Origin of the sequence: Stutzerimonas kunmingensis, from assembly GCF_900114065.1 — a bacterium.
In the GTDB taxonomy this organism is placed as follows: domain Bacteria; phylum Pseudomonadota; class Gammaproteobacteria; order Pseudomonadales; family Pseudomonadaceae; genus Stutzerimonas; species Stutzerimonas kunmingensis.
The window spans coordinates 1-57,671 of sequence record NZ_FORS01000002.1 but is presented as its reverse complement, the minus strand read 5'-3'; the positions used below and the strand labels follow the sequence as shown (position 1 = coordinate 57,671).

Genomic DNA, 57,671 nt, shown 5'->3' with positions numbered 1-57,671 from the left:
TTAACTCTTTATCGGAATAGTTGCTCAGCATAGTCGGAATAATATTCCCTTTGTTTATGCATACGTCATTTATGGCCAGCAAAGGAGCAGATGGTTTATTCAGCTTAGAGCTAATTACCGCATCCGCTATAACCATTGATGATAGCCCTAGGCCAGCCTGCGTCAAAAAAAAACTCTTTTGAACTCAATAACTTGGCTCTCCTAAACACCTCGCGACCTCCATCCGCAACTTTTTTTTGGCTCCCTAGCTTGACTTGGTTCACGTTATGACGGATATCTAGTCGCAACAGGGAGCAATACGGAGCAGTTTAAGACCAACTGGACAGGTCAAGTTTTGCGGCGCGAGAGTTAAACCCCCTGCCTGATTAGTATCGCTTTTAGTAAAGCGATGCAGGCTCGTTCGCCACAAGCATTGAGAGAATCGGGGCTCGCAGAGTGCCCGGAGTGCGGTAGCCATGCCCGATTCTTTCAAAGCCGCACGCGGACGCTACCGATCGCAGATGACGGGGAATTACGTATAAGTTATTCAACTCGACATATAAACAAGTCGATGGCGGTAGCTTTGTCTAATAAAAAATATTCTAGATCGGTATTAACTTTTGCCACAGGCTAAACCTACTGCCCAGGCATTACGCCGTAATTCTTTATTTCCACTCAGAACGCCGACCAGCAGCGGCGCGCAGTAGCTGCGGTTCGACAAACCGTTTCGCCTCGCCTTTGTGCAGGGAGAACTACCGTGTCAACAATCTTTTATGGAACGGAAGATCAGGACAAGGCATTGATTGCGCGGGATATCAATCAGAATGGCTACGCCTGCATACCCGGCTACTTGAACAATCTGCAACTAACTCAACTGCGCGAGCAGGTTCACGAGCAGGCTCGACAGCATCATGGTGAATATTTTGCTCATCATGACGGTGAACAGGTAGCGGGCTCGTTACTTGCCACGTTGAGCAGCGCGCCGGAGTTCCAGTCGCTGCTGGACGACGTGTACCAGCTCGGCGCGGGCAAGGCGGCGCCAAGCAAGCGCATCTACCTGGTGATGCGATGCGTGCAGGGGCAGACAGGGCGCAAGGAGTCGAACTGCTTCCACTACGACGCTTCGCTGGTTACGGCACTGCTGCCGGTGGAAATCCCGCAGGACGGCGACCAGCGCGGCGACCTGCTGGTGTTTCCCAACCTGCGCAAGCTTCGCAAGTACGTGCTGGTCAACGTGGTGGAGAAAGCACTGCTGCAGAACAAGTTGAGCCGCAAACTGATTAGCCGCGCGATAGGCCTCGGGCTGCTAAAGCCACAGCGCCTGCAGCTGGTACCCGGCAATCTCTACCTGTTCTGGGGTTATCGATCCCTGCATGCCAACGAGCCTTGTGATCCGGCGCAGCTGCGCGCTACCGCGATCTTCCACTACGGCGATCCCCACGCCGGCAGCCTGATGACTCGAATGATCCTCAGGCACAACCAACGCAGGGCACGGCGGGCCAGCGCAATCGGCGCGCATCAACCTGTCTGAGCGCGCATCTGTAGCACCCAGCGATAACCCCCGAATGCCATTCGGGGGCGGCTGAGCTTCGATAAGGAAATCACCATGATCAACGTGACCAAGTCGTACATGGGCAGCAAAAACAAGTTCAAGGCTTACATCGACAGGATCTACAACACCGGCTGGCTCACCAACAACGGACCGTTAGTGACTGCGCTCGAGCAACGGCTGAAGGACTACCTCGGGGTGAGGAACATCATCCTCACCAACAACGGAACCATCGCGCTGCAGATTGCCTATCGAGCGCTGGGATTGACCGGCAGCGCCATCACCACCCCCTTCAGCTTTGTCGCCACCACCAGCTCGCTGCAATGGGAAGGCATCAAGCCGATCTTCGCCGACATCGATCCGGCGACCTGGAATCTGGACCCGGAACAGATCGAGCGGAATATCCAGCCCGACACCTCCGCCATCGTCGCGACGCATGTATTCGGCAATCCTTGCGACGTCGAACGCATCGAGCAGATCGCGCGCAAGAACAATCTGAGGGTCGTCTACGACGGCGCCCATGCGTTCGGCGTTCGTCACAAGGGGCGGTCGGTCTACGACTGGGGCGATATCAGCACGCTGAGCTTCCATGCGACCAAGCTGTTCCACACCATCGAGGGTGGCGCCATCGTCACCAACGACGACGCACTGGCCGACCGCATCCGTCTGCTCTGCAACTTCGGCATCGTCGATACCGACCAGATCGAAGGCATCGGCATCAACGCCAAGCTCAACGAGTTCTCCGCCGCGATGGGCATGTGCGTGCTCGACGACATCGAGCTGATTTTCGAATGCCGGGCGGAGATCGGCCATCGTTACGAGCGGCGCCTCGGCGAGCATTTCGAGCTGCAACGACCGCAGCCCGAATCCCAGTGCAACTACAGCTATTTCCCCGTTGCCCTTGCCGATGAAAGCCAGCTGCTGCGCTGCCGCTCGCAACTGAACGAGAACGGCATCAACCCCCGCCGCTACTTCTACCCCTCGCTGGACACGCTCGACCATCTGCAGCCGCAGGTACCACAACCACGCTCGCGAGCGTTGAGTCGCAAGGTCCTGTGCCTGCCGATCTATCCCGGGCTGCCGCGCAAGGTGCAGGAGAAGGTCATGCAGACGTTGATCCAGGAGGCAATCCACAGCGAGCAATCGAGCCGCACGCTGTTCCAGCCCCTTGCCGAAGCGTTCGGGCTGTTCAGCGCCACGGAGCGCCTGCCGGGCGCCGACTACCCGCGCATGCCCCTGACATCCGGAGGCCAGCAATAACCCATGTCAGATCCCAAGCGGTTATCGGTGATCCGCAATACCAGCCTGAACTACCTCGGCCAGGCGTACGCCCTGCTGATCGGCATTCTGATCCTGCCGTTCTACCTGAAGCACCTCGGCGCCGAAGCCTACGGCCTGATTGGCTTCTTCGCGGTGCTCCAGGCCTGGTTGCAGCTGCTCGATGCCGGGATGTCGCCTGCATTGGTGCGACAGGTAGCGCACTACCGCGGGCAGGGCGACCTGTCCGCTGCGCCCGGCCCAGCGGGACGACTGCTGCGCTCGTTCGAGCTGCTGTTGCTGCCGATTACGCTGGCAACCTGCGTGGCGATCTACCTGAGCAGCGGCTGGATCGCCGAAACCTGGCTGCAGGCCCGCGAATTGAGTACCGGCACCATCATGCAGTGCATCAGCCTGATGGGCCTGATGGTCGGGCTGAGGCTCTACGCGACGCTGTACAAAAGCGGTCTGCAGGGCGTCGAATTGCATGGCTGGCTGAACGCAACGAATGTACTGATCGCTACCCTGCGTTACTTCGGCGGCCTGTTCCTGGTCGCCTACGTCTCGCAAGACCCGCTGGACTTCTTCCTATTTCAAACGGCCGTCGCCCTGGTGGAAACGCTCGCTTTCGCCAGCAAGGCTTATGTACAACTGGCCAGCCCACGTTTGCTCACCGGCATCGACTGGGGCGTGGTCAAGCCGGTGCTGCCTTTCGCCGGCGGCATGTTTTTCACCTCGCTGCTGTGGATCGTGCTGACCCAGCTGGACAAAGTGCTGCTTTCCAAGGTGCTGCTGCTCAAGGAGTACGGCTACTTCTCGCTGGTGGCGCTGATCACCACCGGCATCATGACTCTGACCAACCCCTTGGTGCAGACGCTGTTGCCGCGCATGACCATGCTCGTGGCCGAAGGGCGAATCGCCGAGATGGAGCGGCTGTACCTGAACGCCACCCGCTTCGTCTGCAGCGTGCTGTTTCCCATCGCTGCGGTGATCGCCTGGCACGGTCAGGCGCTGATCTACGCCTGGACTGGCGACGCTGCCGCCGCCCAATGGAGCGAACGCATGCTGTTCTGGTACGTGCCGGGCAGCGCGCTGATGGCGGTCGGCGCCTTCCAGTTCTACCTGCAGTACGCCTACGGCCAGCTGCGGCTGCACATCTGGTACAGCGTGGTTTCCACCGCCGTCAGCGTGCCGATCGTGATCTACACAGCGCTTGCCCACGGCGCCTACGGTGCCGCACTGGCGTGGTTCTTCCTGCGCTTGGCGACCTTCGTGATCTGGCCACCGGTGGTGCACCGGAGCTTTGCTCCGGGCCTGCAGGGCGTCTGGGCACGAGACATGTTGCGGATTACCGCCGCGACCGTGATCGGCGTGGCGCTGGGCGAGCCGCTGTTCCTGCTGATCGTCAGCGACAACCGTTTCGACATTCTGATGGCGCTGGCTGCAAGCGGGTTCATCTGCCTGCTGCTGGTCGCGGCGACCTCGAAATCACTGCTACTCAAGCTTCATCTACTCATCACCAAGCGAGCATCCAAAAATGGAATTGAAGAGCGAGCAAGCCTTGATTGAACGTTGGGGCGGCAAGACCGAACCGCTGCTGAGCGTCGTCTGCCTGGCCTACAACCACGCATCCTTTATAAGGAAGGCGCTGGAGAGCTTCCTCCAGCAGGAAACGGATTTCCCTTTCGAGGTGATCGTCCACGACGACGCCTCGACTGACACCACCGCCGCGATCATCGCCGACTACGCGGCGCGCTACCCCAGCATCATCAAGCCGATCTACCAGACACAGAATCAGTTCAGCCTCGGCGTGCCATTCAGCACGCGGCTGTTCGCCCGTGCGGGGGGCAAATACATCGCCTATTGCGAAGGCGACGACTACTGGACCGACCCGACCAAGCTGCAGCAGCAGGTGGACTTTCTCGAGCAGCATCGTGACTACGTGATCACTTATCACGATGCGTTCATGTTCAACAGCCAGGGCATCATCCAGAGCCCGCAGCTGACCGGAAAACTGCGCAAGGACGCCACGGCGCTGGAACTGATGCAGGGCCGCCCGCTCTCGACGCTGACCGTGTGCTTTCGCAACCTGATTCAGGAACTGCCACCGGAATTGCTCGGCGTGAAGGTGCTGGATATCTGCTGGTGGTCGCTGCTCGGCGCCTACGGCAAAGGCAAGTTCATGGAAGGCATCAGCCCCGCCGCCTACCGGGTACACGAGGGTGGCATCTTCTCCATGCAGCCGAGCCGGCAGCGCATCCAGATGGCCATGCATGCCCACTACTCCCTGGCGCGCTACTACAACCGCATCGGCAACAACGCGCTCTACGAGTACTTCCTGATCCAGGTGTTCGGCGAGTGCCTGTCGCTGATCTCGCCGTTCAGCAAGATCCAGGCGCTTTCAACCATCGCCCAGAACATCAGCCTCAACCTGCTGCGCCGGTTGAGCCCACGGCTGGCCAGGAGCTGATCAGCCCGACCCCGCTTCTTTGCAAAAACGCACCATGAGGAAGGATTCCCAATGACTGCCTGGACCCGCTCTTCGCTGGAATATGACGCGGACAACCGCATCGACCTCGCCGGAATAATGCGCACCGCCTACGATCACAAGGCGCTGATCATCACCATTACCGGCTTTTTCGCTGCACTGGGCGTGCTCTATGCCCTGATCGCCACGCCGATCTACCAGGCGACCGCGATGATCCAGATCGAACCGAAAAAAGCCGCGATCACCGGCGTGCCGGAAATATCGGCCCGGCCGGATTCGGTGTCCCAGGCGGTCACTGAAATCTCCCTGCTCAAATCCCGCGCCGTGCTCGGCAGAGCCGTCGAGGAGCTAAAGCTCTACATCGTCGCCAAACCCCATCACTTCCCGGTGTTCGGCGCATTCATGGCGCGCAAGCACGACCCGGCGACTGATGGCGCGCTGGCCACCCCGCTGTTCGGCTTGACCGGCTATGCCTGGGGTGGGGAAAAGCTCGAAGTATTCCAGCTCGATGTGCCCGAAGCGTATCTGGGCGTGGAGCTGACGTTGATCGCCGGCACGGCCGGCAGCTTCACGCTGCATGACGACGAGCAGCAGCTGGTTCTGCGCGGCCAGGTCAATCAGGCCGTGGAGAACCAGGGTTTCAAGGTTCAGATCGCCCAGCTGGAAGCGCGCCCTGGCACCGAATTCCAGCTAGTCAGGAACCGCCCGCAGACCACCGCGCTGGATTACCAGAACCGCTTGAAGGTCGGCGAGGCCGGCAAGGATTCCGGGATCATCTACATGTCCCTGGAAGACCCGGACCCGCAGCTGGCCAGCCATGTGCTGGACGAGATCAGCCGGCTGTACGTCAGCCAGAACATCCAGCGCAGCTCCGCCGAGGCGGCCCAGCGCCTGGACTTCCTGCGCTCTCAACTACCTCAGGTACGCAAGGAGCTGGAGAAGGCCGAAGCCGCGCTGAATGCCTACCAGACCAGCTCCAAGTCGGTGGATATCAGCATCGAGACCAAGGGCGTGCTGGACCAGATCGTCGCGCTGGAAACGCAGATATCCGAACTGTCGCTCAAGCGCGTGGAGTACGACCGCCTCTATACCCGCGAGCACCCGACCTATCGCACGCTGATCACCCAGATGAACGAGCTGCAGGCGCAAAAGGCACAGCTGCTGAAGAAGGTCGACGCCCTCCCCATGACGCAGCAGGAGTTGCTACGCCTCCAACGTGACATGGAAGTCACGACCCAGACCTACACGCTGCTGATGAACCAGGCACAGGAGCAAGACATCCTGCGCGCCGGCACCATCGGCAACGTGCGCATCATCGACAACGCCTACTCGATGATCGAGAAGCCGTCGAAACCGGTCAAACCGCTGGTGGTGGCCATCGCGATCTTCGTCGGCCTGCTCGTCTCGGCGGCAGTCATCCTGCTGCGCCAGGCCTTCTACCGCGGTGTGGAAAGCCCGGACGTGATCGAGAAGCTTGGCGTACCGGTTTATGCCGGCCTGCCCTACAGCGCCTCTCAGGATCAGCTCAATCGCAGCCGCAAGAGCCGCGACGGCAAGACCCGACTGCTCAGCCTCACCGAACCGACCGATCTGGCGGTCGAATCGCTGCGCAGCCTGCGTACCAGCCTCAAGTTCGCCATGCTCGAGGCGCGCAACAAAGTGCTGATGATCACCAGCCCGACCCCTTCGGTTGGCAAGTCGTTCGTGTCCAGCAACCTTGCTGCGGTGATCGCGCAGACCGGCCAGCGCGTGCTGCTGATTGATGCCGACATGCGCCGCGGCTACCTGCATACCCTGTTCGGCATGGCGCCGCGTCACGGGCTGTCGGATGCACTGGCCAGTGGCCTGAACCTGGCGGAGATCACCAACCGCACCGAGCAGAAGAACCTGCACTTCATCTCCGCCGGGTTCTCCGCGCCGAATCCGTCCGAACTGCTGATGCACGACAACTTCTCCCGCCTGCTGCGTGAAGCGGAAAAGCTCTACGACTTCATCATCATCGATACGCCACCGGTGCTCGCGGTGACTGACGCCGTACTGGTCGCCCAGCAGTCGGGCACCAACCTGTTGGTGGCCCGCTTCGGCCTCAGCACCAGCTCGCAGATCGATGCATCCAAGCGGCGGCTCGCGCAGAACGGCGTGCTGCTCAAGGGCGTGATCCTCAATGCCGTGAAGCGCAAGGCCTCGACCTCGCCGTACGACAGTGGCGCCTACGGCTATTACACCTACACCCAGCAAGCCTGATCGCCAGACAAGGAGGTGCACCGTGCTCAGAACCGTCTCGATGATGCAGCCCTACCTATTTCCCTACCTGGGCTATTTTCAGTTGATCGCACTCAGCAACGTGTTCGTGCTGGGTGACGACCTGCAATTCGTCAGGGGCTCCTGGATGAACCGCAACCGGATTCTCGTCAATGGCCAACCCAAGCTCATCAGCTTCCCGCTGAAGAAGGGCCACCAGACCGAGCGCATCAACGAGCGCTGGCTCTGCGACGACTTCGACAAGGAAGCCGCGGGGCTGATGCTGACCCTCGAGCGTTGCTACGCCAAGGCACCCCAGCGCGACGCGGTGCTGCCGCTGATCCGCGGCATCCTGCAGTGCCCGGAACGCAATCTGGCGCTGTTCACCGAAAACTCGCTGCGCTGCCTCTGCGCCTACCTGAACATCCGCACGCCGATCTACCGCGGCTCCAGCCTGGGCTTGCCGGCGAAGATGGACATGCAGGACCGCGTCATCCAGATCACCCATCGCATGGACGGCGAGCTCTACCTCAACCCCATCGGCGGCATGGAGCTGTACTGCCCTGCCCGCTTCCGCGCCGACGGCCTGCTGCTGCGTTTCCTGCGCATGGATGAGGTCACCTACGCGCAGCTCAAGCATCCGTTCGTGCCGTCGCTGTCGATCATCGACGTGCTGATGTTCAACAGCCGCGAAGAGATCAAGGAATTGCTGCAGCGCTTCAGCGTGGTCGAGGGACAGGAAAAAAGGGCAACGCTGACACTGGCGTGACGACATTCCGCCTGCCATCGGGATTTGGGCAGGCCAATCAGGGAAGGACATCCCCATGACACCGAGCATTACCGCACGCTGGTACCTGATCCAGACCAAGCCTCGCCAGGAGGCCCGCGCCGAGGAGCACCTGCAGCGCCAGCACTTCGAGTGCTACCGCCCGCTCAAGGCGCCTGCGCCCCTGCGCGGCTCACAGGGGGCCAAGTCCGGCGAGGCGCTGTTTCCGGGCTACCTGTTCATCCGCCTGGATTGCATTCACGACAACTGGTACCCGATCCGCTCTACCCGTGGTGTCAGCCGCGTGGTGACCTTCGGCGGCCAGCCGACGCCGGTACGCGACGAGCTGATCGAACAGTTGCGACAGCGCCTCGCCCAGCCGCAGACCATGGCGGCGGCGCCGTTCTCACCCGGCGAACGGGTCCAGGTCAGCGGGGGCAGCTTCAGCGACATCGAAGCGATCTTCGTCAGCAGCGACGGCGAAGAACGCTCCGTCATCCTGCTCAACCTGCTGCAGCGTGAGCAGAAGGTCCGGGTACCCACCCGTTATCTCCAGTGCTACTCCTGAGCCAGGCGAGTGCCCGTAGGGCCATGCGAGCAGCCTGACAGGTTCAATGAGCGAGCCAACCGATGAAGATCCTATTCCTCAATGCGTTCTACATCCCGCATGTCGGCGGCGGCGCAGAAGTCATCCTCCGGCACCTGGCCGAAGGGTTGCAGCGGCGTGGTTGTGAGGTGGCAGTGCTGGCGACCGGCCCGGATGCCGGGCTGAACATGCAGATTCAGGACGGTGTGCGGGTCTATCGCGCCAACCTGGCGAACAGCTACTGGCATTACACCCAGCAGCGCCCGAGTCGCGTCGCCCGCCTCGGCTGGCACTACCGGGACCGCTACAACCGCGACATGCGCTGTCACGTGCGCGAGGTGATCGCGCGGGAGCAGCCGGATATCGTGGTCTGCAACAACCTCACCGGCTGGTCGATTTCCGCCTGGGACGAAATCACCGCCGCCGGCCTGCCGATCGTCCAGGTGCTGCACGACCTGTACCTGCTCTGCCCGAAGGACACCATGTTCAACCACGGCAAGAGCTGCCAGCGCCAGTGCGGTATGTGTTCGGTGTTCCGTCTCCGCCACGCCGGCGCCTCAGCGCAAGTGGCCACGGCGATCGGCGTCAGCCGCTTCGTGCTCGAACGCATCACCGCACAGGGCTATTTCAGTGGCGCGCGCCAGCATGTGGTGCACAACTGCACGCCGGCCAATCCCGGTCAGGGCAGCAAGCCCAGGCAGCGCAGCAACCATCCACTGCGCTTCGGCTATATCGGCACGCTGTCGGAGAACAAGGGCGTCGGCTGGCTGATCGAGCAGTTCCAGCGGCTGGACATCGATGCGCGGCTGGATATCGCCGGGCGCGGCAAGCTGGACTACGAAGCCCGGCTGAAGGCCATGGCCGATCCGAAGAAGGTCAGCTTTCTCGGCTACTGCGACAGCGACGAGTTCATGCAGAACATCGACGTGCTGGTAGTGCCGTCGCTGTGGGGCGAGCCGTTCGGCCTGGTGGCCGTCGAAGGCTGCGCCAACAACCTGCCGGTGATCGCCAGCAATATGGGCGGGCTGCCGGAGATCATCCGCGACGAATGCAACGGCCTGCTCTGCTCGCCCGATGATCCCGACTCACTCGGCATCGCCATGCTCTGGCTCTACATCGACGGCGCACTGCGGCAGCGGCTCGCCAGCCAGGCACGGGCCAGCGTGCTGCCGCTGCTGGATATGGAACGCATGCTGGATCAATACCAGACCATCCTGCGTGAAACACTTCAGGGAACGAGAATCCACCATGAACCAGAGCCTGCTGATTACCCCGCGGCGACGCGACTCGAACCCGTTGGCCTTCGACAAGCCGACATTGTTGACGCTGGTCGTCGCCTCGCTGCTGCTGACTGAAACCTTCTCCGGCGCCCTGCGCTACTACTTCGACATGGCCGGAGTCTCCTGGCTGCTGTACCTGCCCAAGGTTGCCTGCCTGATCGCACTGGGCCTGGAGCTGCTGCGCTACCGCGGCTGGCCGGCGTTCTGGCTGGTGCTGCTGGGGCTTGTCACTTCCGCCCAGCTGGCACTGATGCATGGCGCCGAACTGGCCAACATCGGTTTCAGCCTGTTCATCTACATTCCGCTGCTGTTCGGTCTGATTTGCGGCCGCCATGTGGAGTTGCGGCTCGGGCTGCTGCGCCGAATCATCGGCTTCTGCCTGATTGCGTGCTTCGTCGGCATCGCCCTGGACATGCTCACCAGCGTGCCGTGGAAGGGCTACAGCTACATGGTCGGCGAGGTGGAACTGAGCGCCAACCGCTCGTGGGCGTTCGACGACATCGACCGCATCGGCGGCTTCGCCCGCATGTCCACCGCGCTGTCGGTGATGATCGCGATCTACAGTCTGTTCATCGCCGCATTCATCCAGCCGCGCGTGCTACGCCTGATGCTCTACATCGCAGCGCTGATCGGCATCGTGCTGACCACCAACAAATCCACCGCGGCGGCCTACGTGCTGACCCTGCTGATGCTGATCGTCACGGCCTACCGCTTCGCCAGCGCCACTGCGTTTCTCGTCGCAGTGCTGGTCGGCCTGATGCTGCCGATGGCCAGCCTGGTGCTCAGCCTGGACCCCAACGCCGCCAACAACGGCTCGCTGCTGGCCTCGTTCGCCGACCGTCTGATCAACAGCTGGCCGAACTTCATCGAGGTCATCACCCGTGAGGGATGGGGCTGGTGGGGCGCGGGATTCGGCGCGGTGGGCAGCACTGGCAAGGTCTATCCCGTACCCGGGCTGGAGTTGCTGAGCATTGCCGACAATACCGCGCTGTACCTGTGGGGAATGCTCGGCGTGTTCGGTGTGCTGCTCTACCTGCTGACCTTTCCGCTGATGCTGCGCCTGCATGAACGGGGCTCGCGACTGCGCAGCGCGTTGCTGCCGATCGTTTTCTGCATCTGCCTGGTGGCCTGGGCCACGGATGTACTGGAGGTGTCCATCGCCACGCTGTTCCTGGGCCTGGCGATCTCCCACGTGCTGACCCCGGCCCGCGCCCCGAGCAACAACCTGGCGGCGCAACGGCTGCCCGAGTTGCAGCACCTGACCTGAGACCTACCTTCACGGATGATCCACATGACGAAGCGCTCTACCCCGCTCAACACCCTGCTGCTGGGCGGCTTGCTTGGCCTTGCTCCGTTTACACCGGCCCAGACCACCGAGGAGCCTTTCGTGGTCGGCGTATGTGCCCATGAACTGCACAAGGGCGACCCCAGCGGCCGCGCCTACGCGATGATGCGCGATGCCGGCATCACCTCCGTGCGCACCGACGCCCACTGGGCCTATGTCGAACGCCGGCCCGGGCAATTGAAGATCGAACCATCCTGGCACCGTTACCTGAAGGCAACAGCCGCTCACGGGCTAAGCACCCAGTTCATCCTCGGCTACGGCAACTCGCACTACGGCGGTGGTGAAAAGCCCCGCAGCGAGCCGGTAAGGGCGGCATTCAATCGCTATGTCGAGTTCATCACCGAAGAGCTGAAAGGCAAGGTCGCCTATTACGAGATCTGGAACGAATGGGACGTCGAGGACCCGCGCGACCCGGAATTCACCCAGGATTACGCGCGGCTGATCGCCGATGCGTCCGGGATCATCCGGCAGCGCGCGCCCGGCGCCAAGGTGCTCGCCGGCGCCGTGACCAGCCAGGGCATCGACTCCGGTTTCGCCCTGCGCCTGCTGGAGAACGGCCTGATGCAATCGGTGGACGGCCTGTCCTTGCATCCCTACGTGCACTGCCGCGGCTGGCGGCGCAACACCCCAGAGGCCTGGATCGAATGGATGAGCGAGGTCGACAAGGACCTGACCCGCGCCGCCGGACGCCCGGTACCGCTCTACCTGACGGAAATGGCCTGGCCTGCCCACCAGGGCGCATGCGGCATCGATGAAAGCCTGCAGGCGGCCTACCTCGCCCGCGCCTTCTTCCTGGCCAAGACGCTGCCGAGCATCAAGGGCATGTGGTGGTACGACTTCCGCAACGATGGCACCGACAAGACCGAGCGCGAACACAACTTCGGCCTGGTACGGCAGGACTTCACCCTCAAGCCGGCTTATTCGGTGCTCGCCTCCATCAGCCAGATCGTCAGCCAGTACAGCTTCCTCAGCCGCGAAGAGAAAACCCCGGGTGACGTGGTGATGCTGCGATTCGCCCGCGGAGACGATGAACTGATGGTGGCCTGGAGCACCGGCAAACCGAGGACCGTGGAGCTGCAGAACACCGAAGGCCAGGCGGGCCAGGTGGCGCTGATCGATACCGCCCAGCCCCAGCACGGCCGCGTGGTCACCAGTACCGAGTGGAAGTGTCCGGGCAAAGGCCAGGCCTGCAGCACCGAGGTGGAGCTCGATGGATTCCCGAAAATCATCAGCCTGCGCGCGGTGCAGAACGACGGTTGACCCCTGTCACGACATGCACTGACCGCACGACCGGCCACCCAGGCGAAACGCAACCGGACCAGCACGCGCTGGCCAACCCGCATTGACCGCCACGCACCACGCATCGCTTCGCCAGTCGCCAAAGCCGCCACCTGCCGGCGTTCGCCGCTTGCCAGCAACCGGCGGCGCACACCATCCCCGCAAGGAGAGCCCTACATGATCGCCATCAACGCCCGTTTCCTGACCCAGGAAACCCGCGGTGTGCAACGTTTTGCCGAACAGGTCTGCCTGGAGCTTGCTGCCATGCGCAAGGACCTGACATTCGTCGCACCGGACGACATCCGCATGCACGCCAGCGCCGAGCGCCTGCAGGTGCGGCGCATCGGCCGCAACCACGGGCATCTGTGGGAACAGCTGGACCTGCCTCTCTGGCTGGCGCGCCATGGCTATCCGCCCCTGGTGTCACTGTGCAACACGGCACCGCTGATCTACCGCAACCAGATCGCCACCCATCACGACATCACCTATGTGCGCCATCCGGAAAGCTATTCGCGCACCTTCCGCAGCGTCTACAAGGGCATCACGCCGCTGCTGCTCAAGCGCATCAAGGCACTGATCACCGTCAGCGACTTCTCACGCAAGGAAATCGCCCGCTACTACGGCTACCCGAGCGAGAAGATCTGCGTCGTCCCCAATGCGGTGGCGGCCAAGTTCCATCCGCCGAGTGGCGCGGATCGCAGCGGCAATGCCAGGCCATACGTGCTGGCGGTGTCCTCCCCGAACGCGCACAAGAACTTCGCGCGGATGGTCGCGGCCTTCCTCAGCCTGGAAGGCTTCGATGACGTGGAACTGCACATCGTCGGCGACTCGCACTCGGTGTTCTCCGGCTCCACCTCCAGCATTGATGGCAATCCACGCGTACGCATTCTCGGCCGGCTGAACGACGATCAGCTGGTGCGCGAATACCAGGGCGCCACCGCCTTCGTGTTCCCTTCGCTCTACGAAGGCTTCGGCATTCCGCCGCTGGAGGCCCAGGCCTGCGGGTGTCCGGTGATCGCCGCCCGGGCCGCGTCGATACCCGAAGTGCTCGGCGAGAGCGTGCTCTATTTCGAGCCGCTGAACATCGAGGACATTGCCCGCTGTATGCGCCACGTGCTGCAGGACGCGCGCCTGCGCGATGACCTGCGCACCCTCGGCCTGGCCAACGTCGAGCGCTACTCCTGGAAGCGCTCGGCGCAGACCGTGTCGCAGCTGATCGACAAGGCACTGATGGGCAAACCCAGCCCGCCGTCCTTTATCGCCTGGTCATCGGACCGCCCCTGATGCCCGACGCAAGCGAGGCAGACCATGGAACGGTTGGCGCATATCGACGCGCTACGCGGCAGCGCAGCCCTACTCCTGATTTTCCAGACCCTGCTGTTGCCACTGTCAGACGGCTGGGCACTGCAGCACGCCCTGGACCCCGGGCTGCTGGCGATGCTTTGGTTCCTGCTGTGCTGCGGCTTCATCGTGCCGGCCAGCCTGCACGCCAGCGTCGACGGCGGGCGAGGTTTTGTCGTCCGCCGCCTGCTGCGCCTGCTGCCGGTCTACCTGCTGGCGGTGCTGCTGACCGCCATTCTGTTGCCGACGGCACCGGCCTGGCTGCCGGGTGTGGCCGCGCCAGGCAGCGCCATGGCGTTCGAGGTCATCGGCGCTTACGGAGCGCTGCCGCCAATCCTGCTGTTCTACGGGTTCTGCCTGCTGCTGCAGGTGCTCGGCCTGTTGCACAGCGTCAGTCTGCGGACCAGCTGCGCGCTCGTGCTGCTGGCGGTGGCGCTGCTGCTCGCCCTGGCGCGGCAGCTGCTGGGCACAGAGCTACCGGTCACGCTGCCGCTGGCGCTATCACTGATGTTTTTCGCGTCACTCAGGTACGAGGCCAAGCATGAAAGCAGCAGCTACGCCCGCAGACGAGCCCGCGAATATGCGCGCTACACGCTGCGAATCTACCTGCTGGTGCTGCCGATCATCTTCCTGGCCGGCTGGTCTGCGGACGCAACCGCCTGGCCCCGGGACCTGCTCACCTATGCCCTGGCCATCGTGACCTTCCTGCTGGTCACCAGCCGGCTACCGCTACGGGCACCGCCGCTCGTCTGGCTTGGAAGCCTCAGCTACTCGCTCTATCTGTTGCTGCCAGCGATGCAGCGCCTGAGCGAGCTGCTAACCCAGGCGCTCGGCCTGACCGGCCCGACCGCCAGCCTGGCTGGCGTTGTGTTCGGCCTGCTGCTGGCCCTCGGCAGCGCCCAGCTCTGCCGACAGTTGCTGGATCTACCGCTGGCTCACGCCGGCAGGCGCCTGACCAGACAACACGACCTGATGCCACTGGCACGCCTGCACAGCCGCTGAGGCTCACCGCCTCGCTGCTCACTCTTTCTCGATCAAGGATGTCATGCCATGAAAGTTGCCATCGTTCACGACTGGCTGGTGACGTATGCCGGCGCCGAGCGCGTGCTCGCCGGGCTGTGCGCCGTCTGGCCGGACGCCGATCTGTTCGCCGTCATCGATTTTCTCTCCGACGCCGACCGTGCCCACCTCGGCGGCAAGCGCGCCACCACCACCTTCATCCAGCAACTGCCGAAGGCGCGCACCCATTACCAGAAGTACCTGCCGCTGATGCCGCTGGCCATCGAGCAGCTCGACATGTCCTCGTATGACCTGATCATTTCCAGCAGCCACGCAGTGGCCAAGGGCGTGCTGACCGGGCCCAACCAGCTGCACATCAGCTACGTGCACTCGCCCATCCGCTACGCCTGGGACCTGCAGCACCAGTACCTGCACGAAGCCAGCCTGGAGCGCGGCATCAAGGCCAAGCTGGCGCGCATGCTGCTGCACTACATGCGCATGTGGGACCAGCGCACCGCCAGCGGCGTCGACGAGTTCATCGCCAATTCGCACTTCATCGGCCGGCGCATCAACAAGAGCTACCGGCGCCAATCCACGGTGATCTACCCGCCGGTCGACACCTGCCAGTTCACCCTGCACGAGGCCAAGGAAGACTTCTATCTCACCGCCTCGCGGATGGTGCCCTACAAGAAGATGCCGATGATCATCGAGGCATTCGCGGCCATGCCGAACAAACGCCTGATCGTCATCGGCACCGGCCCGGAAATGGAAAAGGCCCGTGAAGCGGCCGGGCCCAACGTCACCCTGCTCGGCTACCAGAGTTTCGAGGTGCTGCTGCAACACATGCAGCGCGCCAAGGCGTTCGTCTTCGCCGCCGAAGAAGATTTCGGCATCGCGCCGATCGAGGCGCAGGCCTGTGGCACGCCGGTGGTCGCCTACGGGCGCGGCGGCGTACTGGAAACCGTACGCGGGCTCGAACATGCCGAACCCACGGGCGTGTTCTACCCGGAGCAGACCACCGCCTCGCTCATCGCCGCCATCGACGAGTTCGAGGCCCAGTGCTCGCGCATCACCCCGGAAAACTGCCGACGCAATGCCGAGCGCTTCTCCAGCGAACGCTTCCAGCAGGAAATCCGCGCCTTCGTCGACGCGCGTCTGCGCGAAGCCAGGTCCTTCGACCTTCAGCAGAGCTCCGCGCCCTTGCCGCCCCCCAGCACGCCGCTCTACCCGGCAGCCGTGGTGCCGATCAAGCACGCCTGAGCGTAGTCCCCCATCAACCCCATTCACTTACGAGGTTTCAAGGATGAACACAGTAAAGAAGTGGATGAGAGTGACCCGAGCGCTCGGGTTCGCTCTCGTTGTAGTGATCGAGCCAGCCAGCGCTGCGGTGAACGCCGACACGCTGATCACCGAACCGACCAACCCGCCAGGCCAGTTGCCGGCCTGCAGCAGCGCCGGCAGTGCGAGCGTCATCGCCTACAGCGACTCGTCAATCGACGCCACGCCACGCTGTGGCTCCAATGGCGGCGGGCAGCAGGAAAGCCCATCCGGTCATCAACCGTATCGATTCGCGGAACCGGCGTCCGGTTCGTTCTGGAGTCCGCCGGCAGACAGCAGGCGCTATTCATTCTGATCCGGGCGTCACAGCACCGGGTTATGCAGGAGCACAGGCATGAGCACAGAAGAAACATCCAGAACGTCGCTGATTCTGGCCGATGGCTATTCCTACACCGAACTCATTCCCGCACCCGGCGCGCCTGACGGACCGTCGGGCAATGGATTCATCCGCATCTTCCATGCCTTCTTCAGCCCCAACGAAGAAGGCACGACAGCCGATGTGCAGCAGCCCGACTGCCTGCCGTTGGCCACGCCTGAACAGAGCTGAGGAGATATTCCGTGCAGAACACCGCGCGCGTCGAACCCTGCAAGCAGAGTGCACAGGCAGCCGCCACCTGCGCCGGCGAGATGCCGGTGCGACGGCAAACCACCATCGTCACGGTGACCTACGGCGACCGCCTGGTTTACCTGCGCCGACTGATCGAGCAGGCCTTCGCCTTCGAACAGATCACCCGCGTACTGGTGGTCAGCAATGCCTCGACCGCACCACTCGAACAACTGACCAGCCGCTGGCCCGGTCAGGTGCGCATCATTCCGCTGGCGCACAACACCGGCTCGGCTAACGGCTATGCGGTGGGGCTGGAAGCGGCGCTAGCCGAAGGTGCGCAGTACATCTGGATGATGGATGACGACAACGCCCCCACCGCGTCCGCGGTGCGGCTGCTGCATGAAGAACTGGCGCGAATGGCGGACGAGGTAGGGCTGCATCGTGCCGCCGTGCTGGGCTTTCGCCCCAGTCAGCAGGAAGACATCGCCCACGGCGTACCGAGCCGTTTCGCCATCCAGCCACGTTCCAGCTACTTCGGCTTTCACGTCGCGCAGCTGCCGTACAAGGTCTGGCGCCGTCTGCCCTGGGGCCGGCCAAAAGGCACGCCGCCGCGGGCCATCGACCTGCCGTTCGCCCCCTATGGCGGCATGCTCGCCCATCGCAGCCTGTACAAGGCGATCGGGGTGCCCTTGCGCGAGCTGGTGCTCTACGCCGACGACACCGAGTACACCCGTCGCATTACCGCCAAAGGTGGCCGTCTGCGTCTGGTGACCGATGCGCTGATCGACGAGCTTGAGCTGTCCTGGAACATCAAGGCGCACACCCGCAACATCTACGAAGCCTTCCTGCTCGGTGATTCCGATTTCCGCGCCTACTACACCGCCCGCAACCAGGCCTGGTTCGACACCTACGTCTGGGCCGCCTCACCCTGGCTCTATCGGTTGAACCGGAGCATCTTCCTCGGCCTGCTGCGGCATGTGGCCCGGCGGCAGCAGGTTCCGGAACGGCTGCAGCTGATCGAGCAGGCCATCCGTGACGGCGAGAACCGTTCGCTGGGGATGCATCAGACCTTTCCGTTGCGCTGAACCCCTTCCAAGGAGGAGCCGATGCACGCGCCAACCACCGCGCCAAGAGACAACAACTTCGATTTCCTGCGCTTCTTTGCCGCCTCGATGGTCGTGTTCGGCCACAGCTACGGCCTATCCGGTCAGGCGGACCGGGAACCTCTGCGCCTGTTCAGCGGCAGCTACGACTCGGCGGATATCGCCGTACACGTGTTCTTCGTGATGAGCGGTTTCCTCATTGCGGCGTCCTGGCTGAACAGCCGCAGCGTGCTGGATTTTGCCGCCAAGCGAGCCCTGCGCATCATGCCGGCACTGATCGTCTCGGTGCTGTTCGTGGTCCTGCTGATCGGCCCGCTGGCCACCGAGCTGCCGCTTGGCGATTACTTCACCGCCCCCGGCACGCTCGCCTATCTGGCCAATGCCGCGCTGATCACCGAGTTCCGCCTGCCCGGCGTATTCGAGGCCAACCCGTTTCCCCACACCGTCAACGGTTCGCTCTGGACACTGCCTTACGAAGTGCTGATGTACGTCACCGTGCTGACGCTCGGAATCGTCAAGGTCTTCGGCCGCAGCAGCGCGCTGATCGGCCTGATTCTGATGGTGGGTGTGCACTTCCACCTGATGCCGATCTACGAGATGCAGAGCGACCTGCTGCGCAAGGCCACTCGCCTGGGAATGTTCTTCTATACCGGCGTGCTGCTCTATCTGTACCGGCAGCTCGTTCGGTGGAACTGGAAAATCGCAGCTCTGCTGGTTGCGGCCAACCTGGTGAGTGCCCGCACCGATCACTGGGAGCTGGTGCACGTGCTGACCCTGCCCTACCTGACGCTCTACCTCGCCCAACTGCGCATTCCGAGGCTGTCCGGCTTCGGCAAGGCCGGCGACTTCTCCTACGGCCTGTACATCTTCAGCTTCCCGGTCCAGCAGCTTCTGATGCACTGGACCGACGGCCAGTTGCCACTGATTCCCTTCATGCTGCTTGGCTTCGCTGCCAGCCTGGCGCTCGCGGTGCTGTCCTGGCACCTCGTCGAATCGCCAGCGCTTCGGCTCAAGCGCTACCTGCCGCGCCAGAGCCCCTCAACGGCGCCGGTAGTTGCGACATCCAATCGCTGATCGCTAAAAATCCTCTACGGGACTGGCGAGCGCGTCCTTGAGCTTTCTTGCCTCCAGTTTAGGAAACGAAAAACGGACGGCAAGTATCGAGTCAGCGCCGTCATCCATTATCACCAGCTCAGCGACACGCGTATTGTCCTTGGCGGCAGCTACGGCTGTCGTGACATTAGGATGCTTCTTGGCGCGATCCAGGCCTTCGATGAAGGTGTAGGTTAGGTTTCCTGCGTTAGCCGCCACGCTTTCGTAACTGGACAACTTTGCTGCGAAATCCTGCCGGCTGCTACGGCGGTCCAGATCAAGAAGATCAAGCTGCGAACTGGCATCAGCCAGTGAGACAAGCGCAAAGGTCTTAGCCAGCGCAGCGACCGCCTGTACATAGGCCTGCTGCTCAAAAGCTGACAACAGACTGACCATATAAAGCTTGTCGCCGGAGAACAGTAAAGCGGCGGTAAAAGCGTGCCCCACGAATTTGACGTCATCTATGCACAGTGCGGTGGCGCCAATTTCTACAGAACAATCGTAATAGCCAGCCTGATTGCTGTATTTGCTGAACGGCGCGCCATACACATGCTCCTTGAACAGCGCATCATCGGCCAAAGCGCTCGTGCACAACGCCATGGCAGCGGTCATCGCCAGGCCTTTCGATAGCAACGTTTTCATGAAGTCCATTTCCCCTGTTGAATGAAGGCGGCGATGATAGCCTTTTGACACCTCATGCAACACGATCGCAGTACGACCGCCGCATGCGACCAATGGTTCGAGGTTTAGCCCAGCCAGACCGCCACGCTCCCGGCCAAGGCAATGGAACGGTGAACCGCTGAACGGACGAGCGCTCCCGCTTTCAGTCTGGCTAAAAAATGCTCAGCTCTATATACTCGCGCGCCTTTTTCATGCGCGGTTTTCGAGGTTCAAAGTCGATGAGCAAAACGCCAACAGTCGGGTTCGTGAGCTTGGGTTGCCCCAAGGCAACGGTCGACTCTGAACGCATCCTCACCCAGCTGCGCATGGAGGGCTATCAGATCGTGCCGTCCTACGAGGATGCCGATGTGGTGGTGGTCAACACCTGCGGTTTCATCGACAGCGCCAAGGCTGAATCGCTGGACGCCATTGGCGAGGCGATCGCCGAGAACGGCAAGGTGATCGTCACCGGTTGCATGGGCGTCGACGAGAACAACATCCGCGGCGTGCACCCCAGCGTGCTGGCGGTTACCGGCCCGCAGCAGTACGAGCAGGTGGTCAATGCGGTGCACGAAGTGGTGCCGCCGAGCATCGAGCACGATCCTTTCGTCGATCTGGTGCCGCCGCAGGGCATCAAGCTCACCCCGCGCCACTATGCCTATCTGAAGATTTCCGAAGGCTGCAACCATACCTGCAGCTTCTGCATCATCCCGTCCATGCGCGGCAAGCTGGTCAGCCGCCCGGTGGGCGATGTGCTCAGCGAAGCCGAGCGCCTGGTCAAGGCCGGCGTGAAGGAAGTTCTGGTGATCAGCCAGGACACCAGCGCCTATGGCGTGGACCTCAAGTACAAGCTGGATTTCTGGAACGGCCAGCCGGTCAAGACGCGCATGCTCGAGCTGTGCGAGGAGCTGGGCAAGATGGGCGTCTGGGTGCGCCTGCACTACGTCTACCCCTACCCCAACGTCGACGACGTGATCCCGCTGATGGCCGCCGGCAAGATCCTGCCGTACCTGGACATCCCCTTCCAGCACGCCAGCCCGAAGGTTCTCAAGGCGATGAAGCGCCCCGCCTTCGAGGACAAGACCCTGGCGCGCATCAAGCAGTGGCGCGAGATCTGCCCCGAGCTGACCATCCGCTCGACCTTCATCGTCGGCTTCCCCGGCGAGACCGAGGAAGACTTCCAGTACCTGCTCGACTGGCTGACCGAAGCCCAGCTCGACCGCGTCGGCTGCTTCCAGTATTCGCCGGTCGAAGGCGCACCGGCCGAGACCATGGGCCTGGAACCGGTACCGGACGAGATCAAGCAGGACCGTTGGGACCGCTTCATGGCGCACCAGCAGGCCATCAGCGCCGCGCGCCTGCAGCTGAAGGTCGGCAAGGAGCTGGACGTGTTGATCGACGAAGTGGATGACGACGGTGCCATCGGCCGCTCCTGGGCCGACGCCCCGGAGATCGACGGCATGGTCTACGTCGACAGCGAACAGCCGCTGCAGCCGGGCGACAAGGTCCGCGTGCGTGTCACCAACGCCGACGAGTACGACCTCTGGGCCGAAGTGATCTGAGCTGATCGGTTAGACAAAACGCCCCGCATCTGCGGGGCGTTTTCATTTCTGAGCCACGAGCCCTGGGCCGCGTAGGGTGGAAAACGGCGCAGCCTTTTCCACCGCCTGATTGCCGGCTCGTCAACGCCGCGGCGGTTGCCGCACCGGTGCATTGCCGGCCACGTAGTACTTCGCCGTGCTGCGCGGCAGCGGCTCATGACCACGAATCCGGTCGGCGATCTTCTCGGCGATCATGATGGTGGTCGCGTTGAGGTTGCCGGTGATGATCTGCGGCATGATCGAGGCGTCCACCACGCGCAACCCTTCCAGCCCATGCACCCGGCCCTGGCCGTCGACCACGGCCATGTCGTCGCTGCCCATCTTGCACGAGCAGGACGGGTGATAGGCCGTCTCGGCGTGCTCGCGGACGAAGGCGTCCAGCTCGGCATCACTCTGCGCATCGATACCAGGGCTCAGCTCGCGACCGCGGTAAGGGTCGAGCGCCGGCTGAGCGATGATCTCGAGGGTGATGCGGATGGCATCGCGGAATTCGCGCCAGTCCTGCTCGTGGGCCATGTAGTTGAACAGAATGCTCGGGTCCTCGGCCGGGTCGGTCGAGCGGATCTCGATACGCCCGCGGCTGGGCGAGCGCATCGAGCCGACGTGGGCCTGGAAACTGTGACCGTCATGGGCGTTGCTGCCGTTGTAGCTGACCGCCACCGGCAGGAAGTGGAACTGGATGTTCGGCCATTCGAACTCGTCACTGCTGCGGATGAAGCCGCCGGCCTCGAACTGGTTGCTGGCGCCGATGCCGCTGCCGAGGAACAGCCATTCGGCGCCGATGGCCGGCTGGTTCCACCATTTCAGCGCCGGATACAGCGAAACCGGCTTCAGGCACTCGAACTGCAGGTACATCTCCAGGTGGTCCTGCAGATTCTGGCCAACGCCGGGCAGCTCGTGGACAAGTTTCACGCCGACCCGGCGCAGCAGCTCGCCCGGCCCGACGCCGGAGCGCTGCAGGATCTGCGGCGACGCGATCGCTCCACCGCAAAGCAGCACCTCGCGACGCGCCCGCACGATGTACGGGTCCTTGCGGTCGCGCAGGTAGCGCACACCCACTGCGCGCTTGCCTTCGAACAGGACGCGATCGGTCACCGCATACGTTTCGATGGTCAGGTTCGGCCGCTCCCTGGCCTGGTCCAGATAGCCGCGCGCCGTGCTGGCGCGCCGGCCCTGGGGCGTCACGGTACGGTCCATCGGGCCGAAGCCTTCCTGCTGATAGCCGTTGAGGTCGTCGGTACGCGGATAGCCGGCCTGCACACCGGCTTCGACCATGGCGTGGAACAGCTCGTTGTTGTCGGCCTTCGGCGTGGTCACGCTGACCGGGCCGACAGCGCCGTGGTAGTCGTTGGGGCCGATGTCGCGCGATTCGGCCTTGCGGAAGTACGGCAGGCAGTCGAGGTAGGTCCAGTCCTCCAGTCCCGGTGCCTTGGCCCAGTTGTCGTAGTCCAGGGCGTTGCCGCGGATGTAGCACATGCCGTTGATCAGCGACGAGCCGCCCAGGCCCTTGCCGCGACCGCAGTCCATGCGACGGTTGTTCATGTGCGGCTCGGGGTCGGTCTTGTAGGCCCAGTTGTAGCGCGTGCCCTGCAGCGGATAGGCGAGCGCGGCGGGCATCTGGGTGCGGAAGTCCAGCCGGTAGTCCGGGCCGCCGGCTTCCAGCAGCAGCACGCTGACGTCGGTGTCCTCGGTCAGGCGTGCGGCGAGCACGTTACCGGCCGAGCCGGCGCCGATGATGATGTAGTCGTATTCCATGATCTACCTCCCTCAGAACACCGAGGCGAACTCGCCCAGCTCCACCTGTACCGATTTGACCCGCGTGTAGTGCGCCAGCGAGGCAATGCCATTTTCGCGACCGATGCCGGACTGCTTGTAGCCACCGACCGGCATCTGCGCCGGCGATTCGCCCCAGGTGTTGATCCAGCAGATGCCAGCCTCGAGGCGATGGATGATGCGGTGCGCCCGCGCCAGATCGGTGGTGACCACGCCGGCGGCGAGGCCATATTCGGTGTCGTTGGCGCGACGGATGACTTCGTCCTCATCCTGATATTCGAGCAGGCTCAGCACCGGGCCGAAGATCTCTTCGCGCACGATGGTCATGTCGTCGCTGCAGTCGCTGAAGACGGTGGGTGCGACGAAGGCGCCCCTGGCGTAGTCGCCCTCGGTCACCCGCTCACCGCCACAAAGCAGCCGCGCGCCAGCGGCCTTGCCCTGGGCGATGTAGTCGAGCACTTTGTTCATGTGCGCGAAGCTGACCAGTGGGCCGAAGTTGCTCTCTTCCTGCTGCGGATCACCCAGGCGAATGCGCTGCACGCGCTCCAGCAGCTTGGCCTCGAAGGCCGCTTTCAGGCCCGCTGGAACGAACACCCGGGTGCCGTTGGTGCACACCTGGCCGGAGCTGAAGAAGTTGGCCATCACCGCGATATCGGCCGCGCGATCCAGATCGGCGTCCTCGCACACGATCAGCGGCGACTTGCCGCCCAGCTCCATGGTCACGTCCTTGAGCGACGATGCCGCCGCGCTGGCCATGACCTTCTTGCCGGTGGCCACACCGCCGGTGAAGGACACCTTGGCGATGCGCGGGTGCTCGGTGATCAGCGCCCCGACGCCGGCGCCACTGCCGGTCAGCACGTTGAACACGCCATCGGGCAGCCCGGCCTCACTGAAGATTTCCGCCAGCTTGAGCGCGCTCAAGGGCGTGACCTCACTGGGCTTGAAGATCATCGCGTTGCCCGCGGCCAGTGCCGGTGCGGCTTTCCACAAGGCGATCTGGATCGGATAGTTCCAGGCGCCGATGCCGGCCACCACGCCCAGCGGTTCGCGCCGGGTATAGACGAAGCTGCTGTCGCGCAGTGGAATCTGCTCGCCCTCGATGGCCGGAGCCAGGCCCGCGTAGTACTCCAGCACGTCGGCACCGGTGACGATGTCGACGCTTCGGGTTTCGCTCAGCGGCTTGCCAGTGTCCAGGGTTTCCAGCAGCGCCAGCTCGTTGTTGCGCTCGCGCAAGAGATCGACCGCGCGCCGCATGATGCGCGCCCGCTCGATGCCGGTCAGTGCCGCCCAGACGCGCTGGCCCTGCTCGGCGCTTTCAACCGCACGTTCCAGGTCGGCCGCACCGGCCTCAGGCACTTCGGCGAGCACCTCGCCGTTGGCCGGGTTGATGCTCTCGAAGGTCTGGTTGCTGCTGGCGTCGACGTAGGCGCCATGGATATAGAGTTGCTGCCGTGGGAAACGGGCCATGTTCTACCTCGTTCGTACTGTTCGTGGCGGCAGCGGATCGACGCTGCCGCGACATGAATGGAACGCCTCGGGGATCGCCCGAGGCGTACAGGGTCAGGGTGTCGGCGCCGCGCCCGGATTGGGCATGCCGCTTTCACCACCGCCGTTCTCGCGCTGCAGATGCAGGAAATGCATGTGGTGCTCGTAGTGGTCGAGGATGTCCTCGATCAGCTGGCGCCGGGAGTAGCCCATCAGGTCGTAGCCCAGGCTGCCCTGGCGCAGATGCACCTCGAGCCGGTAGTAGTCGGCGTTGCTGCTCTGCGTGCGCAGGGCGAAGGAGGGCATGGTGCCGCGCACCGGCCAGATCTGGTAGGTGAAGTCCTGCTCGCTGCCCAGATTGACGTGCAGCGCCAGGTGCTCGTTGCCCGGTTCGCCTTCGACGATCTCCACGGGCACGCCCTTCTCGCCCAGCGCCTTCTGAATCTCCTCCATCGCCGGCTTGCACACGTCCTTCAGGTAGCGACGGATCTGCGAACGGCTGGGAAAGCTCATCGCCCGCGACAGCCGCTGACTCCAGTTCATCTGCGTGTGTTCCAGCGTGGCGCGCCCGGACAAGTAGCCGGACAGGCTCTTCTGGTAGCTGTCGGCCATGACGCCCTCGACGTGCAATGCCTTGAACAGCCCGTACATCATGAACAGCAGGACGATGGAGAACGGCAGCCCCATGATCACCACGGTGCCCTGCAGCGCAGTCAGGCCGCCCGCAATCAGCAGCGCCAGGGTGAGAATGCCGATGATCGCCGCCCAGAGGATGCGCATCCACACCGGCGCATCGCTGTTCACATCCTTGAGGATGGAGGTGAAGTTCGACAGCACCAGCGAGCCGGAGTCGCCGGAGGTGACGAAGAACACGATGGCGAGGATGGTCACCACGATGGTAGTGAGACCGGCCCAGGGCAGGCTCTGCAGGAACAGATAGATCGACGAGCCAGGGTTGCTCACCGCCTGCTGACCGAATTCGAGGGCGCCGCCCATGACCATCTCGATGGCGCTGTTACCCATGATCGACATCCAGGCCATCATGAAGGCCAGCGGCAGCAGCAACGTGCCGATGACGAACTCGCGGATGGTGCGACCGCGGGAAATGCGCGCCAGAAACAGGCCCACGAACGGTCCCCAGGCGATCCACCAGGCCCAGAAGAACACTGTCCAGGCATTCAGCCAATCGGTCGGACGGCGGTAGGCGTAGGTGTCCAGCGACAGGCTGATGAAGTTGGAGAAGTAGTCGCCGACGTTCATCACCAGCGCGTTGAGCAGGAACACCGTATCGCCGACCACCAGCACGAACAGCAGCAGCAGGACCGCCAGCAGCATGTTGAATTCGGAAAGCCGGCGAATCCCGCGCTCGACCCCGGTCGCCGCCGAGATCGCCGAGAACACCACGATCAGCACCACCAGCACCGCCTGGGTAAGCGTGCCTTCCGGTATGCCGAAGATGTAGTTGAGGCCGAAGTTGAGCTGGATGATGCCGATGCCGAGACTGGTAGCGATGCCAAACACCGTGCCCAGCACCGCGGCAGTATCGACGGTATGCCCGATGGGGCCGTAGATGCGCTTGCCGAAGATCGGATACAGCGATGAGCGGATCGACAGCGGCAAGCCCTGGCGAAAGCTGAAATACGCCAGCGACATGCCGACCAGGGTATAGACACCCCAACCGGAAAGGCCCCAGTGCAGGAAGGTCAGCTCCATGGCGTGGCGCGCGGCCTGAGTGGTTCCGCCCTCGCCTACCGGCGGTTCGAGGAACTGGGTGATGGGTTCGGCGATGCAGAAGAACAGCAGGTCGATGCCGATCCCGGCGGAAAACAGCATCGCCGCCCAGGTGACCACGTTGAATTCGGGTTTGGAATGATCCGGCCCGAGGCGGATCTTGCCGTAACGGCTGGTCGCCACGATCACTACGAACAGCAGGTAGAGCAGCACGGCGAGAAAGTAGAACCAGCCGAATGAATTGGAAATCCAGCCAAGTACCGTGTTGATGATCGCCAGCGAGCGATCGGTGAAGAACATCGTCCATACGGCAAACAACACGATGGCGATTGCGGAACCGTAGAAAACTACGGGATTGATCCGGTCAGCGGGCGCGTCGGAATCATTGGGCGAGAGCTCAGCCTCGTTCATCAGTTCTATCTCCTGAACTTGTTCTGGCTTTTACGACATCGCGGTGCGACGTATTGCGGCAGGTAGCGGGCAAATCTCTTGAGATTGGTGCGCACCAATGGCGGGTTGGGCATGCATAGCAGCCGTACTGATGACGGCTATGCCCGTCGGCAAGGGCTGCCGACAAAAAAACAAGTTTGAATTCTGCTCCCATAATGGCGAAGTCGGCGCGCATCCTACACGATAAGCTTCAAATTCGCGAATTTACGTCAAAGTCGGCGATATCTGCGCGCCCCGCTCCGACTCGGCAGTCACCGATTCAGGGCGTTATGAAGCAGATCCCTGAAGCGTTAAGCCACTGCGTTTTCAGCTGCAAATGAGGTGGCATATGATCAGCCAAATTCAATAGCAGAGATGTTCCTATGTCGTCCGATCCACGCTTCAACGCCATGCCCGATGCCAACGGATATTTCGGCCCGTATGGCGGCCAGTTGGTACCGCCACACCTCAAGCAGGCGATGGACGACATCAACCTTGCCTATGAGGAAATCCGTCAACGGGAGGACTTTCAGCAGGAACTGGCGTCGCTATTCGCAGACTATGTGGGTCGGCCAAGTCCGATCTTCCACGCTCGGCGCCTGTCTGAGCAGCTCGGCGGTGCGCAGATCCATCTGAAGCGTGAAGACCTGAACCACACCGGCGCACACAAGATCAATCATTGCCTCGGCGAGGCCCTGCTCGCCAAGTTTATGGGCAAGAAGAAGGTCATTGCAGAGACTGGCGCAGGACAGCACGGTGTTGCCCTGGCTACCGCCTGCGCGCTGGTGGGTATTCCCTGCGAGATTCACATGGGCCAGGTGGATATCGAGAAGGAGCATCCCAACGTCACCAAGATGAAGATCCTCGGCTGCAAGCTGATCGCCGTCACCCGCGGCGCGGCGACGCTCAAGGAAGCGGTGGACAGCGCCTTCGAGGAATACCTGAAGGACCCGCACAACTACATCTACGCCATTGGCTCGGTGGTCGGCCCACATCCGTTCCCGAAGATGGTCCGCGATTTCCAGTCAATCATCGGCACCGAGGCCCGTGAGCAATTCCTCGCCAAACATGGCCGCCTGCCCGATCGCGTAGTTGCTTGCGTCGGTGGCGGCTCAAATGCCATGGGCATGTTCACCGCATTTCTCGAAGATGCCGCGGTCGAGCTGATCGGTATCGAGCCGGCCGGTGAAAGCCTGGACAAGCCAGGCCGCCACTCGGCCACGCTGACGAAGGGCAAGCCAGGCGAACTGCATGGCATGGCCTGTTACGTGCTGGAGGATGCCGATGGCAACCCGTCCGCGGTGCACTCCATCGCTTCCGGTCTGGACTACCCCGGTGTCGGCCCACAGCACAGTTATCTCAAGGACATCGGCCGGGTGAACTACCAGACCGCGACCGACCAGGAATGCCTGGACGCCTTCATGACTCTATCGCGTGTGGAGGGCATCATCCCTGCCCTGGAAAGCGCCCATGCCGTGGCCTGGGCGATTCGCACCGCGCCGACGCTGGGCAAGGACAGCCATATCCTGGTCAACCTTTCCGGCCGCGGCGACAAGGACGCCGATTACGTCGCCAACCTGCTCGGCCTGTAACACATCAGCGCGGGCCGACAGTGCATATGCGCGTCGGCCGGGCGTAAACGCAACAGGCGGCCATAGCGGTTAAGATGCGCAGCCGCCCGACTGCTTCCAGGCCCGTGTAATGGATCACAGCGTCTCGCCTATCGGCTACGTCCGCTCCTGCTTCAAGGAGAAGTTCGCCATCCCCCGCCAGCCCAGCCTGGCGCCAGCCGCACGTGGCGTGCTGGAACTGCTGCCGCCGTTCGACAGTGGTGATGCGGTAGCCGGGCTCGAGCAGGTCAGCCACGTGTGGCTGCTGTTTCTCTTCCATCAGGCGCTGGAAAGCAAACCCCGCCTCAAGGTTCGCCCGCCACGTCTGGGCGGCAATCGCACGGTTGGCGTGTTCGCCACGCGAGCAACGCACAGACCCAATGGCATCGGTCAGTCGGTGGTCAGGCTGGATAAGGTCGAGCCGGGACGACTGTTCATTTCCGGCATCGACCTGCTGGACGGCACCCCGGTGCTGGACATCAAACCCTACGTGCCCTACGCCGATGCGCTACCTGACGCACGCAACGACATGGCCGCCGATGCGCCAGAGTTGATCGAGGTGCAATGGTCGGAATCGGGATTGCTGCAAGCCCGCCGCGAAGCACTGCGCCTGGGCGAGCCTCTGGTCGAACTCATCGAACAGTGCCTGGCGCAGGACCCGCGCCCGGCCTATCAGAAGCCGGAGCCCGAACGACGTTACGGCGCGCAGTTATGGGATGTGGACGTACGCTGGCACTACCCTGCGCCAGGCGTGATCCGCGTTCTGGAAGTCGCGCCAGCAGCGCCGCAACCGGCCTAGGGGCGGCGCGGCGCCCCTCCTCACTTGCCGGCGGGCGTCAGCAACAGACGCCGGTTGCCGTAGACCTTGTCGAGATTCTCCGTCTTGAACGGGAAACTCATGTAGTTCGCCTTCATCCACGCGTCGATGCCATCGGCGTAGTGAGGGCTGGCCGGATTGCCCGACTGGCCTGAACTGTTGAGGCCGATCATCGGCTCGTCGCGGCCAAAGTCGACGAGGATGCGCATCGCCGGGATCAGCCAGGTATCGAAGTCCGTTCCCAGGTGATAGGCCGAGGCATTCAGCGTGCTGTGGTCGCCGCCCATGGCAAAGGGGCCGCGATCCAGGTAGCTGCCGATAGCGTTGATCTTGCTCCGCTGGCTGGCCGGCATATGCGACGCCAACTGCGTCGCGCCGGAGGTCCAGCTGGCGGTGTGCAGCTTGCCCCACTGCCACGCACTGCGATCGTTGCCTAGGCGGCCTTCCAGCAGACTCACCGCACCAGCAAGACTGCGTGCCAGAATCGCCGGCTTGTCTTCGGTTTGCGCAGTCCGCTGGTCGTTCCAGAACGGGCTGTCTTCACGTCCGAGCAAATGGTCCGCCTGCGCCGAGTAGGACGTGTTAGCCGTCTGCACCAGCGCTCGCCACGCCTGCGTATCTTCCGGCCCCAGCTCGTCGAGGAACGTCTGCCGCGCGCTTTCGTGCAGGAAAGCGCCATACAGCGCAGCATCGGCCGAATCCGCAGCGAGCTTGCCGTCGAACGCCATCAGTCGATCCAGCGCTTCTCGCGCCTTGCTGCGTTCGGCGGCCGGCAGTGCATCGATCGCCTTGCGCAACGGCTCGGCCATGCCCGGCGCCTCGAACATTGCCCTGAGCTTGGCGGTAAACGGCGTGACCTGGTCGTACTGCATCGCGATGGTACTGCGGGTGTCATGCTTGCCCCGCCCCGCCAGTTCCGCCAGGCGCTCATAGCGCTCGGGGCCATACCAGGAGCTGGAAAGCTGCATCCCGTAACCGCGCGGTACACTGCGATGGTTGGCGGTGCCGAGCCAGCCCTGGATAGGATCCTGGTCGTAGGGATGCAGCATCGGATCAGCGAAGCCGTCCCAGTCATAACGATTGTCCCAACCCGGCGACGGCACCAGCCCCAATCCCTCGCGACGATTTGGGAAGCGTCCGGTGACCTGCCAGCCGATTCCCTGCTGGTCAGCAAACACCAGATTCAGCGCCGTCGCACGAATTTCGCGGGTCGCCTCGAAGGCCTGATCCACCGATTGCGCGCGGGACAGATCGAAGAAGGCATCCAGGGTGCGATCGGCCTCCAGCTGCGTGGTTTTCAGCGCAAGGCCGTAACCACTGCGGAGCTGTAGCGGTTGCAAGGGGTGCTTGCGCTCGCCGAGCGCCGTGTTCAGCAGAGGCCCATTACGGGTTTCGTAGATGGTCTCGCGAATCGGCCGCTCGCCTTTGACGAAGTAGGTTTCGTGCCGCTCGCGGGCCTGCAGCCACTTGCCATCGGCCAGGTACATCAGCCGCGAGCCTTCGCGGCGCACCTGCTCGAGATAGAGGTCCTGATTGTCGCCCATCACCATGGTCATGCCCCAGCCGAGCTTGCCGTTGAAACCGGCGACCACTGCTGGCACCCCGGCGATGGTGACACCCGCGGCCTGGAACTTCGGTGCGCGGACCTGCATGAAATTCCAGTACGAAGGCATCGACAGCGGCAGGTGCGTGTCGTTGGCCAGAATCGGTTTGCCGCTACGGGTGTTGCTGCCGGCAATGGCCCAGTTGTTCGACGCAGCCATCCCAGTCGGGGTCAACGATGCCAAGTTTTGCGCCGCCTGCTCGATCGCCGCCAGCCCTGGTACCGATCCACCCAGCGCGAGTCCCTTGAGCTTGTCGGCTTCGGCGAACGGCAATGCTTCGTCCGGATAGATCGGCAGCAACCAGGCGAGCTTATCGCTACCCACCTTCTGCGCCAGCAGCAGCGCCGCCACTTCTTCATGCAGATTCTGCGAAAGCCCGAAGTTGAGCAAACAGAACACCAGCACCGAGTCCTCGGGCTTCCAGTACTCAGGCTTGTAGCCGGACTCGGCAAGGTCCATCGGCAGCTTGTCCTGATGGCGATACAGGTAGGCGTTCACGCCGCGGGCGTAGACCTCGAAGAACTTCTTCATCCGCGGCGAGGACTCGCGATAGAGCAGCTCGGCGCTCTGGCGCAGATTCACCGCGCGCATGAAGCGGTCGGTCTCCAACACGCCGGGGCCGACCATCTCCGCCAATCTCCCTTGAGCCATCAGCCGTAGGCTGACCATCTGGCTCAGACGATCGGTGGCGTGGACGTAACCCATGGCGAACAGCGCATCGTGGAACGACGAGGTTTCGATCAGCGGCATGCCCAGCGAATTGCGCCGGATGCTCGCGCTGCCTGCCAGGCCGGTCAGCGGCTGAATGCCCTGCGACGGCGGCAGGCTGGCGCTGTAGCGATTATCGAGATAGGCCTGACAACCGCCAAGGCCGGCCAGGCCGAGTGCGGCCCCCAGCGTCAGGCGAACCAGGGCGAACGGCAGACGCAGAGACATCAAAGACTCCTGAGCGAGCTTGGCAAGGGATGGTACTGACAGATTAGAGGGCGCGCGGCGAAGAAGATCGGTCGATCAGGCCGCGTCGCGGGATTTTGGCAGAGCTTCGTCGAGCAGCCAACGGGCCGAACGCCGAGCCTCGGCCTTGTGCTGCAGCTCGAGGGCACTGAACTGCGCTTCATGTCGGCGCCGCTCCTGCTTGTCCAGAGCCTTCCAGGCCGCATGGGTCGGCACTTGCTCGGTGGCCTCGAACAGCTGCTGGAAGACCTGACAACGAGGATGCTGCCCCAGCGCCACATCATAGTTGTCGAGCAGCACCTTGATGCGGATTGCCCCTTCGATGAGCGGGACTTGCTCCTCCAGCAGGCAGCTGGCGAGGATTCGCAGATCCTCCGCCAGTGCGGTCTGCTGCTGCGTCCGCGCCTCTGCCTGCAACCGCTCGTTGCGCCAGACACGGCGCCAGAGATACAGCGCATAGCCACCCAGCGCAGCAATCAGCAGCGCGGCGATGACGAACAGACCGATGGCCAGGGTCATGACAGGCTCAGGCGCCGTGGCATTTCTTGTACTTCTGCTGGCTGCCACAAGGGCACGGGTCATTGCGACCGACGTCCTTCAGCGGATTACGCACAGGCTCGTGGCTGTGATTGCAATGCGGGCCATGAACGTGGTGATGGTCATGGTCGTGATCGTGGTTGCAGTCGGGACCATGTACGTGGGGTTCTTGACTCATCTGGGTACTACTCCGGAATAAAGTTGCCCGGGATTATCTCGCCATTGTTGGAAATGTGCACGCGCCGGCCCATCATCAGTCCGGTCTTGAGCTCACCGGCCAGGCGGTAAGCGATCGGGCGGTCGGGCTTCTCCAGCAGGCGCACGATGTACTTCATATGACGCCAGAGGTTGGTGTGCACCGGCACTTCGTAGTACTCGAAGCTGTTGGCGGGCACCGTCAGCCAGCCACTGGACTCGCCACTGGCCAGCTCCACATCGTTGAGATGGACTTTGTAAATCAGCCCGCGCACCGGCAGGCTGTGATCGTTGGGGTTGTCGATACGAAAGCGCAGCATGAATTGCTGTTCCAGCAGCCGCGCCTTGATGATATCGACCTTGGTGAGCTCGACCGTAGGGTCCTTGAAATCGCCCGAAAACCAGGTCGAGCATCCGGCCATGCCGCCAAGCAGGCAGAGCAACACGACGGTTCTAAGAATTCTTATTGTGTGTGCCTGGCAAAACATTCCGGTACTCCAAAGGACGGCCAAGTGTAGCAAGCAGCATGCTTGCCGCAACGGGGGCCACCGCAAAAATACCAGTCTCAGGCCGCAATATGACAACGACGTTTCAGACAAAGCGCTCCCGCATTGCAGTGCGCCGCGGATCACTCACGTCGCCAGCACGTTTGCGAGGACCTGTCGCGCCTTGCCTATGCCGGCAGCCAGTGCCGCCTCGATCTCGGTCATGGTGATCACCCCGCTCGCCTTGCCAGCCGCCGGATTGACCACCAGCGCCAGGCAGGCATAAGGCAGGTCGAGTTCGCGCGCCAGCGCAGCCTCGGGCATTCCGGTCATACCGACGATGTCGCAGCCGTCGCGTTCCATACGGGTGATCTCCGCTACGGTTTCCAGCCGCGGACCCTGCGTGCAGCCATACACACCGTGACTGCTGAACGCATAGCCCTCGGCTGCGAGTGCGCCGATCAGGCGCTCGCGCAGCGCTTCGTCATAGGGATAGCTGAAATCGATGTGGGTCACGTGATCTATATCGCCTTCGAAGAAGGTGTGTTCGCGACCGTAGGTGTAATCGACAATCTGATGGGGTACGCAAAAATGTCCGGAGCCCATGGCCGAATGGATGCCACCGACCGCATTGATTGCAAGAATCGCCTCCGCCCCGGCCTGCCTCAGCGCCCATAAGTTGGCTCGGTAATTCACCTGATGTGGCGGAATGCGGTGCGGATGGCCATGCCGTGCAAGGAACAGCACCTCTCGGCCGCTGTACTCGCCACGCAGGATCTCACCGGACGGGCGCCCGTAGGGCGTATCGATGAGCTGCGCGCGCTGCATCTTGAAGCCGCTCAACTGAGTCAGGCCGGTGCCGCCGATGATGGCATGGACAGTCATGGGTATTCCTTGAAAGAAAAAGGGTCAGTCAATCAGATCGGCGGCCTTGAGCGCGCCAATCGCGTCAAGCCAACGCGGATTCTGCTTGTACTCAGCAGCGAACTCCCGGCGAGCGCGCATACGCGAAAGCGCAGGTGGCGCCGTGACGCTGAGGCGCTGCAGCGCAGCCAACGCCAGTTCAGCCGCCGCCCGATCATTGCACACCAGCCCCATGTCACAGCCGGCAACCAGCGCTGCCTGGATGCGATCGGCCGCATCGCCGGCAACGTGCGCGCCCGCCATCGACAGATCGTCACTGAAGATCACGCCCTTGAAGCCGAGCTCGTTACGCAGGATGTCCTGCAGCCAGCGCCGCGAGAAACCTGCGGGCTGGTCATCGATCTGAGGATAGATCACGTGCGCCGGCATGATCGCATCGAGCGTGCCGCTCAGCGCCTTGAAGGGAATCAGATCACAGCGGCGCAACTCCTCAAGACTTCGTTCGTCGACCGGGATCGCCACATGGGAGTCCGCCTCGGGCCAGCCATGACCGGGAAAGTGCTTGCCGGTTGCGGCCATACCCGCCGCGTGCATGCCACGGATGAACGCGTCGATCAGCACTACGGCGGCCTGAGGATCGCATTCGAATGCACGCGTTCCCACCACGGCACTGCGCTGGTGGTCAAGATCGAGAACCGGTGCGAAGCTGAAATCCAGGCCCGCAGCGAGTACCTCGGTCGCCATCACCCAACCGCAGGCTTCCGCCAGCCGCGGCGCGTCGGCGCAGCGCGCAAGTTCGCGCATCGGCGGAAGCCGTACGAAACCCTGGCGCAGCCGCTGAACGCGGCCACCCTCCTGGTCCACCGCCAACAGCAGGTCTGGCCGCACGGCTCGAATCGATCGACACAACTCGTCGACCTGGCGCGAGTGCTCGATGTTTCGGGCAAACAGAATAAGCCCGCCGACCTCGGGCTGGCGAAGCAGCTGGCGATCTTCGGCAGTCAACCAGGTACCAGCAATGTCCAGCATCAGTGAACCGTGCATATGCAGAAGGAATCCTTATTCGAGTTCAGCGGCAGCCCAATCGGGACAGGGCGCCTCGTCGATGCGCACCGCACAGTGAGGCGGCACCAATGGGAAGAGTTGCAGCAGGTCGGCATTGCGCATGCGAATGCAACCATGGGAAAGAGGTACGCCCATCGGCTCACAATCGGGGGTGCCGTGAATGTAGATGTAACGGCGGAAGGTATCGACCTGCCCCTGGCGATTGACTCCAGGCTCGCACCCGCTGAGCCAGAGAATCCGAGTCAGGATCCAGTCACGACCGGGAGAAATTCCGTGAAGCTCAGGGGACCATACCTCCCCTGTCCAGCGCCGCCCACGCAACACCGCACCTTGAGGCAAACCGTCACCGAGGCGCGCACGCACCTGATGCAGACCGCGCGGCGTGCAACCGGAACCGTTCAGCTCGCCCGCACCATTGCGTGCCGTAGAGACAGAAAAGCGCAGATGCAACTGGCCCTCAGCGAAGCCGTAGAGCTGCTGATCGGCGATGGAAATATGCAGAAAATCGAGAAATGCCATGGGCGGCTAGCTTAGCCGATCACCCGGCAGGCTTGTAGCTCAAGCCTTCGCCGGAATGGCCACTGCGTTGCGCCGCGCGATCGGTTGTGCCGCCGCCAGCGTGTTGTCATCAATGCCACTGTCGGCGCGCATGCCGGCCGCGAGAAACGGCACCATCATACGCATGACCTGCTCGATCGAGGTTCTGACGCCAAAATCGTTCTCGGAAATAGCGCGCAGTGCCTTGATACCCGACATGCTGAATGCCGCCGCACCAAGCATGAAGTGCACACGCCAGAACAGTTCGATGGGCGGAATGGCCGGCGCCGCGTCATGCACCTTGAGCATGTAGCGACGGAACACCTTGCCGTACATGTCTTCCAGATAGCGGCGCAGGTGGCCCTGGCTCTGACTGAAAGACAAGCCTAGCAGGCGCATGAAGATGGACAGATCATCGCCGCTGCGCGGTTTGACCGCCAAGGCCTGCTCGACGAGGATTTCCAGCAGTTCCTCGAGCGTGTCCTTCCTGTCGGTCAATGCCTCGCGTCGATCCAGTTCACGCTCGAGACTGGCGCAGAATGGCCCGAGAAAACGCGAGAACACCGCCTGGATCAGCGCCTTCTTCGAACCGAAATGATAGTTCACTGCCGCGAGGTTGACCCCAGCCTTGCTGGTGATCAGGCGAAGCGAGGTTTCGGCGAAGCCTTTTTCCGCGAACAGCTGTTCCGCTGCATCAAGAATGCGCTCAACTGTTTCCGACTGCGCCATGCCCCCTCCGAAAGACAAACAACTGTTTGAAACTTACGTTTCACCGACCGGCAAGTCAACCACGAAACGCCTTGTGGCACTAGCGTCATTGTCGCAGACAGACCACGGAGCACGCCGGATGTGCTTTCTAAACCATCATAATCATTCGTTGCCAAGGCCGGAGCACTGTATATAATCCCAGTCACTGTATAAAAGAACAGAGACCGACATGATCAAGCTGACGCCTCGCCAGACGGAAATCCTCGCGTTCATCAAGCGCTGCCTGGAAGACAATGGGTATCCACCCACTCGCGCAGAGATCGCTCAGGAACTCGGCTTCAAGTCACCCAACGCTGCCGAAGAACATCTCAAGGCACTTGCCCGCAAGGGCGCTATCGAGATGACGCCCGGGGCGTCTCGCGGGATACGTATTCCGGACTTCGAACCCGCCGCATCCGAAAATGGCCTGCCGATCATCGGCCGCGTTGCTGCCGGCGCGCCGATTCTGGCGCAGCAACATGTCGAAGAATCCTGCCAGATCAGCCCCGCGTTTTTCCATCCGCGCGCCGATTATCTGCTGCGTGTCCACGGCATGAGCATGAAGGACGTCGGCATTTTTGATGGCGACCTGCTGGCCGTGCACACCACCCGTGAGGCCCGCAACGGCCAGATCGTGGTTGCTCGCGTCGGTGACGAAGTCACGGTGAAGCGTTTCAAGCGTGACGGCAAGAAGGTTTGGCTGTTGGCTGAAAACCCCGAGTTCGCGCCCATCGAGGTCGACCTCGAACAGCAGGAACTGGTGATAGAAGGCTTGAGTGTCGGCGTAATCCGCCGCTAAGGAGAAGGTTCATGCAGTACCAGACCAGCACTTCCCGGCCCCAACTTTCGTTGTTCGACGGCGTCATTGCGCAAAGCCTGGCACCGTTCGGCAACCTGAAACCACGCAACAAACCCGAGCAGGACAAGGAATATCTGAGCGAGTTGAGCCTGAGTGGCAGCAGCGAGCACTGCCACCTGCTGCTTGCCCCGATCCTGCGTGAACTCGGCGATGCAACGGACAGCCGCTGGCTGACGCTGATTGCCCCGCCTGCTTTCCTCTCGCAGAACTGGCTGCGCAAGTGCGGTCTGAATCGCGAACGCATCATCCTGCTGCAGCCACGCGACGCCGAGGGGGCGATGGAACTCGCCTGCAAAGCCCTGGCCTCGGGGTGCAGCCATACCGTGGTCAGCTGGTTTGATCAGCTCGATGGGGCAACACGTAGCAAACTATGCGCAGCCGCCAGCCTGGGCGCAGCTCAGAGTCTGAATATTCGTCTCGGATGTTGAACCGCACGGCACAGGGACGTGCTGAAAATCGCGGATGGAATCCTGAAGCTATAACAACAGCTCACTCAGTGCAGAACACGCGGCTCTTCATCGTCACGCTCGAAATCCCCTTCCGACATGCGACCGGCCATCTGAACGCCGACATTGAACATCGCCTTGGCAATCTCGACGTGCTGCCCCTGTAGAAATAGCTTGGCGTCTTCCGAAAAATTCAGCGTGACCAACACCTCTTCGTCCTCGGCACGACGAAGCACGATGCGCCCGTCAGGTAGCTCGACGATTTCCAGAAAAGATGTAGGCATGGATCAGCTCCGCGTGAAAGGCGGCCATTGTAGCAGCCGACCAGCCTCAGGACAGCCTTTGCAGGCCTCAAGCTCCTTTCGCTAGCAACACCCCGATAGGTAGCAGCATCATGCAGCCGTGAATTGCCCGACCAACAAAACGATGCGGCTATGGATACCGACACGTAGCATGCACAAAAAAAAGCGCGCGCCGGCGCTCGATAAGGATTGTGTATGACAACCCGCACCTTGCTGCTTACCGCCTTGGCCATGCTTGCATTTGCCGGCAACTCGATCCTATGCCGTATCGCCTTGCGAGACACCGCTATTGACCCGGCCAGCTTCACCGGCCTCCGTATACTGGCCGGAGCGCTCACGCTCTGGCTACTGTTGCGAATCGGCACGCCGAGACAATCGCAGGGCGGAGATTGGTTCAGCGCCTTGGCGCTGTTCGTCTACGCCGCTAGTTTTTCCTACGCCTATATCAACCTGGATGCCGGAGCCGGCGCCCTGCTGCTGTTCGGCGCGGTGCAGTTGAGCATGCTTGCTTGGGGATTGCTGCGGGGCGAGCGCTTTAGCGCTTGGCAGATTGTCGGCTTGCTGTTGGCATTGAGCGGATTGCTGATTCTGCTGCTGCCGGGAAGCAGCGCGCCGGCATTGGACGGCGCACTGCTCATGCTGCTGTCCGGTGTCGCCTGGGGCATCTATTCGCTGCGTGGACGGGGCGCGAGCAATCCCCTTGCAGCAACTGCGGGCAATTTCATCAAGGCCGTGCCGCTGGCAGCAGTGCTTTGTCTGGTGACGCTTGGCCAGCAGCAATGGGATGCGCCAGAAATCGTGTACGCCCTGCTCTCCGGGGCGCTGACCTCTGGCGTCGGCTACGCCATCTGGTACGCGGCGCTGCCCGGTCTTGCGGCAATACAGGCGGCGAGCGTCCAGCTCAGCGTTCCGCTACTCACAGCCATCGCCGGGACTGTGCTGCTGGGTGAAGCGTTGACGGCAACGCTGATCATCTCAGGTGCGGCGATTCTCGGCGGCATCGCCATGGCCCTGAGTATCAGGCACCGCGGCTGACGCCACGGTCCCGAGTGTCACCATTCGGTCAGCGACTCACGAAAACGTAATGCCAGGCCCTTGAGGTTCTGTCGCCAGGCTTCCAGCTCGACGCGCGAAAGCGGTGGCACATCGTCCTCGACACTGACTGCCTCGATCAACGGCTGGCGCGGATCAGTCTTGGCCTTGGCAGGAGCGCGTGGCGGCTGGAGCAGCTGCTTGTAGGCGGTAAGCAACTGCCCGAGCCAGGTGCTTGGCTGCTCCGACAATTCCAGCAATTCGGCGAGTTCCGGGCTCGGCGCAGCCTCGAGCACGCTGCGGGTCAGAAATGCCTCGACGACAGGCGCATCCGCACCGGGCGATCGGTAGTAACCGGCGATCTCATGGCACAGTCCAAGCAAGGCGCCGTAAAGGTGGAACAGGCAAGCCTCACGTTCGGCCTGAATCAAACCTTGAGAATTCATCGAGGCAGATTCTTCGGCCTTGCGCCAGCTTTCCAGTGACAAACCGGCGAAGAAGATCTTCTGGTTGGTACGTGTGTAGAGCTCGTGAGCCATGGCGTGCTCTCCGAAAGAAGATGGACAGAGAATGGACCTTCACAGGTTGCCGCACCAGATCGGCTGACGAAGTGTCAGCCAATCTGAAGAACGCACTCGGTGCAGCCGGTCTGCTGAGCGGTCGACCGCAAAGAAATCAGCGTTTGTCTTCGACCTTCCACTTGCCGCCGTCGTAGAACGCTTTCCAGCCGGTCGGCTTACCGTCCACTTCGGTCTGCACGTACTGCTCCTTGGTCTTGCGGCTGAAGCGGATAACCGCGAAGCGGCCTTCCGGATCCTTCTGCGGCGCATCGAGCAGGAAGTGGTACTTGGGATCGATCTCGTCCTTGTGCGGAATCAGCTCACGCACCAGCGGCGCGCGGGTTTCGCGATTCTTCGGGAACTGACTGGCAGCCAGGAACAGGCCGGAAGCGCCATCGCGCAGTACGTAGGTGTCGTCGACCTTGTCGCACTTGAGCTCGGGCATCTTCACCGCATCCATCTTCGGTGGCGCGGCTTCGCCATTTTTCAGCAGCTTGCGGGTGTTCTTGCATTCGGCGTTGGTACAACCGAAGAACTTGCCGAAGCGACCGGTCTTGAGCTGCATTTCGCTGCCGCACTTGTCGCATTCCAGGCTCGGGCCTTCATAGCCCTTGATGCGGTACTGGCCTTTCTCGATCTCATAACCCGAGCAATCCGGGTTGTTGCCGCAGATATGCAGCTTCTGCGTCTCGTCGAGCAGATAGGCATCCATCGCGGTACTGCAGATCGGGCAGCGGTGCTTGCCAAGCAGCACGCGAGACTCGGACTCGCCCTCGTCATCGGCAGCGATCTCGTCGCCCGGAACCAGGTTGACGGTGGACTTGCAGCGCTCCTTCGGCGGCAGGCTGTACCCGGAGCAACCGAGGAACACGCCGGTGGAAGCGGTACGGATCATCATCGGCCGACCGCAGACCTTGCACGGGATATCGGTCACGGTCGGCTGATTGGCACGCATGCCGTTCTCGCTGGCCTCGGCAACCTCGAGCTTCTTGCGGAAGTCACCGTAGAATTCGTCCAGTACGTGCTTCCAGTCGCGCTCACCCTGGGCGACGTCGTCCAGATGCTCTTCCATGCCGGCGGTGAAACCGTAGTCCATCAGATTGTTGAAGCTCTCGGACAAGCGCTCGGTGACGATGTCGCCCATCTTCTCCGAATAGAAACGGCGGTTGTGCAGCGAAACGTAGCCGCGGTCCTGAATGGTCGAGATGATCGCGGCGTAGGTGGACGGCCGGCCGATACCGCGCTTCTCCATCTCCTTGACCAGACTGGCTTCGGAGTAGCGCGCTGGCGGCTTGGTGAAGTGCTGGCTCGGGTCGAGCTTGAGCAGCTTCATGTCGTCGCCCTTGTTCATCTCCGGCAACACGTCATCCTCACCGGCCTTGCTCTGCTGCGGCATGACCTTGGTGTAACCGTCGAACTTCAGCATGCGGCCCTTGGCGCGCAGTTCGAAATTGCCGGCAGCGACGGTCACGCTGGTGGACAGGTACTGTGCCGGCGGCATCTGGCAGGCTACGAACTGGCGCCAGATCAGCTCGTACAGACGCTCGGCATCGCGTTCCATGCCCGAAAGCTGGGTCGGCCGCAAGTTGACGTCGGACGGGCGAATCGCCTCGTGCGCTTCCTGCGCGCCTTCTTTGCTCGAATAGACATTCGGTTTTTCCGGCAGGTACTTGTCGCCGAACTCGCTCTCGATGAAACCGCGCACCATACCGATCGCGTCAGCGGAAAGGTTGGTCGAGTCGGTACGCATGTAGGTGATATAACCGGCTTCGTACAGGCGCTGAGCCATCATCATGGTCTTCTTCACACCGAAGCCGAGGCGATTGCTCGCCGCCTGCTGCAAAGTCGAAGTGATGAAGGGGGCCGAGGGCTTGCTGCTCGTCGGCTTGTCTTCGCGCTTGCTGACGCTGTACTGCGCGCCCTTGAGCTTCTCCAGTGCAGCGGTGGCTTGGGCTTCGTTCAGCGGCTTGAAGGCTTCGCCGTTCTCACGCGCGACCTCGAAACGCACCTTGGCCTGCTGCGCATTCGCCAGGTCCGCGTGAACTTCCCAGTATTCTTCCGGAACGAAGGCGCGAATCTCACGCTCGCGCTCGACCACCAGCTTCACCGCTACCGATTGCACTCGGCCGGCGGAAAGCCCGCGGGCGATCTTCGCCCAGAGCAGCGGCGACACCATGTAGCCAACCACCCGATCGAGGAAACGACGCGCCTGCTGTGCGTTGACCCGGTTCAGATCGAGTTCGCCAGGCTTGGAGAAAGCCTCCTGAATCGCCTTCTTGGTGATCTCGTTGAACACCACGCGCTTGTAACGGCTGTCGTCGCCGCCAATCGACTCGCGCAGGTGCCAGGCGATGGCCTCCCCCTCTCTATCCAAGTCGGTCGCGAGATAGATGGTGTCGGCTTCCTTGGCCAGACGGCGCAGTTCCTCGATGACCTTTTCCTTGCCGGGCAGGATCTCGTACTTGGCCTTCCAGCCGTGCTCCGGGTCGACCCCCATACGGGTGATGAGTTGACGCTTGGCCTTCTCCTTCGGCGACAGCGCAGGCGCTTCGGCGGCCGCAGCCTTGCCGCGCTTGACCGGCTCCTTGTTGGCAGAGCCGCTGGTAGGAAGGTCGCGGATATGGCCGATACTCGACTTCACCACGTACTGGTTGCCCAAATACTTGTTGATTGTCTTGGCCTTGGCCGGTGATTCCACGATGACCAGCGATTTACCCATGGAGAGGAGAGTTCCTGAATCTAGAGGTGAACAGAGGCGGAGCCTCCGACAGTTTGAATACCCGCACCGGCGCTAAACGGCAAGGCATCAGCGTACGTTAGTGCGCGTTTTGCGAACGGGCCGACCTGACAGAAAAATCGCCCTGCCCGGCTCCGCCTGGTGCGAATCAGATCAGCCGTTCGATGCCATCCAGCGAACAGCAAGGTTTAAGCTCTGTCTGAAAAGCACCGCTATATATAGTGGCGATGGAGGTGAGGTCAAGCGCGGACCTGGTGGCCGCTAGCCAGCTCAACCTTCGAAAACGCTCGTTTCGGCTTCGATCAATGCGAAACGCGGGACCGTTTCGCCGTTGACTTCGACAGTCTCGATGAACATCGACAACGGGCGCACCCAGAGTCCACGTTCCCCATACAGCGCCTGGTAGAACACCACCGACTCCTCGGTCTCGGAGTGCCGCGCAACAGCGAAAACGCGATATTCCGGCCCCTTGTAATGGCGATAACGCCCCGGCTGCAACTGCATGCCTACCTCCACACAAATACAAAAAAGAAAAACCGGGGCACCAGGCCCCGGCTTCCATGCACCGGCTGACAATCATATTCCCGCTCAGTCGCGAGATTGGCTGTCAGCCTAGCGCAGTCATTTGCATCTGTCTGTTAGACGCGTTCGAAGACCGTACTGATCCCCTGGCCCAGACCGATACACATGGTGGCGATACCAATCGTACCGTTGTTCTGCTTCATCACGTTCAGCAGGGTGCCGGAGATACGCGCACCGGAGCAGCCGAACGGGTGACCCAGGGCGATCGCGCCGCCGTGCAGGTTGACCTTCTCTTCCATCTTGTCGAGCAGCTTGAGGTCCTTGAGCACTGGCAGGGCCTGTGCAGCGAAGGCCTCGTTCAGCTCGACGTGGCTGATGTCATCCATGGTCAGACCCGCACGCTTGAGCACTTTCTGGGTGGATGGCACCGGGCCGTAACCCATGATTGCCGGGTCGACACCGGCCAGTGCCATGGCGCGAACCACGGCCAACGGCTGGATGCCGAGATCCTTGGCGCGCTGGGCGGACATGACGATCATGCAGGACGCGCCGTCGGTGATCTGCGAGGAAGTACCTGCAGTCACGGTGCCGCCCTTCGGGTTGAACGCAGGCTTCAGCGCAGCCAGGCTTTCCAGGGTGGTGTCCGGACGGATGGTTTCGTCGTAATCGAAGACCTTGAGGAAACCATCCTCGTCATAGCCTTCCATCGGGATGATTTCATCCTTGAAGTTGCCTTCCAGCGTGGCCTTGTGCGCCAGGCGGTGCGAACGCTCACCAAAGGCATCCTGCTGCTCGCGGGTGATGCCGTGCATCTTGCCGAGCATTTCGGCAGTCAGGCCCATCATGCCGGACGCCTTGGCGGCGTACAGCGACAGCTGCGGGTTCGGGTCGACGCCGTGCATCATGCTGACGTGGCCCATGTGCTCCACACCACCGATGACGAACACGTCACCGTTGTTGGTCTGGATGGCCTGCACGGCAGTGTGCAGGGCGCTCATGGACGAACCGCAGAGGCGGCTCACGGTCTGGCCGGCGCTGGTGTGCGGGATACGCGTCATCAGCGAAGCCATGCGGGCGATATTCCAGCCCTGCTCGAGGGTCTGGTTCACGCAGCCCCAGATCACGTCCTCGACTTCGGCCGGGTCGATCTTCGGATTACGCGCCAGCACGCCGTCGATCAGGTGTGCGGACATGGTCTCAGCGCGGGTATTACGGTGCATGCCGCCCTTGGAGCGCCCCATCGGGGTGCGACCGAAGTCGACGATGACTGCATCTCTTGGATTCAGGCTCATGAATTCTCTCTCCCTCGATTAACCGTAGAAGCGCTGGCCGTTGGCAGCCATCTCGCGCAGCTTCGCGGTCGGGTGGTACAGCGGGCCCAGGTCGGCGTACTTGTCGGCCATCGCGACGAACTCGGCGACGCCGATCGAATCGATGTAGCGCAGCGCACCACCACGGAAGGGTGGGAAGCCAATGCCATAGATCAGGCCCATGTCGGCTTCGGCAGCGGTCTCGACGATGCCGTCTTCCAGGCAGCGCACGGTTTCCAGGCACAGCGGGATCATCATGTAGTTGATGATGTCCTCGTCGGACAGCTCGCGAGTCTCGGCAACGATCGGCTTGAGCAGCTCGTAGGCCTCGGCATCGACGACCTTCTTCGGCTTGCCCTTCTTGTCCATCTCGTAGGCGTAGAAGCCCTTGCCGTTCTTCTGGCCAAGACGGTTGGCCTCGTACATGACGTCGACAGCCGTGCGGGTGTCGTCCTTCATGCGATCCGGGAAGCCTTCAGCCATCACGTCACGGCCGTGGTGGCCGGTGTCCATGCCGACGACATCCATCAGATAAGCCGGGCCCATGGGCCAGCCGAACTTCTCCATCACCTTATCAGCGCGAACGAAGTCGACACCGTGGGCGATGGCGCGGGCGAAGCCGCCGAAGTACGGGAACAGCACGCGGTTGACCAGGAAGCCCGGGCAATCGTTGACCACGACCGGGCTCTTGCCCATCTTCTTGGCGTAGGCGACGGTGGTAGCAATAGCCACTTCGCTGGTCTTCTCGCCACGGATCACTTCCACCAGCGGCATCATGTGTACCGGGTTGAAGAAGTGCATGCCGCAGAAGTTTTCTGGACGCTTGAGCGCCTGGGCCAGGTAATTGATGGAGATCGTCGAGGTGTTGGAGGCGATGATCGCGTCTTCGCGAACGTGCCCTTCCACCTCGGCCAGCACGGCGTGCTTGACCTTCGGGTTCTCGACTACGGCCTCGACGACGATGTCGACATTACCGAAATCACCATACGACATGGTCGGGCGGATCGCGTTGAGCGCCTGAGCCATCTTGTCAGCGGTCAGACGACCTTTTTCAACACGCTTGCCGAGTAGCTTGGAGGCCTCGTCCAGCCCCATCTGGATACCCTCTTCGCGGATATCCTTCATCAGGATCGGCGTGCCCTTGACGGCCGACTGGTAGGCGATGCCGCCGCCCATGATGCCAGCGCCGAGTACGGCAGCCAGTTTCACGTCACGCGCCTGCTTGTCGTAGGCCTTGGCCTTCTTCTTCAGCTCCTGATCGCTGAGGAACAGGCCGACCAGGCTCTGTGCAACCGAGGTCTTGGCCAGTTTGACGAAGCCGGCGGCCTCGACTTCGATGGCCTTGTCACGGGTGAAGTTGGCGGCTTTCTGGATGGTCTTGATGGCTTCGACCGGGGCCGGATAGTTCGGGCCGGCCTGGCCAGCAACGAAGGCCTTGCTGGTTTCGAAAGCCATCATCTGCTCGATGGCGTTGAGCTTGAGCTTGTCCAGCTTCGGCTGACGCTTGGCCTTGTAGTCCAGCTCGCCGGAAATGGCGCGCTTGACCAGATCCAGTGCAGCGGCCTGCAGCTTCTCCGGAGCGACCACGGCATCGACTGCATGAACCTTGAGCGCGTCTTCGGCGCGGTTTTCCTTGCCGGATGCGATCCACTCGACGGCGTTATCCACACCGATCAGACGCGGCAGGCGTACGGTACCGCCGAAGCCCGGGTAGATGCCCAGCTTCACTTCCGGCAGACCGACCTTGGCGGCGGTGGACATGACGCGATAGTCGGCAGCCATGCACATCTCGAAACCGCCACCCAGGGCGATGCCGTTGATAGCGGCCACGGTGGGTACGCCCAGGTCTTCGAAATCGCTGAAGATCTTGTTCGCTTCGAGGTTGCCGGCGACCAGTTCCTCGTCGGCCATCTTGAAGTTGTCGACGAATTCGGTGATGTCGGCGCCGACGATGAATACGTCCTTGCCGCTGGTAACGATGACGCCTTTCACCGACGCGTCAGCCTTGATGGCATCGACGGCCTGGCGCAGATCGTTGAGAGTGAGGCGATTGAACTTGTTGACGGACTCACCCTTGAGGTCGAAATTCAATTCGACGATGCCGCTCTCAAGAGCCTTAACCGTGATGGCTTTACCTTCGTAAATCATCAACTGATCTCCAGGTATGGAAGCTGAACGTTACGTGTCTCACGTCTTCGGCCCTTACTCGACCGCGCCTTGCAGCGAACGACACCCACCGACACGATAATCCGGGTGATCGGCATCTGCTCTGGCAAACGCTCGATTCATACGCCCGTTTGATTTGGGTCGGCACACCTTCGGGGAAAAGCTCCGCATTGTCAATCAGCTGGTTTGCCTAAGCGAAAGCCACCTGCAAGCAGACATTTCGCGACCACCCGGTCATCATCGACAACGCCGATTCGCCGCCATTCACCGCGCCGATCCTTGCCGTGCACCGGTCACCGACCGACGCCACGTTTGTCTGTTGAATCCTAGCCGTAGCCGAGCAGGTACACTGCCGCATCTCGCTCTATGCCATCACCGGCCTTAGCGGCCGCGAAACGAATCCGGAGTTACTGCATGTCCAATGCCCCCATCGCCCGCGCCGACACCGGCACCGATCCCTATCGCTGGCTGGAGAATCGCGACGCCGACGACGTGCTGGCATACCTCAAGGCGGAGAATGCCTATCTCGAAGAACAGCTCGCCGACCAGTCCGAACTGCGCGAGACGCTGTTCCAGGAAATCAAGGGCCGCATCCGCGAAACCGACCTGTCCCTGCCGTCGCCTTGGGGACCGTGGCTGTATTACCAGCGCACCACCGCTGGCGACGAATACCCGCGGCACTATCGCTGCCCACGCCCGGTCGATGGCTCGCTCACCGTTGACGAGGACGCCGAACAGCTGCTGCTCGACCCCAACGAGCTGGCCGAAGGCGGCTTCCTCTCCCTGGGCGCGTTCAGCGTCAGTCAGGACCACAGCAAGCTCGCCTACAGCCTCGATCGCGAAGGCGACGAGATCTACCGACTGTTCGTCAAGGATCTCGCCAGCGGCGACGTGACCGCCCTGCCCTTCGACGATTGCGACGGCAGCATGACCTGGGCCAACGACAGCCAGACGCTGTTCTACGGTGAACTGGACGACACCCACCGCCCGCACAAGATTTACCGCCATCGCCTTGGCGATACGAACAGCAGCGAGGTTTATCACGACCCGGACGGGCGCTTCTTCGTGCATTGCTACCGCACCAGCTCCGAGCGCCAGCTGGTCATCCTTTCCCACAGCAAGACCACCAGCGAAGCCTGGGTGCTGTCGGCGGACGAGCCGGAAGGTCAATGGACGTGCCTGGCACCACGCCAGGAAGACCACGAGTACTTTCCCGATCATGGCCTTCACGAAGGTCAGTGGAGCTGGCTGATCCGCAGCAATCAGGCTGGCATCAACTTCGCGCTCTATCACGCCAGCGAGGCGCAGCCCGAGCGGGAGCACTGGCAGGAACTGGTTGCCCATGACGACACGGTGATGCTCGAGGACGTCAGCCTCAACGCCGAGGCGATCACCCTGACCCTGCGCGAAGGCGGCCTGCCGGTTATCGAGGTGCGGCCACAGGGCGTGCAGCCCTATCGCCTGCAGCTGCCAGATGCGGCCTACAGCCTGCACGTGCAGAATTCGCTGGAGTTCACCAGCACGGTGATCCGCCTGCGCTATGAAGCGCTCAACCGCCCGGCGCAAGTCCGTCAGCTGACGCTGGCCGACGGCACGCAGGAAGTGCTCAAGGAAACGCCGGTGGAAGGCCCCTTCGATGCGGACGCCTATGAAAGTCGACGCATCTGGGCGACCGCCCAGGACGGCACGCAGATACCCATCAGCCTGGTCGGCCGCCGCGACAGCTTCGGCAAGCCGGCTCCGCTCTATCTCTACGGTTACGGCGCCTATGGGCACAGCCTCGATCCGTGGTTCTCCCATGCGCGCCTGTCGCTGCTCGACCGCGGTTTCGTCTTCGCAATCGCCCATGTGCGCGGCGGCGGCGATCTCGGCGAAGCCTGGTATCGCGCCGGCAAGCTGGAACACAAGCCGAACACCTTCAGCGACTTCATCGCCAGCGCCGAGCAGCTGTTGGCCGATGGCTACACCACCTCAGAGCGCCTGGCCATCAGCGGCGGCAGCGCCGGCGGCCTGCTGATCGGCGCAGTGCTGAACATGCGCCCTGAGCTGTTCGGTGCGGCCGTCGCCGAGGTGCCTTTCGTCGACGTGCTCAATACCATGCTCAACGCCGACCTGCCGCTGACCGTGACCGAATACGACGAGTGGGGCGACCCGAATCGACCGGAGGTGCATGAGCGGATCAAGGCCTACGCGCCCTACGAAAACATCCGCGCCCAGGCCTACCCCGCGCTGCTCGCGGTGGCCGGCTACAACGACAGCCGCGTGCAGTACTGGGAAGCCGCCAAGTGGGTCGCCAAGCTGCGCGCCACCCGCACCGACGACAACCTGCTGCTGCTCAAGACCGAATTCGGCGCCGGGCACGGTGGCATGAGCGGTCGCTACCAGGCGCTCAAGGACGTGGCGCTGGAGTACGCCTTCGTGCTCAAGGTGTTCGGCATGGCCGGTTAGCACGCTCTCGCGTGCAGCCTGTCTGGTTGCGCGAGACATTCATCCTCGGGGCCGACCGTGAAGCACGGCTGCCCCGCGCCGATGTCGGCCGCGAAGTTCGCCCGTCGCATTTTCACGATTCGCGGTCAAGACCGCTCCCACACGTTGGTGAGCCCTGCTCCCCCTGCATCCGTTTGGCTTCCCACAACAGCCACTTCACCGGCGTTGCCGCCAGATGCCGACCTGCGGCACCGAACAGCCTGCGCCGGCGAGAGTCATTCATTGAGAATGTCCTCGTCGGAGCCACCCAATGAACAACAATTCTTCGAACCACCAGAATCAGAACGTCCACGGCTGGGAACGCGCCATGTCCCTGGCCGGCGGGCTGTATTTCCTTGCCAAGGGCCTCAGCCGCGGCGGCCTGGGCGGACTGCTGCAGCTGGGTATCGGCGGCCTGGCACTATCCCGTGGCGTAACCGGGCACTGCGAAGCCAAGCGCGTGTTCAATGAAATCAACGAACAGGCCGGCATGGCCGAAGGCCGCTCGCACCACATGCCGTTCGAACGCTCGGAAAAAGATAGTCAACAACTGCAGGCCAATGCCGCGGCAGCCACCAACGGCACCACCGTAACCGGCAATGACAGCCTGAAAAGCCCGCCTGCCGGCGTCTGATCCCCGCCCATACAAGCGGGGAACATCGAGCCCGGCGAGTCGTGGCATTGCCGCCGGGCACAGGCTCATTGGTAAAGGCGACTGGCTGCGGGACTACGCTCCGGTCGCCCTCGCCTTCAGCGCTTCTTCACCGCCTCATGAGCCTCGATCAGCTGATCGACCACACCAGGATCGGCCAGGGTCGAGGTATCGCCCAGCGCGTCATAGTCGTCCGTGGCGATCTTGCGCAGCAGCCGGCGCATGATCTTGCCGGAACGCGTCTTCGGCAGCCCAGGGGCCCACTGAATCACATCCGGCACGGCGATCGGCCCGATCTCCTTGCGCACCCACTGCTGCAGCTCCTGGCGCAGCGCGTCCGTGGGCGGCACGCCGCTGACCAAGGTCACATACACGTAGATCGCCTGCCCCTTCAGCGCATGCGGAACGCCCACCGCTGCCGCTTCGGCCACCTTGGCATGGGCGACCATGGCGCTTTCTATCTCCGCAGTGCCCATGCGGTGCCCGGACACGTTGAGCACGTCATCGACCCTTCCGGTGATCCAGTAATAGCCATCCTCGTCGCGGCGCGCGCCATCACCGGTGAAGTACATGCCGCGGAAGGTCTTGAAGTAGGTGTCGACGAAGCGGTCGTGGTCCTTGTAGATGGTGCGCATCTGTCCAGGCCAGGAGTCGAGGATCACCAGATTGCCCTCGGCAGGGCCTTCGAGCAGGTTGCCGAGGTTGTCCACCAACCCCGGCACCACACCGAACAGCGGGCGCGTGGCGGAGCCCGGCTTGAGTGCGGTCGCCCCTGGCAGCGGGCTGATCAGGATGCCGCCGGTCTCGGTCTGCCACCAGGTATCGACGATGGGGCAGCGCGATTGGCCGACAGTTTCGTAATACCAGTGCCACGCCTCGGGATTGATCGGTTCGCCCACCGTGCCGAGCAGACGCAGGCTGGAGCCATCGGCCCCCTCCACCGCCGCGCCCCCCTCGGCCATCATGGCGCGGATCGCCGTGGGCGCCGTGTAAAGGATGTTCACCTTGTGCTTGTCGATGATCCGGGCGATGCGGGTAACGTCTGGATGATTCGGCACGCCTTCGTACATCAGCGTCGTCACGCCGTTGGCCAGCGGACCATAGATCAGGTAGCTGTGCCCGGTGATCCAGCCGATATCGGCCGTGCACCAATAGACCTCCCCGGGGCGGTAGTCGAACACCCGCTCATGGGTCAGTGCGGCATAGAGCAGATAGCCGCCGCAGGTATGCAGAACGCCCTTCGGCTTGCCCGTGGAGCCGGAGGTATAAAGGATGAACAGCGGCTCCTCGGCCCCCATTTCCTTCGGCGCGCAGACCTCACCGGCCACGCGCATCAGGTCGTCGTAGCAGATGTCGCGATGCGAGTGCCAGCGGATGTCCGCACCCGTGCGGCGCACGACGATGATCTTCTTCACACAGCTGGTCTGGGGATTGGTCAGCGCCTCGTCGACGTTCTCCTTGAGCGGCACGGGTTTGCCGCCGCGAATGCCTTCGTCGGCGGTGATCACGATCTTCGACTGGCCATCGATGATGCGCCCGGCCAGTGCTTCCGGGGAGAAGCCACCGAACACCACCGAGTGGATCGTGCCGATACGCGCACAGGCCAGCATCGCCACCGCGGCCTCGGGAATCATCGGCATGTAGATGGTCACCACGTCACCGCGGTGCACATCCTGCCCGCGCAGCGCATTGGCGAACTTGCTGACTTCCTGGTGCAGCTCGCGGTAGGTGATCTCGCGGTGTTCGGAAGGATCATCGCCCTCCCAGATGATTGCCAGCTGATCGCCGCGCTCGGCCAGGTGCCGATCCAGGCAGTTGGCCGAGACGTTGAGCGTGCCATCGGCGAACCATTTGATATCCACATGGTGATCGTCGAAGGAGGTGCGCTTGACCTCGGTGAAAGGCCGGATCCAGTTCAGCCGCGCCGCCTGTTCACGCCAGAAGCCCTCGGGATTGATCACCGACTGCTGGTACATGGCCTTGTAGCTGGCTTCGTTGGTCAGTGATTGAGCGGCCACCTCGGGCCGAACCGGATATACGGACGCAGCGCTCATGGCAGTTCCTCGTCTGTCTTGTTGGTATGCAGAACCCTGTCCAGCAGGCGAACCCAATGACCAACCCAGCGCCTGTCAGACGGTGCACTCCAGCCAAGCACGCCACCCTTGGCGTATCGGCTTTGCTCAAGCATAGACCTCGCCTCACCGCATGGCGTGTGCACTACCGCCATTTGCCAGAGCTTTCGCGTAGCTGAATGCTTCAGTCCCGAGACCAGCGAACGCGTTTTGCAGGCAAAAAAAAGCGGCCTCAAGGGCCGCTCGTTCAACCATCCGGTTGGAATACACACTTGTCCGATCACGCAGATAGACGCCGCCATTCTGTGCAGCCAGCGCCGTGGCCGAAACTGCACATTGGTCTAACAGACCATTGGCGGGCTTGCCTCAGGGCGCAGAGTTGGCTGCGCGCGCGGCCTCGATCAGGTCCTTGCCGATATCGGCTTCGAACTTCTTCCACGCCGGCTGCACCGCGTCACGCCACTTGGCGCGTTGCTCGTCGGTCAGCACCAGAATCTCGCTCTTGCCCGAATCGATCACACCCTGCTTGGCCTTCTCGTTCAGCGCTTCGGCCTGGCGATTCACCTCTGCGGTGACCTCATCGATGATCGCCTCCAGCTCGCCGCGCACCTCTGCCGGCAGGCCGGTCCAGAACTTGGTGTTGGTGATCAGCAGGTAGTTGCCAATGCCGTGACCGGACTCGGTGATGTACTTCTGCACCTCGTGGTACTTCTGGCTGTAGATGTTCGACCAGGGATTGTCCTGGGCATTGACCACGCCGGTCTGCAAGCCCTGGTAGATCTCGGCGAAGGCCATCTTGCGCGGCACCGCCCGCAGCGCGGTGTACTGGGCGGCCTGCAGGTCCGAGGGCTGTACGCGGAATTTCAGCCCGCGGGCGTCGGCCGGCTCGCGCAGCGGCTTGTTGGCAGTGAAGTGGCGCATGCCGTTGAGCCAGTAGGCAAGGCCGGTGATGCCCTTGTCCTCCATGGATTTGAGCATGGCGCGGCCCTTGTCCGACTGCTGGAAGCGCTGCGCCGCGGCCATGTCGTCGAACAGGAACATCAGGTCGAACAGCCGCAGCTGCTTGGTGTACTGCTCGAGCTTCGACGGTGCCGGCGCCAGCAGCTGCACCTCGTTCATCAGCAGCGCTTCCATCTCCTTGCCGTCGCCATACAGCGAAGAGTTGGCGAACACCTGCACTTCTACCTGGCCGGGCAGGCGCTCTTCCACGAGCTTCTTGAACATCAGCGCGCCCTGGCCCTTCGGCGTGCTGTCGGCGGTGATGTGGGAGAACTTGATCAGGATCGGATCGGCCTGGGCGCCGAGGACGCTAAACAGCGCCGAAGCGGCGAGCAGACGGGTGATGCCACGGGTGAGTCGTGCCATGGAGAGCTCCGTTTTGTAGTTGTGTGAGCCATGCAGCTGGTCCGACTCTACCCCGCTGCCCCTCGGGCTGAATTGCTAATTGGCCAAGCGCGACTTCGCGTTTGGCGAAGGCCGTGGCGCGATGGCGCCGCCGAACGGCTTCGTTCAAACCTGGCCTTCGCGAAGCGTGAGGTGTTCGAGCATCTGCCGGGCAGTCACCGACAGGCTTTCCAGATTGCGCACGCCGAGCTTCAGTTCGCGCCGCGCCCAGACATCGGTCAGCGGCACCATGGCCACGTCCAGCGCCGGCAGGTAGTTGCGCACCACCTGCTCGGGCAGCACGCCGATGCCCATGCCGGTGTGGATCATCCGGCAGATCGCCTCGAAGCTGCGCACCTGGATGCGCAGGCGCAGCGGCGTGCCCATCTGCTGTGCCGACTGCTGCAGCAGGGCATGCAGCGAAGCGTCCTGCTGCAGGCCAATGAAGTCGAAGCCTGCCGCCTCGCGCAGCGCAATGCGTTCGCGGCCGGCCAGCGGATGCTCGCGTGGCGTCACCAGCACCAGCCGATCCTCGCGGTAGGGAAACACCTGCAGGTCCCCGGCCGGCATGTGCCCGGCGAAGATGCCGATATCGGTCAGCCCCTCGCGCAGGGCGCGCAGGGTGTCACTGCTGACGCGCTCCTCCAGGTCGATCTTCACTTCCGGATGCTGGCGGGCAAAGGCGCTCAGGTCTTCGGGCAGGAACTCGATCACCGCCGAGGTGTTGGCGTGGATGCGCACATGGCCCTTCACGCCCTGGCTGAACTCGCTGAGGTCAGCGTCCAGCTGCTGCAGGTTGTCCAGCAGGTTGCGCGCGTGGTGCAGCAGCGCGTGGCCGGCCGGCGTCAACTCGACGCCCTTGGGCTGGCGATAGAGCAGGCTGACGCCGAGCTGCCCTTCCAGATCGCTGACGCGCTTGCTCACCGCTGCCAGCGCCAGATGCTCGCGCTCGGCGGCGCGGGTCAGGCTACGGGTCTCGGCGATGGCGACGAACAGCCGAACGGTGACGAAATCGATGCGGCGCATGGGCAAGCTTCCGTATTCGCGGGTGACGAAGCATGCGCCGCTCAAGCCGAGTTTTTCAAAGCGCCTTTCGTCTTAGCCTTCGTTAGGCGCGAAACCTCACTTGGCCAACGGCCAATTGTCCGCTGCCGATGCGTCGGTCATGCTCGGCACCATGAATCAACCGGCACAGGTGTCGTGATGAGCGAACAGACAGACAAGAACCTGCCGCTGCAGGGCCTCAAGGTGATCGAGATGGGCCAGCTGATCGCCGGCCCTTTCGCCAGCAAGCTGCTCGGCGAATTCGGCGCCGATGTGATCAAGATCGAGCCGCCCAAGGTCGGCGACCCGTTGCGCAAGTGGCGCAAGCTCAAGGACGGCACCTCGCTCTGGTGGCATGTGCAATCGCGCAACAAGCGCTCGGTGACGCTGGATCTCAAGGCCGCGGAAGGCCAGGAAATCGTCCGCCGGCTGGTGGCCGAAGCCGACATTCTGGTGGAGAACTTCCGCCCCGGCACGCTGGAAGAATGGGGCCTGGGCTGGGATGAGCTGTCGAAGCTGAACCCTCGGCTGATCATGCTGCGCATCTCCGGCTACGGACAGACCGGGCCCTATCGCGACCTGCCTGGCTTCGGTGTGATCGGCGAAGCCATGGGTGGCCTGCGCCACCTGTCCGGCTATCCGGGCCAGCCGCCGGTGCGGGTTGGCGTCAGCATTGGCGATTCGCTGTCCTCGCTGTATGGGGTAATCGGCGTGTTGCTCGCCCTGCAGGAGCGCAACCGTAGCGGCCAGGGCCAGGAGATCGACGTGGCGCTGTACGAGTCGGTGTTCGCCATGATGGAAAGCCTCGTGCCCGAATACGACGCCTTCGGCTACGTACGCGAGCCGGCTGGCAGTGCCCTGCCCGGCATCACGCCGTCCAATTCCTATCTGTGCAACGACGGCGCTTACGTCCTGATCGCTGGCAATGGCGACAGCATCTACAAGCGCCTGATGATCCTGATGGGCCGCCAGGACCTCGCCGATAATCCGCGCTTCGCCCACAACGACGGCCGCGCCCAGCACGCCGAGCTGATCGATGCCGCCATTGGCGAATGGACCATCCAGCACAGCCGCGACGAGGTGATCGAAGCACTCAAGGGCGCCCGCGTGCCGGCCGGTTATCCCTACACCGCCGCCGATATCGTCAAGGACCCGCACTACCTGGCGCGGCAGATGATCGAGCAGGTGCAGACCTTTGCCGGCCCGCTCAAGGTACCGGGCGTGCTGCCCAAGCTGTCGCGCACGCCGGGGCGCATCGGCGAAGGCGGCCCGCAACTGGGCGAGCACACCGACGATGTGCTGGCCGGCCTCGGCCTCACCGATGAACAACGCCAGGGCCTGCGCGAACGCGGGATCATCTGAACGCCACGCAGGGTGGACAAGGCGAAGCTTGTCCACCAGCCAGCAAGCCACAACGGTGGATGGGTAGAGCGTCATCCACCCTACGAAACCCCAGGACTCCCCATGAGCAAACGTCTGTATATCCAGGAAGTCGCCACCCGCGACGGCTTCCAGATCGAAGCGAACTTCGTGCCGACCGAAGCCAAGATCGCCCTGATCGACCGCCTCTCGCAAACCGGGCTGGCAAAGATCGAGGTCACCTCCTTTACCTCGCCCAAGGCCATCCCCAACCTGCGCGACGCCGAGGACGTGATGCGCGGCATCCGCCGTGCGGAGGGCGTCGAGTACACCGTGCTGGTGCCCAACGTGAAGGGCTGCGAGCGCGCGCTGGCCTGCGAGGTGGACGAGATCAACCTGGTGATGTCGGCCAGCGATACCCACGGCCTGGCCAACCTGCGCATGACGCCCGAACAGTCGCTGGTGCAGTTCCGCGAAATCATCGAAGTCACTCGCGGCAGTGGCGTGTTCATCAACGCCTCGCTATCGACCACCTTCGGCTGCCCCTTCGAGGGCGACGTGCCCGAGCGGCGCATCTATGAGCTGGTGCAACGCCTGCTGGAAACCGGCGTGCAGGGCATCACGCTCTGCGACACCACCGGCATGGCCGACCCGGCGCAGGTCGAGCGCATCTGCCGCGAAGTGCTGAACAGCTGGCCGCAGGCAGTATTCACCGCACACTTCCACAACACCCGCGGCATGGGCCTGGCCAACGCGCTGGCAGCGCTGAACGCCGGCATCGACCGCTTCGATGCCTCTCTCGGCGGACTCGGCGGCTGCCCTTACGCCCCTGGCGCCAGCGGCAATATCTGCACCGAAGATCTCGTGCATATGTTCCAGCGCATGGGCCTGAACACCGGCGTCGATTTCGACCGTCTGCTGCAATGCGCCGCCGACCTGCCCCAGCTGGTCGGCCACGACGTACCGGGAGCCGTGCTCAAGGCCGGGAAGGCCGATCGCCGTTACCCGAGACCGAAGTGGATGCAGGAAGCCGGCGTTTGAACGCGTGCGGAGCGCCTGTTGGACGGTGTGGCGCCATGAGAGCAGCGAGGCAGTCGGAACAGACAGATTCTGCTGCGGAACGTTGGAAATAACCTGCCGCCGGAATGCGGAGGCATGGAGGGCACCCAAAGCGCAGCTTTGGGTAGTCAGGTTGATCGAATGGTTAGGCCGCTGCACCGCTATGTTGGCCGCGGGCCTCTTCAAGACGTTTACGATTCAGCTCGATCTCGACCTGCCTATCGATTTCGTTGAATACATCCACCTCGAGTCTGTTTCTCGAGGTCTTTACTACCTTTCCGAGTAGTTCTCGAATCCACTTCATCTCATCCGAAATCTTGTGCAGAGCATCTGCACCGCCTAGGTGACTCACTCCTTCGTACTGTGCAAAGTCAATTTCGAATGTGTTCTGATATTTGTTGCCCTCAACATCTTCGAAGTCGATGACGATGTTGAGGTACGGTTCAAATATATTGCCGTCCAGTTCTTTGCCCAGATCGAGGAAACTGAAGACAAAGCTAGACATTGTTTGACCAATACCGATTGTCTCTATTCCTTTGCTGAACATCGAAAGCTTTAGGAACTTTTCTGTGACGGGATCGTTGTCAGGAGGCAGTGCTGCCCCCGACCGGTCCTTAAAGGCAAAGCGGACCTTCTTTGCTATGCCTTTACCGGAATTGGTGACTCTTGCATCTATGAAGTGGATCCCGACGGGGCTGCTATAAAGCTGAATTCCGATACTAGGCCGAATATTCTCGCGCTTCAGCTCTTCAAGTTGTCGAACCTGCGCCTCTCGCAAATACCAGGTTTCCTTTGCGAGTACGAATGTCAAGATTGCAATAGCGACAGTTGCAATTGCAGACAACCATGAAGAGATTGAGTCCGCGGTGAAGCTTGCGTTTCCTTGTAGGTGGTTGCCGACTACCAACCCAAGTATAAAGAGAAGTGGAGCAACAACGGCCATGCTGGTGATCAGCAAAGGCATCAACGAGCGGTCGTTTTGTGACGAAGGGGGCATATGCTTTTCCAAGCGATCTAACGATTAAGCTAAGGGGCCGGCTTCGCCGGCCTCAGCCAACTGAGTAAGCGCTTTGAGCGCATTTTCAGATGCCACTTTTCTCACGCTCAATTTTGATATGCGGGAGATTATTGTATTTGACTAGTCTCTCGTGTTCTCTCTTCACCAGTGGGTGTAACAGTTCGGAGATAAGCTTTTCAAGCTTTAAAGCTGCCTCGCTAGTCAAATTATGAATTGTTCCTGTTACTCCAGAAGCACACAAAATTTTGGCTTCAGAATTAGCTAGAGCATTAATAATTCCGTCGATATACCCATCAAGATATTCCTGGCGGTTGCAGGGGCTGAGTGCAACACGGTTATTGAATTGAAGCAGGCGCAGCATGATGCATTCCTACCACCTCTGTCATGACTTCAATCGGGCA

General features: G+C 62.3%; 50 protein-coding genes. 27 read left to right on the top strand and 23 right to left on the bottom strand.

Translation table 11 applies throughout. The annotated features are described in order from the left end of the window. The first annotated feature begins 736 nt into the window (after positions 1 to 736). From BM275_RS04765 to BM275_RS04685, 17 genes are all read left to right on the top strand, one after another. Complete coding sequence (locus BM275_RS04765; protein WP_036999343.1) at positions 737 to 1,510, top strand: hypothetical protein; 774 nt, start codon at positions 737 to 739, stop codon at positions 1,508 to 1,510. 75 nt (positions 1,511 to 1,585) lie between these two features. After that, positions 1,586 to 2,788 carry a DegT/DnrJ/EryC1/StrS family aminotransferase gene (locus BM275_RS04760; protein WP_090519597.1) on the top strand — a complete coding sequence of 401 codons (1,203 nt, stop codon included), beginning with the start codon at positions 1,586 to 1,588 and terminating at the stop codon, positions 2,786 to 2,788. A 3-nt stretch (positions 2,789 to 2,791) separates the two neighbouring features. Beyond that, positions 2,792 to 4,354: a lipopolysaccharide biosynthesis protein gene (locus tag BM275_RS04755; RefSeq protein ID WP_090519594.1), complete on the top strand. Its 1,563-nt coding sequence runs from the start codon at positions 2,792 to 2,794 to the stop codon at positions 4,352 to 4,354. Continuing rightward, a complete protein-coding gene (locus BM275_RS04750) occupies positions 4,323 to 5,255 on the top strand; it encodes a glycosyltransferase family 2 protein (protein ID WP_046620591.1) in 933 nt (310 codons plus the stop codon). The genes BM275_RS04755 and BM275_RS04750 overlap by 32 nt, the downstream gene beginning before the upstream one ends. 51 nt (positions 5,256 to 5,306) lie before the next feature. Beyond that, complete coding sequence (locus BM275_RS04745; protein ID WP_090519592.1) at positions 5,307 to 7,517, top strand: polysaccharide biosynthesis tyrosine autokinase; 2,211 nt, start codon at positions 5,307 to 5,309, stop codon at positions 7,515 to 7,517. 22 nt (positions 7,518 to 7,539) lie between these two features. Next, positions 7,540 to 8,283, top strand: a complete 744-nt coding sequence (locus tag BM275_RS04740) for a WbqC family protein (protein WP_090519591.1) — start codon at positions 7,540 to 7,542, stop codon at positions 8,281 to 8,283. A gap of 55 nt (positions 8,284 to 8,338) precedes the next feature. Then, complete coding sequence (rfaH, locus tag BM275_RS04735; protein WP_090519589.1) at positions 8,339 to 8,848, top strand: transcription/translation regulatory transformer protein RfaH; 510 nt, start codon at positions 8,339 to 8,341, stop codon at positions 8,846 to 8,848. 62 nt (positions 8,849 to 8,910) lie between these two features. After that, positions 8,911 to 10,221, top strand: a complete 1,311-nt coding sequence (locus BM275_RS04730; protein WP_090519587.1) for a glycosyltransferase family 4 protein — start codon at positions 8,911 to 8,913, stop codon at positions 10,219 to 10,221. Continuing rightward, positions 10,115 to 11,413, top strand: coding sequence for a hypothetical protein (locus BM275_RS04725; protein WP_090519585.1), 1,299 nt, complete (start codon positions 10,115 to 10,117; stop codon positions 11,411 to 11,413). The genes BM275_RS04730 and BM275_RS04725 overlap by 107 nt, the downstream gene beginning before the upstream one ends. 24 nt (positions 11,414 to 11,437) lie before the next feature. Beyond that, positions 11,438 to 12,751 (top strand): hypothetical protein, encoded by a 1,314-nt coding sequence (locus BM275_RS04720; protein WP_179484372.1) that lies wholly within the window; start codon positions 11,438 to 11,440, stop codon positions 12,749 to 12,751. Between the two features lie 195 nt (positions 12,752 to 12,946). Further along, positions 12,947 to 14,053: a glycosyltransferase family 4 protein gene (locus tag BM275_RS04715; RefSeq protein WP_090519582.1), complete on the top strand. Its 1,107-nt coding sequence runs from the start codon at positions 12,947 to 12,949 to the stop codon at positions 14,051 to 14,053. Positions 14,054 to 14,077: 24 nt separating this feature from the next. Continuing rightward, positions 14,078 to 15,112 carry an acyltransferase gene (locus BM275_RS04710; protein WP_090519579.1) on the top strand — a complete coding sequence of 345 codons (1,035 nt, stop codon included), beginning with the start codon at positions 14,078 to 14,080 and terminating at the stop codon, positions 15,110 to 15,112. Positions 15,113 to 15,160: 48 nt separating this feature from the next. After that, positions 15,161 to 16,369 (top strand): glycosyltransferase family 4 protein, encoded by a 1,209-nt coding sequence (locus BM275_RS04705; RefSeq protein ID WP_090519576.1) that lies wholly within the window; start codon positions 15,161 to 15,163, stop codon positions 16,367 to 16,369. 43 nt (positions 16,370 to 16,412) lie between these two features. Then, positions 16,413 to 16,742, top strand: coding sequence for a hypothetical protein (locus BM275_RS04700; RefSeq protein ID WP_041754415.1), 330 nt, complete (start codon positions 16,413 to 16,415; stop codon positions 16,740 to 16,742). A gap of 39 nt (positions 16,743 to 16,781) precedes the next feature. After that, a complete protein-coding gene (locus tag BM275_RS04695; RefSeq protein WP_014820576.1) occupies positions 16,782 to 16,994 on the top strand; it encodes a hypothetical protein in 213 nt (70 codons plus the stop codon). Between the two features lie 11 nt (positions 16,995 to 17,005). Further along, positions 17,006 to 18,079: a glycosyltransferase gene (locus BM275_RS04690; RefSeq protein ID WP_090519575.1), complete on the top strand. Its 1,074-nt coding sequence runs from the start codon at positions 17,006 to 17,008 to the stop codon at positions 18,077 to 18,079. Between the two features lie 21 nt (positions 18,080 to 18,100). Beyond that, complete coding sequence (locus BM275_RS04685) at positions 18,101 to 19,171, top strand: acyltransferase family protein (RefSeq protein WP_090519573.1); 1,071 nt, start codon at positions 18,101 to 18,103, stop codon at positions 19,169 to 19,171. Positions 19,172 to 19,174: 3 nt separating this feature from the next. Here the strand turns inward: BM275_RS04685 and BM275_RS04680 are convergent, their stop codons facing one another. Beyond that, positions 19,175 to 19,831: a hypothetical protein gene (locus BM275_RS04680; RefSeq protein WP_046620644.1), complete on the bottom strand. Its 657-nt coding sequence runs from the start codon at positions 19,829 to 19,831 to the stop codon at positions 19,175 to 19,177. 257 nt (positions 19,832 to 20,088) lie between these two features. On the opposite strand from BM275_RS04680, the gene rimO reads away from it, so the two are divergent. Then, a complete protein-coding gene (gene rimO, locus BM275_RS04675; RefSeq protein ID WP_090519572.1) occupies positions 20,089 to 21,411 on the top strand; it encodes a 30S ribosomal protein S12 methylthiotransferase RimO in 1,323 nt (440 codons plus the stop codon). A 120-nt stretch (positions 21,412 to 21,531) separates the two neighbouring features. Here rimO and betA read toward each other — a convergent pair whose 3' ends face one another. From betA to BM275_RS04660, 3 genes are all read right to left on the bottom strand, one after another. After that, positions 21,532 to 23,205, bottom strand: coding sequence for a choline dehydrogenase (gene betA / locus BM275_RS04670; RefSeq protein ID WP_090519570.1), 1,674 nt, complete (start codon positions 23,203 to 23,205; stop codon positions 21,532 to 21,534). Positions 23,206 to 23,217: 12 nt separating this feature from the next. Beyond that, on the bottom strand, positions 23,218 to 24,690 hold the full coding sequence (gene betB / locus BM275_RS04665; protein WP_090519569.1) for a betaine-aldehyde dehydrogenase: 1,473 nt from the start codon (positions 24,688 to 24,690) through the stop codon (positions 23,218 to 23,220). Positions 24,691 to 24,783: 93 nt separating this feature from the next. After that, a complete protein-coding gene (locus BM275_RS04660) occupies positions 24,784 to 26,850 on the bottom strand; it encodes a choline transporter (RefSeq protein WP_090519567.1) in 2,067 nt (688 codons plus the stop codon). Positions 26,851 to 27,251: 401 nt separating this feature from the next. On the opposite strand from BM275_RS04660, the gene trpB reads away from it, so the two are divergent. Both trpB and tsaA read left to right on the top strand, forming a co-directional pair. Further along, positions 27,252 to 28,460, top strand: coding sequence for a tryptophan synthase subunit beta (gene trpB, locus BM275_RS04655; protein ID WP_090519565.1), 1,209 nt, complete (start codon positions 27,252 to 27,254; stop codon positions 28,458 to 28,460). Positions 28,461 to 28,569: 109 nt separating this feature from the next. Beyond that, positions 28,570 to 29,277 carry a tRNA (N6-threonylcarbamoyladenosine(37)-N6)-methyltransferase TrmO gene (gene tsaA, locus BM275_RS04650; RefSeq protein ID WP_090519562.1) on the top strand — a complete coding sequence of 236 codons (708 nt, stop codon included), beginning with the start codon at positions 28,570 to 28,572 and terminating at the stop codon, positions 29,275 to 29,277. A 20-nt stretch (positions 29,278 to 29,297) separates the two neighbouring features. On the opposite strand, the gene BM275_RS04645 is transcribed toward tsaA, so the two are convergent. From BM275_RS04645 to BM275_RS04610, 8 genes are all read right to left on the bottom strand, one after another. Further along, positions 29,298 to 31,835, bottom strand: a complete 2,538-nt coding sequence (locus BM275_RS04645) for a penicillin acylase family protein (protein ID WP_090519560.1) — start codon at positions 31,833 to 31,835, stop codon at positions 29,298 to 29,300. A 75-nt stretch (positions 31,836 to 31,910) separates the two neighbouring features. Continuing rightward, positions 31,911 to 32,372 (bottom strand): DUF2489 domain-containing protein, encoded by a 462-nt coding sequence (locus BM275_RS04640; protein WP_003302495.1) that lies wholly within the window; start codon positions 32,370 to 32,372, stop codon positions 31,911 to 31,913. A 7-nt stretch (positions 32,373 to 32,379) separates the two neighbouring features. Next, positions 32,380 to 32,568 carry an SEC-C metal-binding domain-containing protein gene (locus BM275_RS04635; RefSeq protein WP_003302497.1) on the bottom strand — a complete coding sequence of 63 codons (189 nt, stop codon included), beginning with the start codon at positions 32,566 to 32,568 and terminating at the stop codon, positions 32,380 to 32,382. Positions 32,569 to 32,575: 7 nt separating this feature from the next. Then, the gene (locus tag BM275_RS04630) at positions 32,576 to 33,073 is read right to left on the bottom strand and encodes an LEA/WHy family protein (RefSeq protein WP_036999573.1); all 498 of its coding nucleotides are present in this window, start codon (positions 33,071 to 33,073) and stop codon (positions 32,576 to 32,578) included. Between the two features lie 144 nt (positions 33,074 to 33,217). Beyond that, a complete protein-coding gene (locus BM275_RS04625) occupies positions 33,218 to 33,955 on the bottom strand; it encodes an S-methyl-5'-thioinosine phosphorylase (RefSeq protein WP_023445660.1) in 738 nt (245 codons plus the stop codon). Between the two features lie 24 nt (positions 33,956 to 33,979). Beyond that, positions 33,980 to 34,978 (bottom strand): beta-N-acetylhexosaminidase, encoded by a 999-nt coding sequence (gene nagZ / locus BM275_RS04620; protein WP_090519558.1) that lies wholly within the window; start codon positions 34,976 to 34,978, stop codon positions 33,980 to 33,982. Positions 34,979 to 34,993: 15 nt separating this feature from the next. Then, positions 34,994 to 35,518, bottom strand: coding sequence for a L,D-transpeptidase (locus BM275_RS04615; protein WP_090519556.1), 525 nt, complete (start codon positions 35,516 to 35,518; stop codon positions 34,994 to 34,996). A 39-nt stretch (positions 35,519 to 35,557) separates the two neighbouring features. Continuing rightward, complete coding sequence (locus tag BM275_RS04610; RefSeq protein WP_090519554.1) at positions 35,558 to 36,265, bottom strand: TetR/AcrR family transcriptional regulator; 708 nt, start codon at positions 36,263 to 36,265, stop codon at positions 35,558 to 35,560. A 208-nt stretch (positions 36,266 to 36,473) separates the two neighbouring features. On the opposite strand from BM275_RS04610, the gene lexA reads away from it, so the two are divergent. After that, positions 36,474 to 37,082, top strand: coding sequence for a transcriptional repressor LexA (gene lexA, locus BM275_RS04605; RefSeq protein ID WP_014820593.1), 609 nt, complete (start codon positions 36,474 to 36,476; stop codon positions 37,080 to 37,082). Positions 37,083 to 37,093: 11 nt separating this feature from the next. Further along, complete coding sequence (gene sulA / locus BM275_RS04600; RefSeq protein ID WP_090519553.1) at positions 37,094 to 37,570, top strand: SOS-induced cell division inhibitor SulA; 477 nt, start codon at positions 37,094 to 37,096, stop codon at positions 37,568 to 37,570. A 65-nt stretch (positions 37,571 to 37,635) separates the two neighbouring features. On the opposite strand, the gene BM275_RS04595 is transcribed toward sulA, so the two are convergent. Beyond that, on the bottom strand, positions 37,636 to 37,872 hold the full coding sequence (locus BM275_RS04595) for a hypothetical protein (protein ID WP_014820595.1): 237 nt from the start codon (positions 37,870 to 37,872) through the stop codon (positions 37,636 to 37,638). 213 nt (positions 37,873 to 38,085) lie between these two features. Between BM275_RS04595 and BM275_RS04590 the strand changes: the two genes are divergently transcribed. Next, positions 38,086 to 38,925, top strand: a complete 840-nt coding sequence (locus BM275_RS04590) for a DMT family transporter (protein WP_090519552.1) — start codon at positions 38,086 to 38,088, stop codon at positions 38,923 to 38,925. Positions 38,926 to 38,942: 17 nt separating this feature from the next. Here BM275_RS04590 and BM275_RS04585 read toward each other — a convergent pair whose 3' ends face one another. The 5 genes from BM275_RS04585 to fadB all read right to left on the bottom strand — a co-directional run bounded on the left by BM275_RS04585 (position 38,943) and on the right by fadB (position 46,199). Then, positions 38,943 to 39,461, bottom strand: a complete 519-nt coding sequence (locus BM275_RS04585) for a DUF6586 family protein (protein ID WP_023445656.1) — start codon at positions 39,459 to 39,461, stop codon at positions 38,943 to 38,945. 136 nt (positions 39,462 to 39,597) lie between these two features. Continuing rightward, a complete protein-coding gene (topA, locus tag BM275_RS04580) occupies positions 39,598 to 42,201 on the bottom strand; it encodes a type I DNA topoisomerase (protein ID WP_090519551.1) in 2,604 nt (867 codons plus the stop codon). A 288-nt stretch (positions 42,202 to 42,489) separates the two neighbouring features. Then, the gene (locus BM275_RS04575; RefSeq protein WP_014820599.1) at positions 42,490 to 42,723 is read right to left on the bottom strand and encodes a DUF1653 domain-containing protein; all 234 of its coding nucleotides are present in this window, start codon (positions 42,721 to 42,723) and stop codon (positions 42,490 to 42,492) included. A 134-nt stretch (positions 42,724 to 42,857) separates the two neighbouring features. Beyond that, a complete protein-coding gene (gene fadA / locus BM275_RS04570; protein ID WP_003285577.1) occupies positions 42,858 to 44,033 on the bottom strand; it encodes an acetyl-CoA C-acyltransferase FadA in 1,176 nt (391 codons plus the stop codon). A gap of 18 nt (positions 44,034 to 44,051) precedes the next feature. Further along, complete coding sequence (gene fadB / locus BM275_RS04565) at positions 44,052 to 46,199, bottom strand: fatty acid oxidation complex subunit alpha FadB (RefSeq protein ID WP_090519549.1); 2,148 nt, start codon at positions 46,197 to 46,199, stop codon at positions 44,052 to 44,054. Between the two features lie 432 nt (positions 46,200 to 46,631). Between fadB and BM275_RS04560 the strand changes: the two genes are divergently transcribed. Both BM275_RS04560 and BM275_RS04555 read left to right on the top strand, forming a co-directional pair. After that, positions 46,632 to 48,665 (top strand): S9 family peptidase, encoded by a 2,034-nt coding sequence (locus BM275_RS04560; protein ID WP_090519547.1) that lies wholly within the window; start codon positions 46,632 to 46,634, stop codon positions 48,663 to 48,665. A 289-nt stretch (positions 48,666 to 48,954) separates the two neighbouring features. After that, positions 48,955 to 49,317 carry a YgaP-like transmembrane domain gene (locus BM275_RS04555; protein WP_090519545.1) on the top strand — a complete coding sequence of 121 codons (363 nt, stop codon included), beginning with the start codon at positions 48,955 to 48,957 and terminating at the stop codon, positions 49,315 to 49,317. 116 nt (positions 49,318 to 49,433) lie between these two features. Here BM275_RS04555 and acs read toward each other — a convergent pair whose 3' ends face one another. The 3 genes from acs to BM275_RS04540 form a co-directional block, all read right to left on the bottom strand. Further along, positions 49,434 to 51,389, bottom strand: coding sequence for an acetate--CoA ligase (gene acs, locus BM275_RS04550; protein ID WP_090519543.1), 1,956 nt, complete (start codon positions 51,387 to 51,389; stop codon positions 49,434 to 49,436). 384 nt (positions 51,390 to 51,773) lie between these two features. Then, a complete protein-coding gene (locus BM275_RS04545; protein ID WP_090519542.1) occupies positions 51,774 to 52,772 on the bottom strand; it encodes a DctP family TRAP transporter solute-binding subunit in 999 nt (332 codons plus the stop codon). A 144-nt stretch (positions 52,773 to 52,916) separates the two neighbouring features. Further along, on the bottom strand, positions 52,917 to 53,816 hold the full coding sequence (locus BM275_RS04540; protein WP_090519540.1) for a LysR family transcriptional regulator: 900 nt from the start codon (positions 53,814 to 53,816) through the stop codon (positions 52,917 to 52,919). 177 nt (positions 53,817 to 53,993) lie between these two features. On the opposite strand from BM275_RS04540, the gene BM275_RS04535 reads away from it, so the two are divergent. Both BM275_RS04535 and BM275_RS04530 read left to right on the top strand, forming a co-directional pair. Further along, complete coding sequence (locus BM275_RS04535) at positions 53,994 to 55,196, top strand: CaiB/BaiF CoA transferase family protein (protein ID WP_090519537.1); 1,203 nt, start codon at positions 53,994 to 53,996, stop codon at positions 55,194 to 55,196. Between the two features lie 102 nt (positions 55,197 to 55,298). Further along, complete coding sequence (locus BM275_RS04530; RefSeq protein ID WP_090519535.1) at positions 55,299 to 56,234, top strand: hydroxymethylglutaryl-CoA lyase; 936 nt, start codon at positions 55,299 to 55,301, stop codon at positions 56,232 to 56,234. Positions 56,235 to 56,397: 163 nt separating this feature from the next. On the opposite strand, the gene BM275_RS04525 is transcribed toward BM275_RS04530, so the two are convergent. Both BM275_RS04525 and BM275_RS22035 read right to left on the bottom strand, forming a co-directional pair. Beyond that, a complete protein-coding gene (locus BM275_RS04525; protein ID WP_139229568.1) occupies positions 56,398 to 57,216 on the bottom strand; it encodes a hypothetical protein in 819 nt (272 codons plus the stop codon). A gap of 118 nt (positions 57,217 to 57,334) precedes the next feature. Continuing rightward, positions 57,335 to 57,631 carry a hypothetical protein gene (locus BM275_RS22035; protein ID WP_139229567.1) on the bottom strand — a complete coding sequence of 99 codons (297 nt, stop codon included), beginning with the start codon at positions 57,629 to 57,631 and terminating at the stop codon, positions 57,335 to 57,337. Positions 57,632 to 57,671: the final 40 nt, after the last annotated feature.

Coding starts and splice junctions, on each gene's coding strand:
- BM275_RS04745 (WP_090519592.1), top strand. CDS start 5,307: ATGACTGCCTGGACCCGCTCTTCGCTGGAATATGACGCGGACAACCGC.
- rfaH (WP_090519589.1), top strand. CDS start 8,339: ATGACACCGAGCATTACCGCACGCTGGTACCTGATCCAGACCAAGCCT.
- BM275_RS04640 (WP_003302495.1), bottom strand. CDS start 32,372: ATGACCCTGGCCATCGGTCTGTTCGTCATCGCCGCGCTGCTGATTGCT.
- BM275_RS04575 (WP_014820599.1), bottom strand. CDS start 42,723: ATGCAGTTGCAGCCGGGGCGTTATCGCCATTACAAGGGGCCGGAATAT.
- BM275_RS04680 (WP_046620644.1), bottom strand. CDS start 19,831: ATGAAAACGTTGCTATCGAAAGGCCTGGCGATGACCGCTGCCATGGCG.
- BM275_RS04595 (WP_014820595.1), bottom strand. CDS start 37,872: ATGCCTACATCTTTTCTGGAAATCGTCGAGCTACCTGACGGGCGCATC.
- nagZ (WP_090519558.1), bottom strand. CDS start 34,978: ATGCACGGTTCACTGATGCTGGACATTGCTGGTACCTGGTTGACTGCC.
- BM275_RS04660 (WP_090519567.1), bottom strand. CDS start 26,850: ATGAACGAGGCTGAGCTCTCGCCCAATGATTCCGACGCGCCCGCTGAC.
- BM275_RS04545 (WP_090519542.1), bottom strand. CDS start 52,772: ATGGCACGACTCACCCGTGGCATCACCCGTCTGCTCGCCGCTTCGGCG.
- BM275_RS04720 (WP_179484372.1), top strand. CDS start 11,438: ATGACGAAGCGCTCTACCCCGCTCAACACCCTGCTGCTGGGCGGCTTG.
- BM275_RS04615 (WP_090519556.1), bottom strand. CDS start 35,518: ATGGCATTTCTCGATTTTCTGCATATTTCCATCGCCGATCAGCAGCTC.
- BM275_RS04750 (WP_046620591.1), top strand. CDS start 4,323: ATGGAATTGAAGAGCGAGCAAGCCTTGATTGAACGTTGGGGCGGCAAG.
- BM275_RS04705 (WP_090519576.1), top strand. CDS start 15,161: ATGAAAGTTGCCATCGTTCACGACTGGCTGGTGACGTATGCCGGCGCC.
- lexA (WP_014820593.1), top strand. CDS start 36,474: ATGATCAAGCTGACGCCTCGCCAGACGGAAATCCTCGCGTTCATCAAG.
- BM275_RS04630 (WP_036999573.1), bottom strand. CDS start 33,073: ATGTTTTGCCAGGCACACACAATAAGAATTCTTAGAACCGTCGTGTTG.
- BM275_RS04625 (WP_023445660.1), bottom strand. CDS start 33,955: ATGACTGTCCATGCCATCATCGGCGGCACCGGCCTGACTCAGTTGAGC.
- BM275_RS04525 (WP_139229568.1), bottom strand. CDS start 57,216: ATGCCTTTGCTGATCACCAGCATGGCCGTTGTTGCTCCACTTCTCTTT.
- sulA (WP_090519553.1), top strand. CDS start 37,094: ATGCAGTACCAGACCAGCACTTCCCGGCCCCAACTTTCGTTGTTCGAC.
- betB (WP_090519569.1), bottom strand. CDS start 24,690: ATGGCCCGTTTCCCACGGCAGCAACTCTATATCCATGGCGCCTACGTC.
- BM275_RS04560 (WP_090519547.1), top strand. CDS start 46,632: ATGTCCAATGCCCCCATCGCCCGCGCCGACACCGGCACCGATCCCTAT.
- fadB (WP_090519549.1), bottom strand. CDS start 46,199: ATGATTTACGAAGGTAAAGCCATCACGGTTAAGGCTCTTGAGAGCGGC.
- fadA (WP_003285577.1), bottom strand. CDS start 44,033: ATGAGCCTGAATCCAAGAGATGCAGTCATCGTCGACTTCGGTCGCACC.
- trpB (WP_090519565.1), top strand. CDS start 27,252: ATGTCGTCCGATCCACGCTTCAACGCCATGCCCGATGCCAACGGATAT.
- BM275_RS04555 (WP_090519545.1), top strand. CDS start 48,955: ATGAACAACAATTCTTCGAACCACCAGAATCAGAACGTCCACGGCTGG.
- BM275_RS04535 (WP_090519537.1), top strand. CDS start 53,994: ATGAGCGAACAGACAGACAAGAACCTGCCGCTGCAGGGCCTCAAGGTG.
- BM275_RS04530 (WP_090519535.1), top strand. CDS start 55,299: ATGAGCAAACGTCTGTATATCCAGGAAGTCGCCACCCGCGACGGCTTC.
- BM275_RS04685 (WP_090519573.1), top strand. CDS start 18,101: ATGCACGCGCCAACCACCGCGCCAAGAGACAACAACTTCGATTTCCTG.
- BM275_RS04700 (WP_041754415.1), top strand. CDS start 16,413: ATGAACACAGTAAAGAAGTGGATGAGAGTGACCCGAGCGCTCGGGTTC.
- BM275_RS04585 (WP_023445656.1), bottom strand. CDS start 39,461: ATGGCTCACGAGCTCTACACACGTACCAACCAGAAGATCTTCTTCGCC.
- BM275_RS22035 (WP_139229567.1), bottom strand. CDS start 57,631: ATGCTGCGCCTGCTTCAATTCAATAACCGTGTTGCACTCAGCCCCTGC.
- BM275_RS04730 (WP_090519587.1), top strand. CDS start 8,911: ATGAAGATCCTATTCCTCAATGCGTTCTACATCCCGCATGTCGGCGGC.
- topA (WP_090519551.1), bottom strand. CDS start 42,201: ATGGGTAAATCGCTGGTCATCGTGGAATCACCGGCCAAGGCCAAGACA.
- tsaA (WP_090519562.1), top strand. CDS start 28,570: ATGGATCACAGCGTCTCGCCTATCGGCTACGTCCGCTCCTGCTTCAAG.
- BM275_RS04590 (WP_090519552.1), top strand. CDS start 38,086: ATGACAACCCGCACCTTGCTGCTTACCGCCTTGGCCATGCTTGCATTT.
- BM275_RS04695 (WP_014820576.1), top strand. CDS start 16,782: ATGAGCACAGAAGAAACATCCAGAACGTCGCTGATTCTGGCCGATGGC.
- BM275_RS04710 (WP_090519579.1), top strand. CDS start 14,078: ATGGAACGGTTGGCGCATATCGACGCGCTACGCGGCAGCGCAGCCCTA.
- BM275_RS04635 (WP_003302497.1), bottom strand. CDS start 32,568: ATGAGTCAAGAACCCCACGTACATGGTCCCGACTGCAACCACGATCAC.
- BM275_RS04760 (WP_090519597.1), top strand. CDS start 1,586: ATGATCAACGTGACCAAGTCGTACATGGGCAGCAAAAACAAGTTCAAG.
- acs (WP_090519543.1), bottom strand. CDS start 51,389: ATGAGCGCTGCGTCCGTATATCCGGTTCGGCCCGAGGTGGCCGCTCAA.
- BM275_RS04725 (WP_090519585.1), top strand. CDS start 10,115: ATGAACCAGAGCCTGCTGATTACCCCGCGGCGACGCGACTCGAACCCG.
- BM275_RS04645 (WP_090519560.1), bottom strand. CDS start 31,835: ATGTCTCTGCGTCTGCCGTTCGCCCTGGTTCGCCTGACGCTGGGGGCC.
- BM275_RS04755 (WP_090519594.1), top strand. CDS start 2,792: ATGTCAGATCCCAAGCGGTTATCGGTGATCCGCAATACCAGCCTGAAC.
- BM275_RS04610 (WP_090519554.1), bottom strand. CDS start 36,265: ATGGCGCAGTCGGAAACAGTTGAGCGCATTCTTGATGCAGCGGAACAG.
- BM275_RS04715 (WP_090519582.1), top strand. CDS start 12,947: ATGATCGCCATCAACGCCCGTTTCCTGACCCAGGAAACCCGCGGTGTG.
- BM275_RS04540 (WP_090519540.1), bottom strand. CDS start 53,816: ATGCGCCGCATCGATTTCGTCACCGTTCGGCTGTTCGTCGCCATCGCC.
- betA (WP_090519570.1), bottom strand. CDS start 23,205: ATGGAATACGACTACATCATCATCGGCGCCGGCTCGGCCGGTAACGTG.
- rimO (WP_090519572.1), top strand. CDS start 20,089: ATGAGCAAAACGCCAACAGTCGGGTTCGTGAGCTTGGGTTGCCCCAAG.